We start from the raw sequence: 57,671 nt of genomic DNA, 5'->3' as shown, positions 1-57,671 counted from the left end.
TATTTTATTGTTGCCCATCGATTTGGCTCAGTCAAAGATGGTTTCGAAGGTTTCTTTGGTCTGGACAATGCAGTTACCCAACTAAAATTTGTTTACGGCCTTACAGAAAAATTAACCATCAGCGGTGCCCGCAGCGAACAAGCCTATGATTTTTCTACAAAATACACTTTGATAAATCAAATGAAAGAAGGTTTCCCAATAACTATCGCAGGATTTACAAGTTTGGCAATTAACAACACCCTTAAAGAAAGTTTGTATCCAAATCTCACTTTTGACGATAGATTAACTTATGTTCAACAACTATTACTTTCCAGAAAATTTTCTGAAAAACTATCACTGGAAATGGCACCAACTATATTCCACCAAAACTTTATCGACAATCCGGCACAGGAAAATACACAATATGCTATTGGTTTTGGCGGACGTTACAAATTATCCAAACGCTGGTCACTTAATGTAGATTATGCTGCTCACATGAATAGAGCATCGAATTCATTATACAAAAACCCACTCTCCATAGGTTTTGATTTAGAAACCGGAGGACATGTTTTTCAAATGCATTTTACCAGTTCGCAAGGAATTCATGAAGCCGGATATCTGGGACAAACTACTGGTGATTGGACAAAAGGCAATGTGTTTTTTGGATTTAATCTCCTTCGGGTTTTTTAAAATGGTATCACAGCAATTTAAAACAATTCTAAATTGATAGTTTTTGCAAAAAACACAAAACCAAACCTAAAAAACTCACGTAAATAAGTTTTCAAAACCCATCGATTATGAAAAATTATACCATCATTAAAAAGGGATTAGTTATTATTGGAGCAATGGTTTTGCTATTCATTGCCATTTTACTTTTCCACATTATTACTGCTAAACCAGCAGTTTATGAAACACCTCATTTACAAGTCAGCCGAATTGATTTTAAATCAAATATCGACTCCGCACAGGCAAAACAAATTTGTGCCGATCTACGATCTATAAAAGGTTTAACCTCTGATTCTATTATCGTAAAAAGAAATGTTGTGGTTTATTTTCACAACAATACAATAACCAACTCCGAGAAAGTTTTTAATGAGCTCATGAGCAAAAGACCTTATGAAGCCCAACGCTTTATTGTACCAGCTAACCTGGCCAACAAAGAAGTATGTCCAATAGATCAAAATAGTTTAAGCTACAAAGCATTTAAAACAATAAATCAATTTTTTAATTAACCTTTAAATTCGATTATCATGAGAAATTTTTCAAAAATCACACTAAGTGTATTACTAATTGCATCAGCCGCATTAACATCCTGCAGTAAAGATGACGATCCGGAACCAGTAAAAGCATCTATTTATGCCCGATTAGGAGGAACCACTATGGTTGCTGATCCTGATAATTCAGGACAAATGATTGAACAAGGACGCTTAAGTTTCCGCAAAGTGGTAAACTCAGCCATTGGACTGATTGTTGCCGATATTACTAATAATGCCTCGGGAAATTTAAAAGCACATTTTGCACCACTTTTGGCAGAAACAGGAAGCACACAAACAACCAGTATTGCTAAACTTTCAGACAATTTAACCGATTTCTTTTCATTCAATACCGGAGGTACAAATGCTGTAAATGCCTACTCTGGTTTGAGTATGGCTGCTGCACATAACCCGGCCATAAATGCTCGTATGGGAGCCAAATCTACTGATGCTGATTACACTAAATTTGAAGGCTATGTAGGCGCTGCCGCAAATGCTAACGGTGTAGCCTCAAATACAGAACTTTATGCTGACATTGTAGTTGTACTAGAATCACTAAGAAGCACTATTGTTCAAATGTAAACCTCATTTTCAAGTAATAACGCTACTCCCTTTGGAATAGCGTTATTACTAAATTAACCACTCAAAACACACCTACCAACCCAATTCTTTTTCATCAAAAAATAGAAAAAAACACTTCAAAAAGACTATTTTTTCAATAAGCAATTAGCCCTCATAGCGATATTTTTTCTTAAATAATTTTAGCACCTCGCAACAATATTATTTAGAATAAATCTACATAGTCACCAATAAAACACCTTATTTTACAATATTTTCAAGTCTATTCACTATAAAAATTACGATTTTAGACTAAATTTTCTCTAAGCGATATAAAAAGAACTTACAGCGTTGTTTTTATAAAATAGTTAATAATAATTTTGTTGAACTTTTTAAGGAAAGTATAATCATGGAAAATTATAACATGTCCAGAAACAGCACTTTTTATGCTTTAGGTTTAAGTTACAAAAAAGCAGATGCAACCATTAGAGGAAAATTTAGCCTAGATGCTAAAGCCCAATCTATACTATTAATGCAGGCAGAAGCAGAAGGAATTGAATCTTTGATAGTAACCTCAACTTGCAACAGAACTGAAATTTATGGTTTTGCTAATCATCCTTATGAGTTAATCAAATTACTTTGTGAAAACAGCAACGGTTCGGTTCAGGAATTCCAAGAAGTAGCCTATATCTATAAAAATCAGGAAGCAGTAAATCATATGTTTCGCGTAGGAACCGGATTAGACAGCCAGATTTTAGGTGATTTTGAAATCATCAGCCAAATAAAAAATGCATTCAACCAAAGTAAATCTTATGGTTTAGTAAATACTTACATGGAGCGCTTAGTAAACTCAGTAATCCAGGCAAGTAAAAAAATTAAAACAGATACTGAAATTTCTTCTGGTGCAACTTCAGTTTCGTTTGCATCAGTTCAATATATCATCAAAAATGTAGAAGATATTGCCAATAAAAACATCCTACTTTTTGGAACTGGAAAAATTGGCCGAAACACTTGTGAAAACCTCGTAAAACATACTAAACACGAGCAAATTACCCTAATCAACAGAACGAAAGACAAGGCTGAAAAACTGGCTGAAAAATTAGATTTGGTGGTAAAAAATTATGCTGATCTGCAATTAGAAATACAAAAAGCAGATGTTTTAGTAGTAGCTACAGGAGCACAAAATCCAACTATAGACAAAGCCATCTTAAATCTTAAAAAACCATTGTTGATTTTAGATTTGTCTATCCCTAAGAACGTGAATGAAAATGTAACCGAAGTTGAAGGTGTCACACTTATTCACATGGATCATTTATCGCAAATTACAGATGAAACTTTAGAAAACAGAAAGGAACATATTCCTGCTGCTGAAGCCATTATTGAAGAAATTAAAGATGAATTCAAAATTTGGACAAAAGGACGAAAATTTGCTCCAACTATCAATGCTTTGAAAGCAAAATTGAACGAAATTAAAAATTCAGAATTAGATTTTCAAAGTAAAAAAATTGCTGATTTTAACGAAGAACAAGCTGAAATCATCAGCAACAGAATCATTCAAAAAATCACTACGCATTTTGCTAATCACCTCAAAGACGAAAACACTTTGGTTGATGAAAGCATCGAATGGATTGAAAAAGTCTTTAAAATTGAAGCCGTGGTGAAATAAAAATTACCTTTGTTTTTCATTAAACCATTAAGAAGTTAAGATTCATTTAGTTTTAATTCAAAAAAACACGATGACCAAAAAAGAAATTACTCAATTATCTTTTGAAATTACTGGTTTTGCAATTAAAGTGCATAAAAAGTTAGGTCCAGGTCTTTTAGAAAGTGTTTATGAACAATGCTTAAAATATGAATTGGAGAAAAATGGTTAAGATGTTAAACAACAATTGATAGTTAAAATAGAATATGATGATTTAGAATTGGAATCAAATTTAAAAATTGATTTACTAGTTAATGATTTAATCGTAGTTGAACTAAAATCAGTTGAGAATTTATTACCAATTCACGAAGCACAATTATTAACGTACATGAAAATATTAGAAAAACCGCAAGGATTACTAATTAACTTCAATACAACTAATATAACTAAGACATTGAAACCATTCGTAAACGAATACTTTTCAATGTTAGATGAAAATTAAAAACAAACCTTAATGAAACTTAATTTCTTAATGGTTTTAAAAAAACAACAATGTTTACATTGTTTAATTTTAAAAAATGGCAGAAAAAACAATACGTATAGGTACAAGAGATAGCGAACTCGCTTTATGGCAAGCACATACTGTTCAAAACAAACTAAACGATTTGGGTTATAAAACCGAAATTGTAGCCGTAAAATCCCAAGGCGATATCATTCTTGACAAACCCCTTTACGAATTGGGAATCACCGGAATTTTTACCAAAACATTAGACATTGCCATGATTAATGGCGATGTGGATATTGCGGTTCATTCCATGAAAGATGTCCCTACTGCTCTGCCTACAGGAATTGTTCAAGGAGCTGTTTTAAAAAGAGCCAACACACTTGATATTCTGGTTCACAAAGGAAACCTTGACTTTCTGGAAAGCAATGGAACGATTGCAACCGGAAGTTTACGTCGTCAGGCACAATGGTTAAACAAATACCCAAATCATACTGTAGTAGATTTACGCGGAAACGTAAATACCCGAATGCAAAAACTACAGCACAACAACTGGAACGGAGCTGTTTTTGCGGCAGCAGGACTGGAAAGAATCAACTTAAAACCAAGTGATTATATTGACTTAGACTGGATGATTCCGGCACCGGCTCAGGGAGCAATGTTGGTCGTTGCTATGGCAAATGATAATTACACTTTGGATGCTGTTTCGCAATTAAATGATATCGAAACAGAAGTTTGTACTTATATCGAACGTCAATTTTTGCGAACTTTAGAAGGCGGATGTACCGCTCCTATTGGTGCTTTGGCAAAATACAATGAAGAAGAAGATACCATTCATTTTGATGGTGTTTTATTCTCTTTAGACGGAAAAGAAAAAATAGAAATCAACAAAGTGGTGGATATTTCAGAATGGAAAAAATTAGGATTCTATTCGGCTAAAGAAATTCTGGATAATGGCGGCAACGAATTGATGGCAACCATTAAAGCAACATTGAAAAAATAATGAGCCAAACAAGTATACTTTCGACTAAAACTCTATCTGTAGCACAACGCCAAGCATTTCTTGATGCCGATTTTGACCTTTTGGAACAGGATTTCATCGAAATCAAAAACATCGATTTTGAATTAAAAGACATCAATACAAATTTGATTTTCAGCAGTCAAAATGCTGTTTTAAGTTTATTGGAACAAAAAGACTGGGAAAAACTTAAATCCAAAAGTGTATTTTGTGTTGGTGAAAAAACCAAAGATTTGCTGGAGGCAAATGGCTTTAAAGTAGAAGCCAACATGGATTACGCATCAGAATTAGCGGAAATTATTACGCTAATCTACAACAAAGAAAGCTATACTTTTTTCAGCGGAAATCTTCGCAAAGAAACTCTACCAAAAGCACTGAAAAATGCAGGAATTACTTTTAATGAAATTGAGGTTTACCAAACTAAATTAGCGCCATTTAAAATTTCCAAAGAGGAAAATTTTGATGGAATTTTGTTTTTTAGCCCTTCAGCTGTAGAAAGTTATCTGACTAATAATACAATCACAAAAGAAGTTTGCTTTTGCATAGGCGAAACCACCGCATCAGCATTAGAAAATAAAACCAAAAACATCGTCATTGCCGCTGAACCGACAATTGAAGATGTGATTGAAGCAGTAATAGAAGAATACAAATAATCCCCCCTTACCCCCTAAAGGGGGAATTTTAGAAAAATAAATAAAATGATAAAAAACGACTTATTTTTAAAAGCACTAAAAGGAGAAACAGTTCAACGTCCACCGGTTTGGATGATGCGTCAGGCAGGAAGATATTTACCAGAATTCAGAGCCTTGCGTGACAAATATGATTTTTTCACCCGTTGTGAAACTCCTGAATTAGCTGCCGAGATCACTGTTCAACCTATTCGTCGTATTGCTCCGGATGCTGCGATTTTATTTTCGGATATTCTTGTAGTGCCAAGAGCGATGGGAATTCACGTAGAATTGAAAGACAATTTGGGACCTATTATTCCAAATCCTATCCGCACGATGGAACAGGTAAATCAGGTTTATGTTCCGGACGTGAATGAAACTTTAGGTTATGTTTTTGATGCTGTAAAACTGACTAAGGAAATGCTGAACGACGAAGTGCCATTGATTGGTTTCGCCGGTTCTCCTTGGACTATTTTCTGTTATGCTGTGGAAGGAAAAGGTTCGAAAAGCTTTGATACCGCTAAAGGATTCTGTTTCTCAAACCCGGTTGCAGCGCACACTTTATTGCAAAAAATCACCGATACTACCATTTTATATTTAAAAGAAAAAGTAAAATCAGGCGTTAATGCCGTGCAGATTTTTGATTCTTGGGGAGGAATGTTGTCTCCAACAGATTATAACGAATTCTCATGGAAATACATCAATCAAATCGTGGATGCTTTGGCTGAAGTAACTCCGGTAATTGTTTTCGGAAAAGGATGCTGGTTTGCTTTGAACGAAATGGGAAAAAGTAAAGCTTCTGCATTAGGTGTTGACTGGACTTGTTCGGCTAGAAATGCGCGTTATTTATCTGGTGGAAATGTTACTTTACAAGGAAATTTTGACCCTTCAAGATTGCTTTCGCCAATTCCAACCATCAAGAAAATGGTTCATGAAATGATTGACGAATTCGGTAAAGACAAATATGTGGTGAATTTAGGTCACGGAATTTTACCAAATATCCCTGTAGACCACGCTAAAGCGTTTATTGACGCTGTTAAAGAATACGGAAACTAATTGTTGACAGTTGTTAGTTGATAATTGTTTGAAAAAATCATAGTAACTATCAGCTAACAACTAGCAACTAACAACCAAATAAAATGCTAAACAAAGGCTTAAGAGACCAAGAAAGTATACGAATAGACAATGTGCTAAAAACGTTGCATTCGTTGGTTTTTGTGCCAAAATGGAATGATAATGATTTCAAAGCTATTGATGAGCAGTTAAAAGAATTTGGTTTAAGCATCGAGCGAACAATTGAACTATCGGAAGACGAATTGAATCTGCTTTTACAAAGAGCAAATTTGGACTGGGAACAACAGGAGCTTTTTGCCGATATTTTAGTAGAAATGTCTCAAAAAAATCATTTTCATTTTTTAGAAAAAGCAATTGCTATTTACAACTATATCCAAGCCGAAAGTAAGACTTTTTCGTTTGAAATCAATAATAAAACAGCTTCATCAAAAGCCAATTTATAAAGAAATAACTATGAAATTAAAATATAGTTTATTATTTGTTTCTTGTTTGTTGTTTTTATCATGTAAAACCTACACAGTAACGCCTGAAAGTTTTAAAAGCCAATTTGGCAATATTGATTACGATCTTTCTACATCAAAAAGTATATCTGGTTCAATCTATTACAATGGTTTTCAAATTAAAAAAATCAATGTAATTGATAAAAATGGAGAAACTCAAATACTCCATAATGGTCCATCATTAGAAATGCGTGTCACATTAAATAATGGCAAACGTAGCCATTTTTATTTTGACAGTATGAGATTAAAGAATGATACAATAACTGGCTATAAGGCTCGATTATTACCATGGATGACTGTTAAAATTCCTTTTTCTGAGGTTGTTAAAATAGAAATTCAAGAAAGTGGAAAGAGAATAAAATATATGAATTAATTTAACTTTCACCTATTAAATTAGAACCAATTTATAATGAAAAATAAATTTTACCAATACATACAAAATCTCCAAGATCAAATCTGCGCTGGCTTAGAAAAAATGGATGGTGTTGCCCAATTCCGTCAGGATTTATGGGACAGACCAGAAGGTGGTGGCGGAAGAACCCGCGTAATTGAAAACGGAGCTGTTTTCGAAAAAGGTGGTGTGAATATCTCTGCAGTTCACGGAAAATTGCCTGATACCATGCAAAAAATGTTTGGTGTGGGTGAAGCCGATTTTTTTGCCTGCGGACTGAGTTTGGTGATACACCCCAAAAGTCCAATGGTACCAACGGTTCATGCCAACTGGCGTTATTTTGAGATGTATGATGACAAAAGTGAAATCATCAATCAGTGGTTTGGTGGCGGACAAGATTTGACGCCTTATTATTTGTTTGAAGAAGATGCCAAACATTTTCATCAGACCTGTAAAACGGCTTGTGACAAACATAATCCGGAGTTTTATCCCAACTATAAAAAGAAATGTGACGAGTATTTCTGGAATGCGCATCGTCATGAAGCCAGAGGTTTAGGTGGTTTATTTTTCGATTATTGCAAAGCTAACGATGAAATGTCAATGGAAGATTGGTACAATTTCGTTACCGAAGTTGGAAATAGTTTCCTGGAAGCTTATGTTCCGATTGTAGAACGAAGAAAAGATTTGCCTTATACTGAAGCGCAAAAAAACTGGCAAGAAATTCGTCGTGGTCGTTATGTAGAATTCAATTTGGTTCATGACAAAGGCACCTTGTTTGGCTTAAAAACCAATGGTCGAATTGAATCTATTTTGATGTCATTGCCACCGCATGTACAATGGGTTTATGACCATCATCCGGAATCTGGCAGTGAAGAAGAAAAATTGTTGAAAATATTAGAAAAACCAATTGATTGGATATAAAAAACAATTATACCATTAAGAAATTAAGTTTCATTAAGCTTAATTTTCTTAATCTCTTAATGGTAAAAAACAACAATGTTGATTTATGATTTTCATTTTAAATCATAATTCTGCAATCTAAAATCTAAAATATATGTTCCCATTACAACGAGGCCGTCGTTTAAGAGTAAACGAATCGATTAGAAGTTTAGTTCGTGAAACTACATTAAGTCCAAGTGATTTTATGTTTCCTATGTTTATTGCCGAAGGCGAAAATGTAAAAGTAGAAATCCCTTCGATGCCGGGAATTTTCCGTCGTTCGATTGATTTAACGGTGGAAGAAGTCAAAGAATTATTCGCTTTGGGCATTCGAGCAGTGAATATTTATGTAAAAGTAAGCGAAAATCTAAAAGACAATGCCGGAACGGAAGCCTGGAATCCAAACGGTTTAATGCAACAGGCTATCCGTGCCATTAAAGCGGCCTGTCCTGAAATGATTGTCATGCCCGATGTGGCTTTAGACCCTTATTCCATCTACGGTCATGATGGAATTATTACCAATGGCGATGTCGAAAACGATGCTACTAACGATGCTCTGGTAAAAATGGCTGTTTCTCATGCTGAGGCAGGAGCCGATTTTGTTGCCCCTTCAGACATGATGGACGGAAGAGTTTTAAGATTACGTCAAGGATTAGATGCAGCAGGCTTTCATAATGTAGGAATCATGAGTTATTCGGCTAAATATGCTTCGGCATTTTACGGACCTTTCAGAGACGCTTTGGACTCTGCACCTAAAGAAGCTGATGTAGTTGTACCAAAAGACAAGAAAACCTACCAAATGGACTATGCAAATCGCATTGAAGCCGTAAAAGAAGCGCTTTGGGACGTTGAAGAAGGTGCCGACATGGTCATGGTAAAGCCCGGAATCGCTTATTTAGATATCGTACGCGAAGTAAAAGACGCTGTAAATGTTCCGGTAACCGTTTATCATGTTTCGGGCGAATACGCGATGATTAAAGCAGCTGCCGAAAAAGGCTGGCTAGACAATGACAAAATTATGATGGAACAATTAATGTGTATTAAAAGAGCCGGAGCAAGCCTTATTTCAACCTATTTTGCCAAGGAAGCTGCAATACTTTTAAAGAAATAAACAGTTTTTAATTTAAAACCAAAAAATAATTTATTTTTGGATACACTAAAAACCAAAAAAAACACATGAAAAAACTAGCATTTTTAGCCGTTATTGCTTTTGCCTTTGCTTGTAAAAAAGAAAGTAATGAATCTTTTGGAAAAAAAGAGCAAAACACAACTACTGTTACTAAAGAAGACAAAGAATTAGCACCAGAAGAATTGGGTAAAGTAATCTTTGAGAGCAAAGGAAACTGTATTTCCTGCCATAAAACAGATGAAAAGCTAATTGGTCCCAGCCTTAAGGAAATTGCTAAAATTTACAAAGAAAAGAATGCTAATATGGTTTCTTTCTTAAAAGGAGAAAGCGAAGCAATCGTTGACCCTTCACAATTTGCTGTTATGCAGGCTAATTTAGAATTGACCAAAACATTTACAGATAAAGAATTACAAGGATTAGAAGCTTATATCAATTCTTCTTTGAAATAAACTCCTTAATTAATTTAGGAACTTTTCCTGAGGCTGTCCGAAAAAGACAGCCTCACTTGTTTATAAAGGCAATACCGTGGTATTTTTTACTTCTGAAATAATAAAAAAACTATTGATTAGAGACACCTCTGGCAAAACAGAAAGTTTCTTTTGATGAAAATGATGGTAACTCTCCATATCTTCTAGTACAATTTTAAGCAGGTAATCAAAACTTCCTGAAATAAAATTACATTCAACCACCTCGGGCATATTGAGGATCGCCTGATTAAAAACGACCGAAATATCATAATTCTGCTTGACCAAAGTCACCTGACAATAGACCGTTAAGTTCTTTCCAAGCTTCTTTTTGTTTAAAACAGTCACATACTTATCAATAATACCTTCACGCTCTAATCGCTTTACCCGATCATGAACCGGAGTCAATGACAAGTTGATCTTAGTAGCGATATCTTTAAGCTTATAATGTGCATTTTTTTGCAACAAGCGTAAAATTCGTTTATCCGTTTCGTCTAATATCATAACATTTCATAATATAAGATAGTATAAAAAAGAAAAAATTTCTGTTTCGAAAACGTTTAAGTAAATAAACAAGAAATAATTTGTGTAAAAATAAACAATAAAACGAAATTTTTCTTATTTAAACCTTGTTTTATCAGGAAAAAATACTTGTCTATACATTTGTAACGTAATAACAATCAAACCTCTAAAAAACTATAAACTATGATAATCGGAGTTCCAAAAGAAATTAAAAACAATGAAAACCGTGTAGCGCTTACTCCTGCTGGCGCTGCTGAAATGGTAAAGAACGGACACGTTGTGTATGTACAGGCTACTGCCGGAAACGGAAGTGGTTTTGGTGATGAGGAATATGTTGAGGCTGGTGCAACAATTTTAGGAACAATTGAAGAGGTTTACAACATTGCTGAGATGATTATCAAAGTAAAAGAACCTATCGAATCTGAATACAAATTAATCAAGAAAGACCAATTAGTTTTTACCTATTTCCACTTTGCTTCTTCTGAGCCATTAACGCATGCTATGATTGAACGCAAAGCAGTATGTTTAGCTTACGAAACAGTTGAAAAAGTAGACAGAAGCTTACCATTATTAGTTCCAATGTCGGAAGTGGCTGGACGTATGTCAATCCAAGAAGGAGCTAAATATTTAGAAAAACCATTAAAAGGTAGAGGAATCCTTTTAGGAGGTGTACCAGGGGTAAAACCTGCAAATGTTTTAGTACTAGGTGGAGGTATCGTAGGTACTCAAGCTGCTAAAATGGCTGCTGGTTTAGGAGCAAATGTAACTATAATGGATGTTAGCTTACCACGTTTACGTCAATTAGATGATATCATGCCAGCTAATGTAAATACTGAAATGTCTAACGGATATAACATTAAAAAAGCAATCAAAACTGCTGATTTAATTATCGGAGCGGTATTAATTCCAGGTGCTAAAGCGCCTCACTTAATCACCAGAGACATGTTGAAAGATATGCGTCCTGGAACTGTATTAGTTGACGTTGCTGTAGATCAAGGTGGATGTATTGAAACTTGTACTCCTACTACACACGAAAATCCAACTTTCATCATCGATGATATTGTACACTATTGTGTTGCAAACATGCCGGGTGCTGTACCTTACACTTCTACATTAGCATTAACCAACGCTACTTTACCATATGCTATCCAATTAGCAAACAAAGGATGGGAAAAAGCATGTGCTGAAAACGCAGAATTACAAAAAGGATTGAATATCGTAAACGGTAAAATTCTTTACAAAGGTGTAGCAGAAGCTTGGAATTTACCATACAACGAAACTATCGAAACAGCTGTTTGCTAATAAATACACCCTTAATAATGACAAAAGACCCATTCTACTCTATGAGAGAATGGGTTTTTGTTTATTTAATACCTCCAAAGGCACCAAAACAGGCATTTTTATGCAAAATTTCAGTGCTGGAAAAACCTACTCTTTTCATCAAATCCAATTGATAAGTCATTGATCTGGGTGTATCTTCTTTTTCGATATAATCAAAAACTTTTTTCTGGTATTCCTCTCCTCCATTTTCTGTCAAATATTTGGCATACATTTTCCAAACTAATGTATTCACTTCGGGATGGTCCTGAACTAACAAATCAGAAATCAAAAAACAACCGCCTGGAGTCAAACTATCATATAACTTTTGAAAAACCAATTCCCATTCTTCATCAGTCCTTAAATGATGCAAAACCGCTCCGGCCAAGATGATATCGAAATGATTTTTTGGCAATTCAATTTCGCGAATATCGCCCTGAATCGTTTCTACTTTTCCGTTTGTTGCTGCCGAAACCCGTTCCTGAGCTTTATCCAACATATTCTGACTCAAATCAATCAAAGTACAATCTAAATCGGGCACTTTTGAAAGCATTTTCAAAGTATAATTTCCTGCGCCACATCCTAAATCTAATAAAGTTTTAGCTTCCGGTTTTACGGCTCTTGCAGTGCAAGTAATTAATTCTAAAACAACTTTGGCATCCATTGTACTCACCTGTCCTGTTTCCAAATTAGAAAAACGTTCTACCTCATTGTCAAAACGTTTCTCGATTTCTGTTACTGATAATTTTTTCATAATAGCTATTCTTTTTACAAACCTAAAATTTTTATATATGACACAAAAATGCTTATTTTGTCAATAATTAATACTTAATAAGTATTTATGGAATTACGCCATTTAAAATATTTCCTGAAATTAGCCGAAGAACTAAGCTTTGTTCGTGCTGCCGATAAATTATTTATCTCGCAACCTCCTTTAAGTAGACAAATTAAGGAACTGGAAACGGAACTGGGCGCCACACTTTTTGAACGCAATAACAAACGTGTGATCCTAACCGATGCTGGAAAATATTACCAAAAGGAAATTCAGGAATTAATACAGAATTTGGAACGCATCAATTTGACAACCAAAAAAATAAGCGAAAATCAAAGTGGAGATTTCCGGATTGCCTATGTGAGTTCGACTTTTTCAGGAGATATTTCAAAACTGATTCAATTTTTATCGAATAAATATCCATACGTTAATTTCCGATTGTACGAAGTCCCAACTGTCAAGCAAATCGCTGCATTAGAAGAAGGAAAAATTGATTTTGGAATCATTCGCTCGCCTTTGCATTCGCCGAAAATTGATTCTAAGTTGTGGTTCAAAGACAGTTTTTCGTTGGTATTTAATCGAAATTTGTACGATATCCACTCCGAAGCAGATTTGGTTCACTTAAAAGAAGAAACCTTTGTATTCTTTAACAAAGATTATGCGCCGCATTTTCATGATGCCTTGTTACAAATTTGTGCGCAATATGGATTTAAACCCCAAGTTGTTCATGAATCGAATAATATTTCATCAATTATTCAATTAGTAAAGAATGGTTTAGGCATTTCAATTGTGCCAACAGCCATTAAAAAAAGTCATAATTATCCCGAGTTAGAATTCGTAGAACTCAAAAAAACAGCTCTTTTTACCGATATTTTATTGGCTACGCCAAAAGGAAATCCCTCAAAAATTGCTCAGGAAGCCATCGGATTTTTAACCTCCTAAAATTTGAAAAATGTTTGACGAAAAATCAACTGTTTATATTAAAACACCACTTGGCATTGCCAAAATCCAAGGCGATGAAAATGGCATTTCGGGTATTTCAATTGCTGATGATGGCACCGTTTCCGATTCAGTTCCTGAAGTATTACATCAAGCTGTTTCTCAATTGAATGATTATTTCGAAGGAAAAAGGACTGATTTCGATTTTAAACTGAATCCTTCCGGAACAGAATTTCAACAAAAAGTTTGGAAAGCTTTACTCGAAATTCCATTTGGAAAAACGATGAGTTATTTGGATTTATCCAAAAAATTAGGCGACGTCAAAGCCATTCGTGCTGTGGCCTCCGCCAATGGTAAAAATCCGTTTTGGATTGTGGTTCCTTGCCACAGAGTCATTGGCAGCAATGGCTCACTAACCGGTTACGCAGGTGGATTATGGCGCAAAAAATGGTTATTGGAACACGAAAATCCTTCACGCAAACAGGAATTGTTATTTTAAACAATTACAAATATAATTTTACCATTTAAGGAATTCAGCAAATTAAGCTTATTGAAACTTAACTCCTTAATGGTTTAACAAAAAACATATTTGATATTTTCACGAATAATTTTTTATGTAAATTCGTACTCAACTAACTCCAAATCCATGAAAAAAGTCAAAAAAATTCTGAGCGGTTTAGTTATTGTGATAAGTATTCTAATACTTGCACTCTATATTTTCAAAAAGGATTATTTATTAAGAGCTGTAAGAATTACTTATTTCAATGGACATTCCACTGCTTTTTTAGATGATTATAAATATTTTGATACTGCTACAATCCAAAAAAGCAATCAACCTCAACCCTGGCCTATTGCCAAAGATTACAATCTAGTAAAACCAACGGAAAGACTTGAAAAAACACATCAACAAACGGGAACCGTAGCTTTTTTAATTATCAAAAATGATAGTATCTGGAACGAAAACTATTATGATAATTACAGTAAAAACTCCAAATCCAATTCTTTTTCGATGGCCAAAAGCATCGTGACTTCAGCTTTGGGAAAAGCCATCATGGATGGAAAAATCAAAAATTTGGATCAAAAAGTAGCCGACTTTTTTCCGGAATTTTCTAAAGGAAAATCAGCTGCAATGACTGTGGGTGATTTGGCATCTATGTCATCGGGATTGGAATGGGATGAAGCCTATTACGATCCATTTTCGGTTACCACCCAGGCTTATTTTGACGAGGATTTGTCAAAAATAATTTTAGGTTTAAAAAACAACAGTGCACCCGGAAAAGCCTATAAATACCTGAGTGGCAATACCCAACTTCTGGCAATGTGTATCGAAAAGGCAACCGGAAAACCATTGACCGAATATGTATCGGAATCCTTTTGGAAACCTATGGGCGCCGAAAGTGACGCTTTTTGGCAAACCGACAAAAAAGGATTAGTAAAAGCTTTTTGCTGTATAGCCAGTAATGCCAGAGATTTTGCCCGTTTTGGCAAAATCTATTTAGATAACGGAAAATGGAACGGCAAACAAATTTTAGACAGCAATTTTGTGGCAAAATCAGTTCATCCCCGATTTAAGGAATCTCCTCAATATGGTTACGGCTGGTGGTTATCGGAGTTTCAAAACAAAAAAGTTTTCTACATGCGTGGGCATTTGGGACAGTATGTAATTGTGGTTCCAGAAGACAATTTAATTATTGTTCGATTAGGACATCACGATATAAAAAGCACCAATGGAACGCCACATAACGTCGATTTTTATGTCTATTTAGAAGAAACCTATAAAATCCTTCAAGAACAGTCCTCTCAATCCAAAAACTAAGAATATGATCGAAAAAATAAACCTCAACAACATCTTATTTCTGGACATCGAAACTGTTCCTGAAACGGCTGATTTCAATTCTTTGGATCCTGAAATGCAAAATCTGTACGAGCAAAAAACCCAATACCAGCGCAAGGAAGAAATCTCGGCAGAAGAGTTTTATGAGCGTGCCGGAATTTGGGCCGAATTTGGAAAAATTGTCTGTATTTCAGTGGGCTTTTTTGCCAATAAAAGTGATATCCGAAACTTTAGAGTGACTTCCTTTTTTGGAGAAGAAAAGAATATCCTGAAAGATTTTAGTAATCTGTTAAACAATCATTTCAACGGACCTCAGCATTTACTCTGCGGACATAATGCCAAAGAATTTGATATTCCGTTTATTGCCCGCCGAATGATTATAAATGGCATTGCTATTCCGGACAAACTGAATTTATTTGGCAAAAAACCTTGGGAAATTGCACACTTAGACACCTTAGAATTATGGAAATTTGGCGATTACAAACATTTTACTTCGCTAAAATTAATGTGTAAAGTTCTGGGAATTCCTTCGCCAAAAGGCGATATCGACGGCAGTCAGGTAGGTCATGTTTTCTATGTCGAAAAAGACATTGACCGCATCGTAACCTATTGCGAAAAAGATACCATTGCAGTAGCACAGATTTTCCTTCGATTAAGAAGAGAAGACTTATTGATTGAGGAAGAGATTATTCATGTGTAATCTAAAAAAATAATATTTACCGCAGATTCACAGATTATAAATTTAAAATCTGCGAATTTGCAGTTAAATATTTCTTACTGCTCTTTGCGAAAACCCTTTGTGAACTTTGCGGTTAAATATTTACATTTACAAAAATTAAAAAATTATGGTATTAAGCAGATTTTGGCTGGCAATATTTATTTCGTCTATTGCCTTTGTTGTAGTGAGTTTGTTCACAGCAGAGACTTATACAATTGATAGCGTTTTAAATGGAAAAAAAGACGATCCGATTTTAATTGCTGAAAAATACGCCGAAGAACTGCCTGCTTTTATCAAAGACAGCATTAAAATTGCACCAGAGCAAACGATGATTATCAATCGGGATACGCTTAATGCGGATACTACTTATGTTTATAAAAACAAGACTGTTAAAATATTCAGCGGTGTTCAAAAATCGGATGGACTATTGCCAACTTGTAAAAGCACTTTAGTAGATTTGATTCTGCCTTTGATTGCATATTTGGCCTTTTTCTGCGGATTAATGGAATTGCTAATCATTTCGGGAGCATCCGGAAAACTGGCTGTAGTATTGAGTCCGGTATTTGTAAAAGTGTTTCCGAGTATTCCTAAAAACCATCCGTCGATTTCGTATATGACCTTGAATTTTGCTGCCAATTTCCTCGGATTGGATTCGGCTGCAACGCCTTTCGGACTGAAGGCAATGGAAAGTTTGCAGGAACTCAACCCCGAAAAAGACAAAGCCAGTGACGCCCAAATCATGTTTATGTGTCTACATGCTTCCGGACTAACACTTATCGCTACTTCTATCATTGGCTATCGCGCTGCTGCCAATGCGGCTAATCCTGCCGATGTAATGCTGCCTTGTATTATCACCTCGTTTATTGGTACTATTGCTGCCTTTTTAATTGTAGGAGCCCGACAAAAAATCAATTTCAAAAGTGCTTCTTTGGTTGCTGCTTTAGTCGCGCTGATTGCTGCCATTATTGGTTTATTGATGTATGTTAATCATTTGGATTTAATTGGAAAAAACTATTTCACTACTAACCTTTCGGCATTAATTTTATTGGGAATTATCATCATTACCTTGGTTTTTTCCTTTATGAAAGAAAAGAAATTTACCGAAGCCAAGACTACTGTTTTTGATGCATTTGTTTCGGGAGCCAATAACGGAGTAAAAACCGGAGTTACTATTTTCCCTTATGTTTTGGGGATGTTAGTTGCTATTTCATTGTTTAGAAACAGCGGTTTATTCGAAATTATCAGTAACGGACTTGGATTTATTTTCTCCAATATGGGAGTCAATAAAGAAATTGTAGATGCTTTGCCGGTTGCCTTATTGAGACCTTTTAGTTCAGCGGGATCCAGAGGATTTTTGATTGATTCGATGAATACTTTTGGTGCTGATTCTTTAACCGGACGTTTGAGCAGTATTTTCCAATGTAGTGCCGAGAGTACTTTTTATGTAATTGCGGTTTATTTTGGTTCGGTTAATATCAAAAACACACGTTATGCCTTAGGTACGATGCTTTTGGTTGATGCGATTTGTGTGATTACTGCGATTTTTGTGGCGAGCTGGTTTTTTTAATAAAAATGATAAATATATCTTAAACGATATAGGATATTCAATCTATTTTTCATTCTTTTGAATCGATAAAACAATAAATTTTATATTTTCCCCAAATCGTATAAAATGAAAAAATATTCAAAACACATAGCTTTGCTATTTTTACTTAGTAGTTTAATGAGTTGCCGAATTCATCCGGTAACCACAACGCCTTCCGGAAAAATACCTCCCGGTCAGGCTAAAAAAATGACAGGAAGTAAAAGTGCCAAATACTATGCACCAGGCCATAATAAATAATTCTAATAACTTAAACCAATAATAAAAATGTCAAAATACACTAAATACATTGCTATAGGATTGCTAATTCTATTTTTAGTTACCAGCTTATTAAGCTAGTTTTTAAAACATTAATTGTACAAAAAAGAGATGGTATTGCATAAATATCATCTCTTTTTGTTTGAATTTATAACAAAAAGTTTGATTTTACGAAAGAATCACAGCTGTTAAAAGACTGTGGCTACGCTAAATAATTTTTATATTTGTCAAAAAAAATAAAATACCAATGGACTTTATTTATCAGGATCCTTATCCCATTTTAAAAGACGATACCCAATACCGTAAAATAACTTCTGACTATGTAAAAGTAGAAAAACTAGGAGATCGCGAAATCCTAACTGTTGATCCAAAAGGTTTAGAGTTACTTTCGCAGGAAGCCATGAAAGATGTTTCTTTTATGTTGCGTACTTCACATTTAGAAAAATTAAGAGCTATTCTTGACGATCCGGAAGCAACGGACAATGACCGATTTGTGGCTTATAATTTATTGCAGAATGCCGTAGTAGCTATTGATGGTGAATTACCTTCCTGTCAGGACACCGGAACAGCGATTGTAATGGCAAAAAAAGGTGAAAACGTATATACAGGCGTTGATGATGCCGAATGGCTTTCTAAAGGTATTTTTAATACGTATATCGAAAGAAACCTGCGTTATTCTCAGATTGTACCTATCAGCATGTTTGAAGAGAAAAACTCAGGTTCCAATCTTCCGGCTCAGATTGATATTTATGCTAAAAAAGGCGCTTCTTACGAATTTTTATTTTTAGCAAAAGGAGGAGGTTCTGCTAACAAAACCTATTTGTACCAACAAACAAAATCCTTATTGAACGAAAAATCATTAGATGCTTTCATTCGTGCTAAAATAATGGATTTAGGAACTTCTGCCTGTCCGCCTTACCACTTGGCTTTAGTGATTGGAGGAACTTCTGCCGAAGCAACCTTAGCAGCTGTAAAAAAAGCTTCTGCCGGTTATTATGATAATTTGCCTACTACAGGAAACATGGCAGGTCAGGCTTTCCGCGACTTGGAATGGGAAAAAAGAGTGCAAAAAATTTGCCAGGAAAGTGCCATTGGAGCGCAATTTGGTGGTAAATATTTCACTCATGACGTTCGTGTAATTCGTTTGCCACGTCATGCTGCTTCTTGTCCGGTTGGATTAGGAGTTTCCTGTTCTGCAGATAGAAATATCAAAGGAAAGATTACCAAAGACGGAATCTTCGTAGAGCAATTAGAGGTAAATCCAAAACGTTTATTGCCTGCAACGCCACCACATTTAGAAGAAGCCGTTGAAGTGGATTTGAACCAACCAATGAGCGAGATTCTTAAAAAACTATCCCAATACCCAATCAAAACGCGTTTGAAACTAAACGGAACTTTGATTGTGGCCCGTGATATCGCTCACGCAAAAATCAAAGAATTATTAGACGCCGGAAAACCAATGCCGGACTACTTTAAAAACCACCCGATTTATTACGCTGGTCCTGCTAAAACTCCGGACGGAATGCCATCTGGAAGTTTTGGTCCAACAACCGCCGGACGTATGGACGTTTATGTGGAAGAGTTCCAGAAAAATGGTGGAAGTATGGTGATGCTTGCTAAAGGAAACAGAACTAAGGATGTGATGAATGCCTGTAAAACTTACGGCGGATTCTATTTGGGTTCTATTGGTGGTCCTGCTGCTATTTTGGCCAAAGAAAACATTCTTTCGGTTGAAGTAGTTGACTTTGAAGAATTAGGAATGGAAGCCGTTAGAAAAATCACGATTAAAGATTTCCCAGCTTTCATAATTACCGATGATAAAGGAAATGATTTCTTTGAGAATTTATAATCTAAAATTCTAAGTTTAGACATATTTTAACCGCAAATTCGCAGATTAAATCTGTGAATTTGCGGTTTATTTTTTTCGTTTAAAAGTGTTTTTAGGTTAGTAAACTGCCGCAAATACCTAATCCAATTAATAAATATAAAGCCGCTAAAATAAACAAAACTTTAGCTCCTTTTGGACTCTGTTTTTTTACTGCAAAACCTATTAAAGTTAATATTATTGGTGGTCCAATCATTATTCCCAGAATAAAAATAATCAGACCATTTAGATTTCCAACTTCTAAAGCGATCATAGTTTAAAATTTAATTTCATTACGTAATTCTTCTAATCTTTCTAACTTTTCATCTCTATAAAACAAATTCATTGTTTCAAACGGGATGATTTTATTGTCTTTATTGACAATATGCACACAGGATTTTTTAATCGCTCTGACATCAAAATTATAGGCATCAATAAACTGCATAATGATAATTCTAAATAAATTATCATAACCTAAATTAGGTGCATCAATATTAGGCAAACAACACATAATAGATTTTAGATTTTCTTCAGCTACTTCAACTGAATTTCCAGTGCTAAAAAGTTCTATCATTTTTTCCTTAAGCACATCATCCTGTTCGTAAATGATAGTATTTTTACTGTTATCCAATAAATCATTCGGGTTAACATAACGTGTTAAAGGAAATACTTCATTGCCTAATTTTAATGCATATCCCATTACCAAAGCATCGGGATTACAAGGAACCGGTAATAAATCATCAGGATTAAAAATAGTAGTTTGTTCCAAAATTTTACACCTTACTTCGGTTAACGTCATCCGATCGGTTTCGGGATTAAAATTCTCCAATCGACCAGCAATTTGTGTAGGTTGAAAAGTAACTCCACGGACACATTTTTGCTGTAAAGCAAATTCGATTATTTTACCTATTTCGTTATCATTCAATCCTTTTTGAAGCGTAACAACCAAGGTAGTGGAAAGATTCAATTCGTTCAGATTTGCAATGGCTTGTTTTCGAATTTCATTCAAATCGGCTCCACGTAATTCTCGCAATACACTATTTTCAAATGAATCAAATTGCAGATAAATTTCAAAATCAGGAGCATAGCTTTTTAATTGTCTGGCAAATTCCTTGTCTTTGGCAATTTTAATCCCATTGGTATTTAACATCAAATGCCTGATGGGAAGTGATTTTGCATAATCTAAAATTTCAAAAAATTGCGGATGAATCGTAGGCTCTCCGCCGCTTATTTGTACTACATCCGGTTCTTTTTCATTGCGAACAATGGCATCTAGCATGGCTTTTACTTCTTCCAAAGTACGATGCCTGCCATAAGTGGGCGAAGAACCTGCATAACAGGTAGGACAGCTTAAATTACATCTATCTGTAATTTCAACAACCGTTAAACAGGAATGTTGTTCATGATCCGGACATAAACCACAATCGTAGGGACAGCCATAATCTGTTTTGGTATTAAATTTATAAGGCATTTCAGAAGGTTTATTATAATTTCTGATGTTCTTATAATATGGAATATCATCTGCAATCAACACTTTGGATTTTCCATGTTCCAGGCAATTTTTGAGCATATACACCTTATCGTTTTCAAAAACAATTTTAGCGTCAATTCGTTTTAAGCATTCCGGACAAAGACTTAAAGTATAATCGTAATAGGTGTAATTTCTAACGGGCATTTTTAAAAAGGTTTAAAATGGTTTTGCGATAATAAATTAAGCATAATAAACACAATAACTGAATTGTGCTTAATCCGAAAACAAAGAAAACATTGGGTTTTAAAAATTCAATTCCAAAACGAAATGCAAAATAGAATATCATGAAATACTGAAATAATAATCCATTCTTCAATTCCCTATTCTTTATTTTTAACAAAAATACAGATAAAAAGATTACAAATATTAATTCATATAAAGCTAATGGATGTCGTATTAAACCATCACCTAAATTCATTCCCATAAAAAATGTGGTTTCTTTTCCATAGGTAAATTCATTTATCCCAGATAACATGCAGCCTATTCGGCCAATAAAAATCCCTAATAAAATTGGGAAAACAAATAAATCGCCAGATGATTGCTGTTCGCCAATAATCTTTTTAGAAAGTTCTACACCCAATAAACCTCCAAATAAGCCCCCCATAATGGTTTTATAATTTAAAATATTTACTAGCGTTTCTAAAGAATAAGGAAATGAAGGATTTTCTAAAAAACCCATTATTCTGGAACCTAAAAAAGCACCAATTGCCGCTCCTAAAATAATGGAGAGTCTATTAGTGCTCGAAATCCTATCAGTCGTTTTTTTTCGTAAAAACAGATAATATCTAAATCCAAAAAAGAAAGCCAAATATTCTAAAACTAAATGAATGTTGATTGTATAGCCTAAAATAATGGGCTCAAAAGGAATCCTCATAGTTTAAAAAATCAACATTTCAGGAATTTCGCCTTCAATGATTAAATTGGCTTCAGTAGAAGCGATAATGTGTTCTACGGAAACGCCTGGGGCTCTTTCGAGTAATTTAATTCCTTTTGGTGTAATTTCCATCACAGCGAGTTCGGTTACAATCTTTTTAACGCAGCCTACTCCTGTTAACGGAAGGGAACATTGCTTTAGAATTTTAGATTCTCCGGCTTTATTGACATGCATCATGGCTACGATGATATTTTCGGCCGAAGCCACTAAATCCATTGCACCTCCCATACCTTTGACCATTTTACCGGGAATTTTCCAGTTGGCAATATCACCGTTTTCAGCCACTTCCATAGCACCAAGAATAGTTAAATCAACATGTTTACCGCGAATCATCCCAAAGCTCATTGCCGAATCAAAAAAACTTGCTCCGGCTAGTGTGGTAATGGTTTGCTTGCCCGCATTGATAAGATCAGCGTCTTCTTCGCCCTCAAAAGGAAACGGTCCCATGCCCAAAACGCCATTTTCGCTTTGTATTTCAACGTTTATTCCTTCAGGTATATAATTAGCCACCAGAGTAGGAATTCCTATCCCTAAATTTACGAAATAGCCGTCTTTAAGTTCACGGGCAATTCTTTTGGCGATATCTTCTTTTGTTAAAGGCATAATTTTGATTTTTTAAACATATAAGTCATATAAGTTTTCTATTCAAATAAAACATTTTTTTGAACCATATAAGAAATTGAAGTTCATTTAAGTACTGCGCATCCAAACTGATCACTGCAAACTGAACACTGAACACTATTCGCTTTTTCGAACTGTTCTCTTCTCAATCCTTTTTTCATATTTCTCACCCTGAAAAATACGTTGTACAAAAATTCCCGGAATGTGAATTTGATTAGGGTCTAAAGTCCCGGCTTCAACCAGTTCTTCCACTTCGGCAATGGTTATTTTTCCGGCACCTGCCATTACAGGATTAAAATTTCGGGCTGTACCTTTGAAGATTAGATTTCCGGCGGTATCGCCTTTCCATGCTTTTACAATGGAAAAATCGGCGTTGAAAGCCTGTTCCATCACATACATTTTTCCGTTGAATTCACGGGTTTCTTTACCAATCGCTACTTCGGTTCCATATCCCGCCGGAGTATAAAAAGCCGGAATTCCTACCTGAGCCGCACGACAGCGTTCCGCCAGAGTCCCTTGCGGAATGAGTTCTACTTCCAATTCTCCGGAAAGCATCTGACGTTCAAATTCGGCATTTTCTCCCACATAGGAAGAAGTCATTTTCCGGATTTGTCTTTTTTGCAAAAGCAATCCCAGACCAAAATCGTCCACACCGGCATTGTTTGAAATACAACTGAGATTTTTAGTTCCTTTTTGAACTAATTCGGCAATAGCGTTTTCAGGAATACCACACAATCCGAAACCACCAAACATAATAGTTGCATTATCGCAAATACCTTCTAATGCCTCCTGAACCGAATTTACTTTTTTATTAATCATAAAGAATCGTAGTTTTTGATTCTTAAAAATAAGGCTTTTTTCTAAAATAAAAAACAAAATACGATTCGTTCACTAACAAAAAAAGCCTTCAAATGGAGGCTCTTTATTATCTAAAACTGAAATTCATCTGTCGATTGAATAGAGTCGTTTGCAACGGTATCTCTTACTTTTCTTGGTTGGTAACAATCTACTTTTATAGAAAGATTAGCAGGACGTTCAAAAGGTTCCTTGGAGACTTTCAAGTTAGGATCTTCATAACACAACTTCATAAAATAGCCCCAAACTGGTAATGCTGCAGTAGCTCCCTGTCCGTAAGTAAGGCTTTTAAAACGTGCCGAACGGTCTTCGCAACCTACCCAAACTCCGGTAACTAAGTTAGGAACCATTCCCATGAACCAACCGTCGGATTGATTTTGTGTTGTTCCTGTTTTACCTGCAATTGGATTGGTAAAAGCATATGGATAACCTGTCCAACGGTTATCACCGTTTCCTCCGTAGGTAGATCTTAACCTATTACCAGAACCACCTTCAACAACACCTTCTAATAATTTAACTACTGCAAAGGCAATATCTTTATTCAAGACATCATGTGATTCCGGAATTGGTTCGTAAATCACTACTCCGCTTTTATCTTCAATTCGAGATAAAAACTGCGGTTTATTATAAACTCCCTGATTAGCAAAAGTACTGTAAGCCGCTACCATTTCTTCCACCGTAATATCAACGGCTCCAAGAGCAATAGACGGTTGTGCCGGAATTTGAGTTTTTACCCCTAATTTGTGTGTTAATTTGATCACGGCTTCCGGACCTACTTTATCAATTAATTTAGCCGAAACGGTATTAATCGAATTAGCCAAAGCTTTTTTCAAAGTTACCATTCCAAGGTAGGTATTGTTGGAGTTTTTTGGCGTCCAAGTTTCCGTAACATGATGGCGTCCAACCGGAATTGTAAAAGGACCATCAATAATTGAATCGCAAGGCGACATGTTTAATTGCTCAATTGCAGTGGCATAAACAAATGGTTTAAAAGTAGAACCTACCTGTCTTGCTCCCTGAGCTACGTGATCGTATTGAAAATACTTATAGTTAATACCGCCTACCCAAGCTTTAATATGTCCTGTTTGAGGTTCCATAGCCATTAATCCAGATTGCAGGAAGTGTTTGTAATAACGAATAGAATCTAATGGTGTCATAATGGTGTCTCTTTCCCCTTTCCATGTAAACACCGTCATTGGGACTTTTTTATTAAAAGATTCTATGATTTCCTCATCGGTTTTTTCCATTGATTTCATTATAAACCAACGGTTAGAAGCCTTCATAGCCTGCTTTAAAATACGATTTGTTTCTTTTTCGGTAATATTTACAAAGGGTGCATTTTTATTTTCTTTTTGTTCTATAAAAAATTGCTCCTGTAAATTAGCCATGTGTGCAGCAACAGCTTCTTCGGCATGTAGTTGCATTCTGGAATCAATCGTAGTATAAATTTTTAAACCGTCTTTGTAAATATCATAGTCTGATCCATCGGCTTTCTTATTCGTTTCTGCCCATTTTTTCATGTATTCTCTCAAATATTCTCTGAAATAGGTAGCTGTACCTTCACGGTGACTTTCTAATTTAAATTTCAGCTTGATTGGCAAAGCCTGTAATTTTTCTTTCTGAGCTTCAGTAATCATGTGTGATTTTTCCATTTGCGCAAGCACCACATTTCGGCGGTTTTTTACACCCACGGGATTTCTTACCGGATTATACAAACCTGAATTCTTGAACATTCCCACAAGAATTGCCGATTCGTCAACGGTTAATTCTTTAGGCGTTTTAGAAAAATAGGTTTGCGAAGCCGAGCTTACTCCAACGGCATAATTTCCAAAATCATATACATTGCAATACATGGCAAGAATCTCATTCTTAGTATATTGTCTTTCTAAACGAATAGCAATAATCCATTCTTTAGCCTTTTGAACAATACGAAATGGTAAAAATTTAGAACCTTCACCATGGAATAATTGTTTAGCTAATTGTTGCGTCAAAGTACTTGCTCCACCGTTAGTTCCTAAACTTAAAATGGCTCTCAAAGTACCTCTTCCATCAATACCTGAATGTTCGTAAAAACGTTCATCTTCGGTTGCTACTAAAGCATTAACAAGGTTCTTAGGTAAATCGGAATATTTTAATTGGGAACGGTTTACCTGAAAATATTTTCCAATAACAACACCATCAGAAGAAATAATTTCGGTAGCTAAATTAGAATCCGGATTTTCTAAATCTTCAAAAGAAGGCATGGAACCAAAAAGTCCCCAGGAAGCAAATAGGAAAAAAAGAAAAACTCCTCCTAATCCATAAAAGAAAAACTTCCAGAATTTTTTTGCATAATACTTTACATCGTGTTCTGCATTATTTGTCTTTTTAACTGCCATAACTATTTTTTATTCTTTTTTTTCAATTCTTAAACCAACTTCGGTAATTCCCTCTAATTGAGTAACTCCGGGAACTTTACCTCCTTCTCTAAGGGCTTGTTTGATGTTGAGTTTGTATTTTCCTCTAAATTTTACATTCTCTTTAAAATACAATTTGCTTTCTTTAATATCTGTAAATCCATCACCTAAAAGCGTCCCATCAGGAGCTGCCATTTGATATTCTAAAGTATCTACTTTAGTATAACCATTTGGTTTTTCTAAAGTTACAATCAGGAAAAGATTATTAAACGGATAATTATTATTGTCACGGATATTTATAAAAAGATCGTATTTTTTAGTGGAATCTAATTCCGGTAGATTGAAAGAAACAACACTATCCTTATGCCAGGCACTTCCAACAGATTTGTATTCATCAAAAACCCTTTTCTTATCACAAGAAAAAAAGAGCATACTAACAAAAAGTACTAATACACTATTTCTTAGGTTCATTTTTTTTATTGTTTGATGGTCTTCTAGGTCCTTTAAATTTTTTCTCACCAGCTGGTTTTTGCTCATTTGGAGCGGTTTGAACCGCTTGCACTGGCTGAGCTGGTTTATTTGATGGTTTGTTTTTATTTAATGGCTTTTTTGCAACCGGAGCAGCCACTTCATTTTCAACTGCTTTCTTTGGCTTTTTATTGTGTCTTTTGCTCTTTTTTGGCTGATCAAAACGAGTTAAACTCTCCTGACCCATCGCATTATTAAAGTCCTTTTCAACTTCCTGAGTCACTTCAATAGCATAATCTTCAAGTGAAGCCACTTTCTTTTTCTGCTTATTTTCGGCTATAATTTCCTTAACCTTATCAATTTTTAACACATGCCAATTGGCAAAATTGTTCGTATAAGCAAACCACATTAATCCTTTAAAAATGTCTTGTTTTTGGCAAACAGCATCTCCTTTTTCGGTAATTAATTTCGTTTCAAATTCAGGAAAACCTTTTAAAGCATCCATGTAAGTATCTAACTCATAATTCAAACAACACTTCAATTTACCACACTGACCCGCTAATTTTTGTGGATTTAATGATAATTGTTGGTAACGTGCTGCAGATGTATTTACACTTCTAAAATCAGTCAACCAGGTAGAACAACACAATTCACGTCCGCAGGAACCAATTCCTCCTAAACGAGCTGCTTCCTGACGGAAACCTACCTGTTTCATTTCAATTCTGGTGCTGAATTCCTTAGCAAAATCTTTAATCAACTGTCTAAAATCCACACGGTCATTAGCAGTATAATAAAAAGTCGCCTTTGACCCATCTCCTTGGAATTCAATATCAGAAATTTTCATTTCTAATTTTTGAATAATTGCCAATTCACGGGCACGAACTTTCATTGGTTCTTCCTTACTTCGTGCAGCAGTCCAGATATCAATATCTTTTTGAGACGCTTTTCGGTAAATCTTTGGAATATCGGTAGCATCAGGGTTAATGCCTTTTTTCTTCATTTGAATACGAACCAATTCTCCCGTAAGTGTAACAATACCAATATCATGACCTGGAGAAGCTACTGTAGCTACAATGTCCCCCATGCTTAATGTCAATTTTTCAGTATTGCGGTAAAACTCTTTTCTTCCATTTTTAAAACGGACTTCAACACAATTAAATGGAGCTTCACCATTAGGCAAACTCATATTAGAAAGCCAATCGAAAACCGTTAATTTGTTGCAGCTATCGGTGCCGCAAGTCCCATTATTTTTACAACCCTTAGGAGCGCTTCCATCAGAGGTTGAACAACTTGCACATGCCATAATTTTATATGTGATGTTGTGACTAGCACAACTTAAGTTCTTAAAACGTTGAATCGGTAAAGATAGTATATTTTAACTTTACCTCACAAACCTTAAAAAAGGGTTTCATTCTTAATTTTATATTAAAAAAAACCATTACAACTAACATGTAATGGTTTAAAATTGAATATTTTAATACTTACTTTCTAAGTTTAATTACCTAAATAATTTTAATTTACTGGCTTTAGCAGCCAATTCAAAACTTGCATTTTAATTATTCTTATTGTTTTAAACTTTTAAAATCTTGAATATATAATCCTTTGGCTGTATTTGTAGGATTGAATGCAGCAAGATTGTCATTTCTAAATGAAGTTACACTTTTAGCACTTTGGTTATCAGTACGTAAAGTTTGCCCGGTAATTAGTTCAAGAGCCTTTTTTAAATAAGGGTCTTTTACGTTTCCAAATTCTACCAAATTTGAAAAAGTATCATATGGATTAATTTCATAATTAGGTGTTATTTTTGACGGATTGGCATCTTTGTCTTTGTTGTAATAGGCAAAAGTAATAGGTTGCAATTGCCATTTGTGCTTAGTACTTCTGTTATCGTAAGAGACATAATCGTATGCAGGAGAGTCATATAAGGTTATCGATCCTACAAATTTACCAACTGTATCATCGCCTATCGTAACCACGTCAATGTATTTTTTTAAACATTGAATGGTGAGCTCGCTGGCAGAAGCTGTTTCAAAACTAACTAGGACATATATTTTAGTTAAAGAAAGACTATTTACACTTTCTTCACTCTGAAAAGTGGGTTCGTTATCTACTAAGTTGTAAATTCTAACTTTATCTGAAAGGTATTCAAAACCATCATTACTATTATGTTTGTCATTAAAATCTAAATAGATATAAGGCTTATTAGTATTATTTCCGTTAATCATTTGTGCCAAAGCAATTGCAGTTTCTAATGAGCCACCACCGTTGTATCTTAAATCTAAAACCAATTCGTTAATTCCATCCGATTTCATTTTAGCGAAAGCTGCATTGAGTTCGTCATTATAATCGGATTTGAAACTATTAAACACTAAATAGCCTATGTTCCTACTACCATATACTTTCTTTTCGTAATAAGCAATAGGGTTTTCGTCAATATCAAGTTGTGACACCGTTACAGTAGTCGCTTTGTCAGTGGTAACCAAAGCTGAACTTGTTACTACCGCAGTTGCTGCCAAAGTAAGAACAACCTGTGTATTGCCCAATTGATTATAATTACTTGCCGTAAGTTGATTACCATTTATTTTAGTAATAACATCACCTCTTTTCAATCCGGCTAAAGCTGCAGGTGAACCAGGTACGATATAATTTATTAAGGCTACAAAATTTACATTATTTGCATCCTTAGGGTAAAGACCATAATTAAAACCACCACTTTTTTGGACTTCGGCAATTTTAGAAGCCCTAACCACTTCATTGCTATTTTCAATCCAAGAAAATTTATCAATCGTTCCTCTTTGATAAAGAAGCGAATAAAACAGCGCATCAGGAGTCTTACCATTAATAAAATTAGCATAGTTATTGTTAGAAGTAATTTTGCTATCGGATAAATTAGCAACTTTGGATTGCCAATAATACCAGGAATTCATTGCTTTCCAAACAAAATCATTTATCTCGTCTGGCGTGGTGGTGGTTGTGGTTTCATTTGAATCAGAATCCTTACTGCAAGAAGTAAAAACCAATCCCACTAGCAACGTAAAAAGGACATATTTTAATTTCATTATTATTCAATTGTTTAAATTAGATTTGTAGCTATTAAAAACTCTAAAATTATGAAAATTATTACATCAAAAACCATCTATATTTTACTTTCATTCGGATGTTTCTTTCTGTCATCCTGTTCCAAACAACTTTTAGACATTAAAAACCAAACCTATCAAAGCTATAACAGGAATACTGAAAAAGGATATATCGTTAGTTTTGAATTAAATAACAGCGCAATAATTCCAAAATCGATTGTGATAAACGGAATTGTTCAAAATATATCTATTGAAAACAAAAGGGGTACTAGCTATCAAGTAAATGTTATCGCTCAAACCAATTTAATTCATAACTACCAAGTAAAATTTGAAGAAAAAGAAAACGGAATTTATTTTGAGAAAGACTCAAAACTATATTTTCAACCAGTAGAATTCAAATTGATTAAAGACTAGAATATAAATTCTTTTGAAATAACTCGAAAAGTTTAAATTTATTATAAAAAAGCCTGTTCCCTATAAAAAAAGAAACAGGCTTTTAGAATATTATATGACTTATAAATTAGTCTAAAATCTTATATAATTTATCAGATAAACGAATTCTGAAAGGGACTGCAAAAGTTAATTTATCACCAGCTACAGCCTGAGTTCCTTCGTATCCATTAACAAACATTTTTTCTAAAACCAATTCCTGATTTCCTGTAGTTGGACCTGAAATTAAAATTTTATCTCCTAAGTTTAATTCTTGATTTTCAATGGTAAACAATCCAATACCCGCTTTCACATAATAATGTTCCGCTTTTCCAACTAAGGTCTTTTTTACTTTTATTTTTTGACGAATATCATTTGTTTTCTGGGCAGTTGCCAAAGCAGTATTTGGCAAATCGCCGGAATGTTTGAATTTTAAACTTTCTGATTTTCCTTTTCGGAATACCTTGTTACCTACTTGTACTCCACTTCGCAGTTTTGCTTGCTCTTCCAATGGTAAATGGGTGATTTCCTGACATTCCGTTGAACAGCAATTTTCCATTGTCGCTTTACATTCGTCACATTGGATAAACAACAAATGGCAGCCATCATTAGCACAATTGGTATGATTGTCACAAGGTTTTCCACATTGATGACATTGTGCAATAATATCATCGGTAATTCTTTCACCTAAACGATTATCAAAAACGAAGTTTTTACCAATGAATTTGCTTTCCAAACCTTCTTCTTGGATTTGTTTGGCATAGTTGATAATTCCGCCTTCTAACTGGAAAACATTTTTGAATCCCTGGTGTTTGAAGTAAGCACTGGCTTTTTCGCAACGAATTCCACCTGTACAATACATCACTAGATTTTTATTTTCTTTATAATCCTGTAATTGCTCGTTAATAATAGGCAAACTTTCTCTAAAAGTCTCTACATCAGGAGTAATAGCACCTTTAAAATGCCCTACTTCACTTTCGTAGTGATTTCTAAAATCTACCACAATCGTATTCGGATCTTCCAGAATTTCATTGAATTCCTTGGCTCTTAAATGCACCCCTTTGTTGGTTACATCAAAAGTATCATCGTTAAGTCCGTCAGCTACAATTTTGTGACGCACTTTGATAGTCAATTTTAAAAAGGAATGATCGTCTTGCTCTACGGCCACATTCAAACGGATGCCTTTCATGAAATCATATACTTCCAGCGTCTCTCTGAAAGCTTCAAAATTTTCGGCCGGAACACTCATTTGAGCATTAATACCTTCGTGGGCAACATAAATTCGTCCCAGTGCATCCAGTGCATTCCAGGCTACGAATAAATCATCACGAAATTTTTTAGGATCTTCAATTTTGGCATACGCATAGAAAGACAACGTAAGACGTTGTTGACCTGCTTGATCAATCAATTCAGCTCTTTCTTCTGCGCTTAAGGTGTTGTACAGTTGCATGCTATAAACAGTTTAAGTTTAGAATTTTTTTTTGCAAAAGTATAAAAAATAAAAGAATCAAAAATTTAAACCATTAAGAAATTAAGAAAATTTAGACTTAATGTTCCTTAAATATCTTAATGGTTTATAAATATTCAGTTCAAACTCGCTTTGAACATTCGGAGTTCTTCCCTAATAAATTTCCAGTTGGTTTTCTGGTTTAGACAACTATTAAATTTTCAACTGCAACTTGAGTGGCGATTGGAGTGTAAATATCTGTAGTGTTTTCCGGAGTTTCAATTGAGACAATTAAGGAATATCTCAATTGAGAATCATATTTTTTCTGCTTTTTTAATAATTTCCACCAACCAGATGCTAATGGAAATATCGCTAATTTATTGCAAACTGCAATTTCAGCAGCAGAACCGTTCCAAAAATTACTATGAATAGAACCTTTAAAAACAGTCTCAGCACCCAGAAACCATCTTTTTTCTTGGTTTTTATCATAATCTCCTTCTTCTAATTTTCCTCCCTTTTCTTCTTTAAGATTATCAATATTTATTTTATTAGTTCTTATTTTAAAATTATCAAAATCTTCTGTTGGATTGATCAATAAAAACTTTAAAGCACAAGATTGATAAGCATATTTTGTTGAATATCCCTTGTCCCCTGGATTTGGCTCAATATAGTATGATAGCGTGACTCTTAATGTAACATTAGAATCTCCAAGATTTGCTAAAATATCAGTAGGCCAAGGAAATTCATAGTAGTGTATCTCATTAGTTTTTACAGTACCATCGAATTTATAAGGTTGTATTACCTCTTCTGAAATAAATGTTAAGTAATTTGATTTACACTTTATGGCTTTTTCTAAATTTGGTATTCCATACCCAATAATTCTTAGTAGTCTTTGCTTATCTCCTACTTTTTTTAAATCTATATTAAATTGATTAATAATTTCAGAATTCCATGATGCCGAATGAATCATTAATGCTCTGAGAGTTTCAGGCCAAGCATTTGGATATGCATCTCTCAATTTAGCTAAAAAATTTGATGCAAAAGCTGTTGATACACTAGTTGCATTAAATCTAGCAAATGCGTTAATAGCTGTATTTGAAGATGTTGTTAAGATATCTAAATCTTCGTGATAATCAATACTACCATTTTCTAGTTTTTTTAAATTTCCACCTTCAAAAACAACTTCAGGCTTTATTGGCCATGGATTTTCCCAAGAACTTGATGTTCTGCTGTAGGGTGATAATTCAAATTTTTTAGCAACAGTAGAATTTGCTTCAGGTAAAATTTTATTGGTAAATGCACCAATCGTTATAGCATTCCATGCTTGAGCAGGACTCTCCACAGAAAGATCTTTATTGCTCTCAGGATAATTTTTCCAGTCATCTTCTTCTCTAGCATTTCCAGCACTAATTACAAAAACTTTCTTATCATTTTCATCCTCTCCAAAAATTATTCTATCCAAATATGCTGACCAAGTAGAAGGTTTTCCGAAATCATTTTGATTCCTACCAGTAATAGCCATACCAAATATTCTTTTATAATCTGGATTATTTGTTATTGCAATGTTTATTGCATTCTGAGTAATAAAATGCCAATTATCTAATTCATTTTCTTGTCCACTAGGTGGAAGAATCTTAATCGATTCTAATCTATGTCTAATTTCTAATGATGCATTGTTTTCTAAAATATAACTTAAATTACCATAAAGAGAAATACCTGCCATAGCTGTTCCATGTCCATTATGTCCAGAATCATTTATACCCCAATTTATATCAACAGTTAAACGGTCATTGTCGGATAAAGCATCTTTAATTAATAAATGCCCATTATTTATCCCTGAATCTAATATAGATATGTAATTATTTGAATTATTGAACGTAATATTACTTAAAGCTGATTCAATCCAATTTTCTCTATTAACAATCGTTTGATCTAGCCAAAAACTATTTAATTCTTCTGCTCGACGGATTTCAGCAATCCATCCAAAAGATAATGTTAGTTCAACTAATTGGTCATAATTTAACTTAGCATTTATTATTAATCTTTGAGGAAAAATAGTTAGATTTTTTAAAACAGAAATATTTAAAAATTCACATATTTCATAAAGTTGTGTCAGTTCGTTACCTATTTCTGATTCTTCTAACGCTAACCATAATTCACACCAAACTGCTGCTTCTTTTGGTAAAAACTCATTTGAACTATTCCAAATATATTCAACAGTTGTTCTTTGAATATATTCAATCTTTTCAACTAGTTTTTGATTTAAAGGAAGTCCTTTGACAGTATCTTTACTAAGATATTTTGCAACTTTGGTAATTAATTTATTTTGCTTATTGCTAGGAATGAACACAGTCGCTATTTGTGCACTTTGTTCAGAATTGTTTTTTACATTAAGTAATTTAGCACCATCAGCTCCCAATGAGCTTAGTTCTAATAATTGTTTTTCAGCACCAATAAATGTAATATATTCTCCAGATTTTACAGGCAACCCTTTTTCAGTTCTTTGACGAACTTCTTCATTATGATTATTCCATATATCAGTTAACGATGAAAGCAAAAATTCACCATGAAATTGACGATCTCTTTGTGGTAATTTTGACTCAATCGGTGGTCCTGGAGGTGTAGTGTACTCTTGCGAAAAGTGAACATTTTTTATAAAAAGATGGGGCTTAAAATCGTCGCTCATAAATATTATATCAAATGACTAGTTTTTCTATCTTTCATCATTTGAACTAACAATTTTTGAGTTACTACATTTTTATCCGTCAAAATAATTTCTTTTAATGCATCATTACATGCATTTGTTATTTCTGCATGACTTAATCCATTTGCAGCATCAATGGCAGTTTTAAGAGAAAAATTTCCTAAGAATTTGTGTAGTTTCAATTTTATCAATTCTCCTATTTCTTCTTTATTTGGTAAAGAATATGTAATAATATCATCAAAACGTCTGAATAAAGCTGAATCTAATATTTTAATATTATTAGTAGCTCCAAAAATTATACTTTCTGATGAATCTTGTTCAATGAATTGCAAAAATGAATTCAATACTCTACGCATTTCACCAACTTCATTATCTCTCCCTCTTTCAGCGCCAATAGCATCAAATTCATCAAATAAATAAACCCCTCTATTTGAAACCATCATATCAAAAATTTGCCTCAATTTAGATGCGGTCTCGCCCATATATTTAGTCATTAATTTATCCATCATAACAACATATAATGGTAATTTTAACTCCCCTGATATAGCAGAAGTTGTAGCTGTTTTTCCTGTTCCTGGTAGACCTGACAATAAAACTTTTCTACGATTTTGTAACCCGTGCTTTAAAATCTTATCACGCTGTTTATATTCTCGTATTATTCTATTTAATTTATTTGAAACTTCCTCGGAAAGTATTAGTTCATTTAATCTATTCTCAGGATAATAAACAAGAACTAAATCGCTCAAATCTGGATTTATTTTAATTACTTTAAAACCATCTGTCTTTGACCTATCAACTAAATCTTTAATCTCTTTTGCGATAGACATGTGTCCCTGCCTCGCTTCATGTGCTGCTACCTGAAGAGCGATGGAAGTGAATCTCTCATTATCATTTTTGTAATGAGATTGAAGTAAAGATTTTATTTGTTCTGATGTTGCCATAATGCAAAAGTAATGAAAAAAGCCACTTTAAGATAAGAATAATCATTAATATAAAATTCTTTAGTTCATAAATATTCAGTTCAAACTCGCTTTGAACATTCGCAGTTCTTCCCAAGAATATTTTTCTCCAAATTGTTCTTTCATTGGGGTAAGTGATTCTTCTTTGTAAAATTTAAAAGCTTCCGCCAATTCATCAATAGTATCCTGAGGCAGAACTTCGCTAATGGAAATTCTTTTCCCTTGAATTAATTTAACCAAATGCCCTTCAATAGTCTGCACCGTTAATTTTCGAATATTGGCAATATCCTCAATGGAATTCTTGGCTATCCAAAGTTCAAAAGTTTCTTCAATAGTTGATTTTTTGGGCTCTTTTGTTCCTTTTTTCTTGGAAGAATAACGATCCAAATCTACTTCGTCTTCCAACAAATTCACATGAGTTTCTTTGAATTCTTTTTGAATCGCTTCTTTCTTTCTGGATAGGTATTTTTTCACTTCATCTGAAGTCAGCTTTTCTTTCGAAATTGCCTCATTTGCCATTACCGTTTCAATCAATAATTTGGCTTTCATCAATCGTAAAACGGCTTTGGATTGCAGTTCTTCTAATTCGGATAATTCTTCAAAATAGGCTTTGGCTTTTTTGGCGCGTTTTATTTCTTCGATTTTCCATAAAACTTCAAAAACCAAATCATCCATTGGTTTGAAAAAATAACCAAAAGCTGCCTGAATTCGTTCGGAAACATGAATTAAATCAACAGTTTCATTGGCAAAAATACGGTTCAATTGGATTATGAATTTTTTGGATGGATCCAAAAGCGTTTCAATCTGCTGCAATTGGTTTGCCGCCCATTTCGCATTTTTGGATTTAGCCGAAACTTCGCTTTTATCCGAATAACTATATTTATGATTGCGCCATTCCTGAGCCAAATCGTACCAATCGAAACTATTAATTAAATAATGATGAATGAAATTCTTAGTTTCAAAATGCAAAGATTGTTTCAGGACTTCTTCCGAAGCTTTATTTTGGGCATATTCCATCACGTCCTGATCATTTGAAATACCATTCATACGCAACGGAGAAAGCAAAATTAAGCCCTCTAACGAACGTAAACGCGATAAAGCCACATAAGCTTGTCCGGGCATAAAAACCTGCGATACATCGAGCGCTGCTTTGTCAAAGGTCAATCCCTGGCTTTTATGAATGGTAATCGCCCAAGCTAATTTGATAGGATAATGTACAAAAGTCCCTAAAACCTCTTCTTCTACTTCTTTGGTTAAGGCATTGACTTTGTAACGGATGTTTTGCCATTCGTATTTTTCAACTTCAATAGTTTTATTCTCATCGGGAAAATGCACTAAGATTTCTTGGCTAGAAAGCGATTTGATAGTCCCCATTTTACCATTGAAATAATTCTTTTCAAAGTTCAGATCGTTTTTGACAAACATAATCTGAGCTCCCACTTTCAATTGCAAATTGTGTTCCACTGGAAATATTTTCTCAGGGAAATCACCTGTAATTTCAGGCGTATAAGTTATTAATTCTCCTTTCAAATCTTGCAAAGCCTGAGCATTCATCGCATCGGCTTTGGCATTGTGGGTGGTTAAAGTGATGTAACCTTTATTGGCTTTTAAATCAAAATCAGGTTTAACATATTGATTCAAAACCTGAACATCTTCGGGAGTAATCTGGTTATTCCTCAGATTATTTAAAACCGAAATAAAACTGGTATCCGTCTGACGGAAAATTTTAGATAATTCAATATACAAAGGCGGACTTTGCTGAATAACATGCGAATGGAAAAAGAATTTTCCCTTGTAATAATTGCGCAAAGTACGCCATTCCTCATCCCGAATTACCGGTGGCAATTGCAACAAATCGCCAATAAAAAGCACTTGAACACCACCAAAAGGAGTTGCTTTTTTTCGAACGGTTTGCATCATATAATCCATCGCATCCAGCAAATCGGCACGCAGCATACTCACCTCGTCAATAACCAGCAATTCCATATTTCGAATCACCGATTTTTTCACCCCATTCATTTTAAAATGCCTGCGTAAACTTTCCTTAGTTTCAAATTTTACCGTTTCCGAAAATTGGGATTCGGCTGTATGCGAAGGAATAAATCCGCTAAACGGCAGTTGAAACATCGAATGAATCGTAACACCGCCAGCATTTAGAGCCGCAATTCCTGTTGGTGCGACCACCACCGTATTCTTATGTGTAGTTTCAATTATTTCACGAAGCAAAGTCGTCTTACCTGTACCAGCTTTACCCGTCAAAAAAACCGAACGTTGGGTTTGATTGATAAACTGTAAAGTATATTTTGCGGCTTCGGATAGGGATTTGTTCATCTAAAATGATTTTCTGCAAATTTAAATTCTAAAGTATATTCAAATTACAATTGATCATTAAACATTTCGAAAAAGTAACTTTTTTGAGCTATTAAACTGTCAAAATCACCTTTCTCTACGATACTTCCATCTTTCATGACATAAATCACGTCGGCCTTTTTCAATTGAAATAATCGATGAGAAACTAAAATGATCATTTTTTCTTTTCCCCAAACTCGCAATGAATTGTACAATTCGCTTTCAGAAAAAGCATCCAAAGCACTCGTTGGTTCGTCCATAACTACCAAATCAGCATCACGGTAAAACAATCTGGCTAAGGCTAATTTTTGCCATTCTCCACCGCTCAATTGTTCGCCCATCCAGAAAGTACGACCTAATTTAGTATCAAATCCCTTTTTCATTTTATCAATAAAAACATTCGCACCACTATTTTTTACAGCCTCTTTTAATTTTTCGATACTGATTTTCTCTTTAGAACCTAAACTAATGCTTTCTCCAACACTTAGAAAATATTTTTCAAAATCCTGAAAAAGGAAAACACTATTTTCCCGGAATGTCTCTTTATCAATATTTTTTAAATCCAATCCATCAATAACAATACTTCCATTTTCATAATCATACAATTTCCCTAACAATTTTACCAAAGTAGATTTTCCCGAACCATTAGCACCAACAATGGCTATGATTTGTCCCTTTTCACAGGATAACGAAATGTCTTTTAGAATTTCTCTTTTGGTATTCGGATAAGTAAAATGAAGGTTTTTAACTTCTAATTTTGAAGGTTTTAGTGGAAAAGGAACAGCATTTTCCTTGGAAGTTCTTTCCGGAATATCAAGAAATTGAAAAAGATGATTGATAAACATTCGGTGTTGAAATAATTGTACCAAAGCCGTCAAAAAGCTTTTAGTCCCCGATTGTAATTTCTGGAAACCCTGCAAATAAATCACAAAAAGACCCGGTGTAATAATTTGTTCCCAGGTATTTCGAGCCAAAGAAAGAAAAATAAAACCTACTAAAACAATCTCGACAGCTTCTATAATTACGCTGTAAAAATTTTGCCTGTTTTGAATTGATTTTCGCTGTTTGAACAAATATTCCCTTAAAACGCTGTAACGGGAAATGAATTCTTTTCCAAACCCAAAAAGACGTACTTCTTTAGCATAACTCAATCCCGTTAAAACCTGTTGTAAATAATTGGATTCTCTTTCTATTTTGGCTAGCTTCGTTTCTTCAGTGAAACTTTTTCTCGAAAAAAACCATTTTACGGCAAACAACGGTAAAGAAAGTACCACAATGATTACGGCATATTGCCAATAATAATAAGCCAACATACAAGCAATCATCACAACACTCGAAAATTGCATCAACAAATTACTGAATCCATTTAACAATTGTGCCGCTTTAAAAACTGACTGTTGTTGCGCCAAATGCAACGTATCGTGATAAACTGGATTTTCGTAATAGGAGAAATCAACTGAAATGGCTTTGTCCAACACACGTTTCGACAAATAATCACCTACTTTTTGTTGGTATAAACCATTGACATAAGTTGCCAATTGCGTACAAATGGAAGCAACTAATTGCAAAAGACAAAAACCAATAACCCAAAAAATAATTTCGTTAAAATCATGTCCTTTTGGAGTCGTGATGATATCGATAATTTCTTTAGTAATATAAAGCGATGCAACAGGAACCACCGATTGAAATAATACTAATACAAAATAACTCACCGCATTGCCCGGAGAAGCTTTGTAGATGATTTGTAAAATCTGGATATAATCCTTGAGGATTTTCTTAAATTGGAATTGTTTTTTCACAATGAATTATTGCTTTAACCCTACTATTATATGTAACTTATTCTCTAACAGCCAATTGGTTATTGTTTCTAATGATTCCTCAATACTTTTATCCGTAGTATCAACAATAATATCAGGACTTAATGGTACTTCATAAGGACTGTTGATTCCTGTAAAATCACTGATTTCGCCTTTTTGAGCTTTGGCGTACAAACCTTTAGCATCTCTTTGAATACAGGTTTCAAGTGGTGTAGCTATATAAACTTCGATATAATTTTCAGAACCAACAATGCTTTTAGCTGCAATACGATCTTCTTCAAAAGGTGAAATAAAAGAACTAATCACTACAACACCGGCATCATTAAAAAGACGTGCTACCTCCGCCACACGACGGATATTTTCCTTTCTACCTTCACGACTAAAATCCAAATCACGATTCAAATGCAATCGTGTATTATCGCCATCGGTAATGTAAGAACGGATTTGACGCTTATAAAACCATTGATCCAAAGCTGCCGCCAAAGTGGATTTACCAGAACCTGATAATCCTGAAAACCAAATGGTAAAAGACTTATGCCCATTCAATTCCTCCCTTTCTTTGCGGGTTACGGAATAATTTTGTTGGAATAAATGATTTACTTGGTTCATAAACAGTATTTAGAAAATCAAAAATACTCTTTTCCTTTTCTTTGCAAAATAATTATTCTTATTTGTATCAAAAATTGATATTTTTTATTTTTTTTTTACTTCAAGTTTTTTATTACAAAAATAAAATATACCTTTGTCTGACTTAAACCTAGAAATCTACAAATTATGAATACAGAAAAAAAACAATGGATAGCGCCTCAGGCAACTGAAATTGAAGTAAATAATGGAACTGTTAATGCTCAACCAGAATCTACAGCAACTGATCCAGATAATTATTCTTAAAAAAAAACGTAAATTAAAATCCAATCACTAAAATTAGTTATTGGATTTTTTTATTATAAATAATAGCATAGTCATTTTCATTACATCCTCCGCAAATAAATTTACCATTTACCTTTACCCAAGAGTGTCCCTCTTTTTTATGGTGTTTTCTTTCAATACCAATAATATATTCAAAAGGAATCTGATATTTTAATAATATATATACCGCCTGCCAAGACTGATGACGGCAAACGTTCTTCCAAGGGATACGTTTATTAGCTATTGCTATTGCTAAAGTTATATCTTTAGCCAATTGTATTTTTTCAGTTGTTAACTGTAAGTTTTGCTGTTGGTTTTTACAAATATCTTCCGAAAAGGCTTTTCTAGATTTAAAAAACAACAATATATTTCTATAAATTGAAAGCCAAAACACCAGCAAAATTAATTTCCATTGACGCCGGCTTAAAATAAATATATTTTTAAACTTTCTAAGCAGTCGCTTCATTGATATACTCTTTAGCAATAAGATCAGCTATTACGGTATTCAATTGCATTTCGCAAACATCTTGATTTACTTCGTATTCTTCCATTAATTGAGTAACAATAAGATTGAAATCTAAACCTTCAGCTATGTATTGTATAATAGAAGTATAAGTAGTATTCAAACTAATGTATTTGTTTTCTTCTATAGCATATAAAATACCTTCATCATCCAAAGGTGTAAACAAAACTTTATCAGTATTCAAAACATATTTTCTATTTCCCATTAAATTAATTGTTAAGTTGATTGATTGTTTCTTCCCAGTATCCTAATCGTTTCATCATCGATTCATTTACAGTCATTATTTTTTGTATTTGTTCGTTGGTTAATTCCTTTTTCCAACGTCCCGTTTCTCCCTTAAAAAAGAAAGCCGAAGAAGCTAATTGTTTTTCCTTAAAACCTTTATTTTCTTCCTGATTTTTCAATTTTTTAAAATCTGTGGCCTCAATAGCGTTAATAATCGCATCATCAGAATAATTCAACTGCATTTTATCGACTGCTAATTTAAAAGTTTGAAAAGGATTGGATTTCATATCTTCATAACGAATAATATGAACCGGAATTTCCTTTTGTTGCATCCAGCTCGAGGCGTGCATAGCCCAAGTTCCCAACAATTGGTAATATTGTTGCCCTATTTTCCATTTTTTAACAAAAGCACCTTCTTCAGAATTTAGATATTTATCAATTGTTTCATCAATAGTTAAACCTGTATGATTAGCAAGAGAAAGTACTACATCCAAAGGATTACGAACCAAATAAATAGCGATACGACTTCCTGCATTAGGAATCAAAGGTAAAGCATTCCATCTGTCAAACGTATAAGCATCGTGTATTTTTATAAATGCTTCTTTCTTTAATTCTTGTGCTCTATAACCAAAAGCAATTTTTCTAAACGATTCGAATTCAGTTGGTCTTAAATCATCGGAAGATAAATCTAAAATAGTTTCAATATACCCTTTATCCGAAAAAATGCCATCAGTATCCATTTTATTGATATCAATTTCTCCGTCATTCAATAAAGCCGTCAAAAAACTGCGAAACCAGGTATTTCCTGATTTAGGATAGGATGCCAGCCAAATGATATTATTGTCCATCGGCTTCTATAATTTGATTGATAATAGCATCTGCAAAACTATCAAAACTTGGTTTATCTTTTGGTCTTACAGCAGTCCAAAAAGAGACTTTTTGAGAAATGGAACTTAGTGTTTTAAATTGTAACAATGGCTTATTCATTCCGTTAATCCATTTGTTACGATAAATATTATCTCCTAAAAATTTCATTCCGACAGCCGGTTTTACTCTTTCAATATCAATAATATTTCCTTTCATTTCCAAAAAAATAATTCCTTTTACTTTTTGAGAAGTGCTTACAAAATCTTCATGAAATGCAATACCAAACTTATTAATTTCCGCACGTAATTGCTTAGCTTCTGATACATCAAATGCTTTTTGATTATGAATCGTGTTTTCCCAAGCTCTTAAAACAGGATAGGAAGCAATCGCCACACAAGCATTGTCTTCAACCGTAATTAAAGCGGTATCATCTGTAAAAAGGGTATAACCTCGCTCTTTTAACTTCAAAGCTGTGGTAGATTTTCCAGTTCTGGAAGGCGCTGCAAATAACCATAAACCACCTTTTTTATCCAAAACCCCCGAAACATGAAACGGAATTTGATTCTTTTGAAATAAAATTGCCGCAATACAATTAGAATAAAAGAACAATAAAATACTATCCCAATCTTCACATAATGGTTCTATAACTACTTTCTTACCATCACTTACAAAATAGCGCGCAATATTCGGCATTTGATAAAAAAACTCATTTTCATTAAATTGAGTAAATGGCTTTTTTACATTAGGTTCATTTTTAAAATCAGGTTTAACTGTACCCAAAACTACCTCAAAATCAGCTTTCCCGTCAGTTTCATCTACAATAAAAGATGGTAATGGAATTGTTGAAGTACATGTTAAATTGAAAACCCTGTATTTGTATAGCATTTTATAGCTTTTTTTGCATTATTTGTTAACTTCGCAAATGTAAAAAAATACAGTGAAATGAAAGGATTTTTTGGAATTTTAAACTTAAAAAATAGCAATTTTCTAGAAGTAGCAAATAATTATCTCAATACTAAATTGCTAGATAATGAAAACACTCCATTTCTATCAGATAAAATCTTGTTAGAAGATTTTGCTAAACCAATTTCAAGAATCAATGAATTTACTGATTTATTTTTTGTAGGTTGGTGTCGTTTGGATAACATTGAGGAATTAAGTAATCATCTGTCTTTTTCTGAAAATACTGAGGAAGAAGAAGTAATAGTAAAAGCTTATCACAAATGGGGAAAAGATTGTGTAAAGCATTTAATTGGCGATTTTAGTTTCGCAATCTGGGACGAAAGTAAAAAAGAACTTTTTTTAGCCAAAGATCAAATGGGAATTCGTCCACTTTTTTATATGGAACAAGACGGATTATTATATTTTGGAACAACTATACCAAATATAAAATCAGCCTTAAGCAAAAAACCGGAGTTAAATGAAGAATACATTGCCAAAGAATTATTGAATTATCCCCAAAATGTAGAAGATACATTTTTTGGAGCTATAAAAAGGCTCAAACCGGCTCACTATTTATCAATTAGTTCTGAACAAATATTAAAAGAAACCAGATATTGGGAGCTTGAATCGGTTGATTTAAGTTACTGTAAAACCAATGAGGACTACTACAACCTTCTAAGAAAAACGCTCGAAAAAGCTATAAAATCCCGAATAAGAGCTAAGAAAAATGTTGGTTGTCAACTTTCTGGCGGGATGGATTCCTCAGCGATTGCAGTTATTTTGTCACGGATAATGGACAATAATCAACTCCACACCTATTCATTTGTCCTAAACGAAACAACAAAAAAATATTCTGATAATGGAATTGATGAGCAAAGTACCCAAAATGAAATAATTAATTATGCGCATCTCAATCCTGAGAATCATCATCCAATAACTTCTTTTCATTTTAAAGATGTTTTTGAAGAATTTAATAAAACTAATGCTATAATGGGTGGTGTTACATATTGTAATAGCATATGGCAAGATAGTCTTTATAAATATGCGTCAGAAAATAATCAGGTAGAAGTGATTTTTAGTGGTTTTCCTGGTGATGAAGGGATTTCTCAAAAAGGTCATAATTACTTTTATGATTATATCAATAATTTTAATATTAAAGGTTTATTTCAATTTTTATTTGATTTCCGACGTGCAGCTATTTTAAAAACAATCCAATATTTTAAAGAAAAAAAATCAAAAACGACATCATTAGATTTTTACAAAGTACAAGAAAAAAGAAGTTTATTAAATCCTGATTCTAATTTTAAATATTCATTAAAAGACTATTCTTTTGCATTTAATCCTAGTTTTAAGGGTTGGCAAAAAGAAAACATAAATTTATCACACATTTTTTCAAGAATTGAATCAGAAGGCGCTTATGCTAATCAATATGGTATAGAAACAGTTTATCCATTGGCAGACATTCGATTATTGGAAATTATGTACAGTTTGCCTGCTGAATTATTCAAACCTAAACCCTATTCAAGAGCATTATTCCGGAATTTTACTGTCGGTATTTTACCAGATATAGTACGATTACAAGCTAAAAGAAATGGAGCTAAAACCCTTGCTTTTGCAGATTATTGGATAAAAACAAAATATGAAAAACTCAAAAATTACAAAATAAAAAATCATACAGGATTATTAATTTCAGAAGAAGAATACCTACAAAGAGAAACTGAAAATGAATTCATGAAAATGAAAAGGTTAAATACTTTAAAGGAAATTGATTATCTAATAGATTTGAATTTTCCAGATAATATAAAATAATTAAATTAGTAAAAATATATCCTTTTTAAACTTTCGATAAGAACTAAATAAATGATTCCTATTTCAGAAATACAAAAAAATTACGGAAATTCTATGGCTGTACTTATACAATGCTGTAGAATACACTTTAAAACGGCTGAAATAGGCGATTTAAACAGCTTTATTAAGGAAAACAATATAGAATGGTCAGATGTATTTAAAACATGTCGTAAACATCATATTTCCACACTTATTTATAAAATACTTCTTAAAGCTAATTTAAACAATCCAACTGTTCAACAAAAAATAAGTAATTTATCAAACATATTTACTCTCCAAAGTTTTGAACAAGCAAAAGAAACAGAACGATTAATATACCTATTCAAAGAAAATAACATTACATTAATTCCTTACAAAGGAACCGCATTTTCAAAACAATTTTTCGGTAACATCTCTATGAGACAATCAAGCGATATTGATTTTATTATAGATAGTGATGCCATACCTATGGCAATTAAAATTATGGAAAATGAAGGTTTTATTCCTTATCAAAAAGAATATTACAAATGGATAGGTCACAATAACTTTATCAAAAAACATAAAGATTTTAGTTTTGACAAATATGTTGGAAATGATAGATTATTTCATATTGAACTGCATTTCAATATTATAAATAAAACTACACATTTAGCAACTTTAAAAAATAATTTTGATTTATCAGAAAAAACTGAATTAAAATTATTCCTAAAAGAAATTGATTGTTTGAATCCTGTTTCACATTTTAAAGCAGTTGCTCTTCATCATATGTTAATGGATCATATGGGATATTTAAAAACAGTTATTGATATAACACAAATGCTAATTCAAATAAGTGACTTAGTAGCATCCAATAAAATCAATATAGACGAAAAGGATATTATAAATCAACTAAATAAGAATTATAAATTAGATTTAATTCATGATTTAATGTATACGCTTTTTGGTGTTTCTGTCAAAAATAATAAGCTACAATTAATTAAAAATCCTTTGACAAAAAGGATATTGAATAGTTCTTATCGGAAGGTAAGAGAAAATAAAAATCCTTTATTTGACACACTAAATTTTAACTACAACCAACTTAAAAACACGGTTATTTTTTACAAAAAAAGAAAAGACAAAATAGCATATATCCTAAAGAGTATAATCAGTATTAGCCATCCTCAACCAGAAGATTATATGACAGTACAATTGAATAAAAATATATATTTTTTATATTACTTTATTCGCCCTTTCAGACTATTATTTTTTCCTGGAGATCCAAATAAAAAATGCCTCAATCTAAAATAGACTAAGGCATTTCTTTTATAAATCTTAATAATTACTTCTTCTCTTCATCCTTCTTTTCGGATTTTTCAGAAGCTTTATACTTGTCGTTCAAAGCTTTAATTATTTCTTTAGTGATATCATATTTATCCTCAGCATAAAGAACTGATGCAGCATCACCAGTACCATAGATGTAAGCATAGCCGTTTTTCTTTCCGTAATCTTTGATGAATTTTTTTACTCCCGAAACTAAAGAATCCATTTCTTTACCACTTTCTTGTTGCAATTGTTGCGCTAAAGCTTGTTGCGCATAACCTAATTGTTGTTCTCTTTTTTGCAATTCAGCACCTCTTTTTTGAGCCCATTCTTGGCCATTAGCCTGAGCTTGGCTCTGGAAATTAGCAGCATCTTGCTTAAAACGGTTAATCTCTGCTTCTAATTGTCTTCCTTTTTCTTCAGATTGTGCTTTATATTTTGCTTCTAAATCTTTTGCTTCTATATATTCTTTCATTAATTCCGAAGTATCTACGTAAGCCGTCTTCATCTCTTTAACTTCCGGTGCAGTTTTATCATTACAAGCAACAACTGAAAATGAAATTGCAACAAATAGCAATAATTTTTTACTCATATTTTTAATAGCCTCTTTTTGGTGATTTTGAATTTCTAATTTCATTTTGATTTAATTGTAATTGAATAATGTGTTAATAGCAAAAATATAAAAAAATAGATAGTATCCTAGAAAACACCTTAAAAATGGCAAAACTTTACGTTATTAGATTTCGTTATAAACAAAACAAAAACTATAATTTAAAGCTATAAAAAACGACTTCTATAAATCAAAAATAAGACAAAAACAAAAAACAACCAATAAACGACACCATTAACACTCAAAAATACGCTTAAAAAGCCTTAAAATAGATTTTAGTTGTTTTTTAAGACATAAATTAACGAAGAATACTCTGAATTTTGCTTTGCTTTCCAATTTGACTGTAATCCGACAAAAAAGGCTTTTATAAAATTCATTTTTCCGTTTTTATACTTTTCCGAAAGTAAGCTCACATAAAAAGAATCAAATTTCATGGGAAGTACTTTTTCTAATTTTATATTTTCTTTTTGGAAAAGCATTTGAATTGCTTTTTTAGAAAAATGCCAAAAATGTATAGGCACATCAAAAGCAGCCCAATAGGTTCCGTAATAATTTGCATCAAAAGATTTAAAATTGGGAACAGCAACGATTAAAGTTCCAGTAGATTTTAATAAACGTTTTAATTCTTTAATCTGAAAATCCAAATCAGGAACATGTTCTAAAACATGCCACATCGTAATTACATCAAAACTTTGACTTTCTAATTCGCTCGTACTTTCAACAAATGAAATTCCTTTATTAATTGCTATTCCTTTGGCTCTTTCACTGGGTTCAATTCCAGTAGCTTGCCAACCGTCATTTTTAGCCACATTTAAAAAATCTCCGGTTCCTGCTCCAATATCCAGAATTCTCCCTTTTTGTAATTGTTGCGAATTAATTAGATTCAGTTTATTTTTAAGTGCAATACCTTTTACAAAGTGATAGGCTTTTTCAAACAAGGATCTTTTATTATCGGTGTGTGAGATATAATCTTCACTTTCGTAATACTTCCCTAAATTTTCTAAATTGGGTTGCGGATGTGTAATTAACATATCCAAATCTTCATCATAATACAAATCAAAAGTTTCTTTAGAAACAGAATGGTCTTTAACAGTAAGAAAATGTTTTTTGTTTGAAATATCCATCTTATAGTATTCAGTGGTCAGTTTTTAGTGATCAGTCTTTTTATTCTGAAAACAGAATTTATTAGTATTCACAAGGCTTTTGGGCGTAGTTTCACGTGGAACATATAAAATTAGAGGTTAGAAGTTAGAAATCTAAAGTCAATTATAAAAGACCTCCGACTTATAACTTCTAACCTCTAACTTCAAATTATCTTCCCATATAAATCAATAATACCGAAATATCGCTTGGAGAAACTCCGCTTATTCTTGAAGCCTGAGAAATCGTTACGGGACGAATTTTATTTAATTTTTGTTTCGCTTCAATTGACATCGATTTAATTTTATTATAATCAAAATCTTCCGGGATTTTTACATCTTCTAATCTGGATAGCTTATCTGCATTATTTCTTTCCTTTTCAATATAGCCTGAATACTTAACCTGAATTTCGGCCTGTTCTAAAATTTCCTGATCCAAATTATTTTCATCAACATAATTTTGAACTTTCTCAAACTTCATCATATCCTCTAAATCAATTTGTGGACGCGAGAAAATTTTAAACATTTTATCACCTTGAGATATTGGAGCTGATTCTTTTGCTTCCAAAATTGGATTGGTCTCCCCTATTGTAACAGAAGTTTCTCTGAAGAAAGCAACCATTTTTTCAGACTCATTCAATTTACGTTCCATTCTTCGCAAACGGGCTTCTGAAGCTAGACCAATTTCGTGTGACATTGGAGTCAATCTAAAATCGGCATTATCCTGACGCAATAACGTTCTGTATTCAGCACGGGAAGTAAACATTCTGTATGGTTCTTCAGTTCCCTTTGTGATCAAGTCATCAATTAGAACCCCAATATAAGCTTCGTCTCTTTTTAAAATCAACGGCTCTTTTTCATGCACTTTTAAATGCGCATTAATACCGGCCATCAATCCTTGAGAAGCGGCTTCTTCATAACCTGTAGTTCCGTTAATTTGTCCGGCAAAATATAAATTATCAACCAACTTCGTTTCTAAAGTATGCTTTAATTGTGTTGGCGGAAAATAATCGTATTCGATAGCGTAACCAGGTCTGAAGAATTTGACGTTTTCAAAACCGGCAACAGTACGCAACGCTTTGAACTGAATATCCTCAGGAAGCGAAGTTGAAAATCCGTTTACATAAACTTCACAGGTATGCCATCCTTCCGGTTCAACAAATAATTGATGACGTTCTTTATCAGCAAAACGATTAATTTTATCTTCAATAGAAGGACAATATCTTGGACCTAAACTTTTAATTCGACCGTTGAACATTGGCGAACGATCAAAACCCGACCTCAAGATATCATGAACTTCTAACGAAGTATACGTCATGTGACAAGATCTTTGATGCGTCAACGGAGTAGTCAAATCAGAATATGAAAATTTATCCGGTTTAGCATCTCCTTTTTCTTCATTCATTTTAGAATAATCCAACGAACGACCATCTACACGTGGAGGCGTTCCCGTTTTCATTCTGCCCGCTTCAAAACCCGCTTTAACTAAATCTTCCGTAATTCCTGTTGCGGCACTCTCGCCTGCTCTACCACCTCCAAATTGTTTTTCTCCAATATGAATCAATCCATTCAGGAAAGTTCCATTGGTCAAGACAACCGATTTGGATCGAATTTCAATTCCCAAAGAAGTTCGAATTCCGTTTACTTTTCCATTTTCAATTATCAAACCTTTTACCATTTCCTGATAAAAATCAAGATTTGGAGTTCCTTCTAACATCATTCTCCATTCTTCAGCAAAACGCATACGGTCACTTTGAACACGCGGAGACCACATTGCAGGCCCCTTTGATTTATTCAGCATCTTGAATTGAATTGCTGTTCTATCAGAAACAATTCCTGAATAACCTCCCAGTGCATCAATCTCACGAACAATTTGACCTTTTGCAATTCCACCCATCGCAGGATTACAAGACATCTGGGCAATGTTCTGCAAACTCATAGTAACCAACAAAGTTTTGGAACCCAAATTTGCAGTAGCGGCAGCAGCTTCACAACCTGCATGTCCAGCACCCACAACAATTACATCATACTCTTCTAGAAACATTTTTTCTTTGGTTTTAGTTTTTGCTTTAAAATATTTTCAAAAACAAAATCTATATTTTTTATATTCATGTTCCACGTGGAACACTACATTATTTTATTTTAAAAAAATTTGAAATTTATTTACTGTTCCACGTGGAACATAGCAATTTTTTCATCTTCTTTCGAACGCATTAAGCGTTCATCATCTTCTCCTTTATCTTTGTAGCCGCAGTAATGCAACACACCATGAACCAATACACGCTTTAATTCTTCTTCAAAAGGAATATTAAAATCATTTGCGTTATCCTGAACTCGTTCTACAGAAACAAAAATATCTCCGTTTAATTCGTTACCAACGGTATAATCAAAACTAATAATATCAGTTAAAGTATCATGATTTAGATATTCCATATTGATTTTATGTAAATATTCATCATCGCAAAAGATATAATTAATCTCCCCTTCTTTCTTGTTTTCTGAAATAATTACAGCAGACAACCAATTAGCAACGGCTTCTTCATTATCTAAAGTAAAATCACATTCGTAATTAAAATCTATCATTTTGTTTTAAAATATTCTTGAACCTTGCGGTTAAAATTGGAGCGCAAAGGTAATGATTGTCTGTTTAATATCTCTATGCTCTGTAAATATTCTAACAAAGAATTAGGTAAAGCTCGCGATTGATTAAGAAAATCTTTATTATTAGTTTCAGACTGTCTTTTATTTTCTTCTCCTTGTTGTTGAACGGCATTATTTAATTTTAATAATTCCTGTTTTATATTCATCACTTTTTGAAGCGTTTCATTTTTAAAACCTTTGTTCAATAACTGCTTTTCTAATTGTTTCATTTGCTCTAAAGCACTATGTCCAGTGTTTACTAAACCTTGTTTTTTTAATTCACTGTCTAAAGCTTCACGGAGTTCTTTTTGATGTTTATAAATTTCCATGATAGCTTTGGCATCTCCTTCTCCTCCATCACCATCTTCACCTTTTCCAGAATTTTCTTTTCCTTCATTCCCTTCTCCTGGTTTGATTCCTTTCTTAATTTTATCACCTAAACTTTGTTGTTTAGAAATGATATCCGGCAATTGCATTCCAACGCCCTGTCCCGGTTTAGGTTTTCCCTGACCCATAGAAGACAAAGACATTTGCATACTATTGAGTAATTCACTTAAAAAATCTCCCAACTTGTTTGCAGAAGCAACAGCATATTGCTGATGTGATACCCCTTTAGGAATTTCAGAATCGGATAATTTATCAATAGCTTTATCGATATTGTATTGTACATTTCCAACTTCTTTAGTAATATCTTCCGTGAATTTAGGATTACGTAAAGACATTGCAAACAAACTATCATCAACATGTTTAAATTGAATACGTAAATCCTGTTGCAATTTTATATTTTTATTAAAAGCAGGTGAACTAGAATTTATAGATTTAAAACTCTTCATTACCGATTCCTGAGACAAAGAAAAAGCTAATAAATTATCTAAAATCTGGCGAAGCATTTTAACATCTTCTTCCATCTGTTCCATCTCTGCCCCGTCCATTCCTTGTTCCATTTTCTTGGCCATAGACTTCATTTTCTTAGCAGCAGATTTTTGATTAGGTTTAGCTTTTGAAGTGTTATTTTTTTGCAATTCTTCAGAAGCTTTCTTTAAATCCTCATCAATACTATTTTCAGTTTTGTCATCATTAGGAATGTCTAAAGGTGATTTTAATTGTTCATTATCTTTATCCAATTCATTCAAATCTTCCTGAATTTTATCAAAATCTTTATTTATCTCCTGTTGCTTAGCATTTGTATTTTCTTTTTCATTCTCCGAAAGTTTGTCTTGTTTATCGGATAATTTATCTAATTTATCAGCAATTTGTTCAGCCTTTTTCTGAACATAATACTTCATAGTCAACTCGACTAATTGCTGTAAATTTTTAACTTGGTTTTTACTCTTTTGCTTAAACTGATCTAATTTTTCAAGTAAATCCTCATTCTTCATTTTATCATTTAGAGATTTTAATTCCTCTAAAAGCTTTATATTTTTTTCTAATTCTTCGTTGTTATTTTCAATTCGTTTTTCTAATTCTTTCTTGAATTCATCCTTAAAAAGCGGTTTAGATTCCTCTAAATTATTTTTCATTTTATCCATGAAATTACGCATCATTTCGTCCTGCTTCTTTTGCTGTTGAATAAAATCATTTACTTTCTGTTGGTCATTGAATTCGAAATTTTCTTTTTCTTTTCCAAATTTTTGAATCTTATCCAATTGTGAAAATTGTTTATCCTGACTTTTTAATGATTTTTGCAAACCCTGAATATTATCATTCTGTTGTTTCAAAATTAAATACTGTTTCTCCTGAGCGGTTACAATTCGATTAGAAAAAACTGCCGATTTAGAACTTTTAAAATGATGTAAAATATCATTATCAAAAACTTCAAAATAATAATCATAAGTTACACCTTCCACAACCGAAAGATTAGCCGGAAAAGAAAAAACAAACTGATCAAAGACTCCTTGCTTAACAGCAATTGTTCCACGTTTGGCAGTTGCCGGTTTATTGGATTCATAATAGACTACCTGCAATTTAGACAAACCATAATCATCCCCTATTTTACCTAAAAGATAATTAGCAGCCAACTTTAAACTATCTGGAGCCTGGTTAACTGTAATCGTTGGGTACTGATCTTTGATAACGGTAAGCTGATAATTCAGTTTTTCGAAATTAGAAACAGCATTATTTGAAGTAATTAATTGATAATAAGCATTTTCTGTAACTTTTTTGGATAAAACAAAGCTATTATCTGATTTAGAAAAAGGAAAAACGGAATTTGCATTGGAAAACACCACTTTTTGAGTTGCCTGAGTACTCATTTTCCAGGTTACCAAAGTACCTTCGGGAATAATTGCATTTCCTGTGCCTTTGATAATTTCTGCTTTCCGTTTCAAATGCGAAGGAAAATTCAATTGCATTTCGAAATTTAAAATAGAAGGAACAGCAACAACTTTTAATTCGTAATCTTCCGAAGAAACGGAATTTCCTTTGATATAAAAAGAAATATTCTGATTTGGTTTTTCAATTTTAAACTCAAATTCTCCAGGATTAGTATTTTCCATAAAATAACTTTCATCATTAATGAAAATCATTGCATTTTCAGGAATCACTTTACCAACAGTTTTTACTTTTACAATAAAATCTTTGTTTTGTTCCGTTTGTAAACTCGAATTCAAAAGTACAAACTCAAAAGGAGCCGGAGGTAAAAAAGAAACATTAAAATGCACTACCCTATTTAAACTTTGAGTTAGCATCGAATTATTCCCTGAAAGATAAAACGAAGCAAAAAGCAAAATTGGAATTAAAGCAAGTGGAAGATATTTTTTATTCGAATTAAAATTAATAGCATTTGAAAAAGGAATGGGTTGCAAAGCATTCGCTTTTTGTTCAATAGAAGCCAAAAGTAATTCGGACATATCAGTAGTATTATCAAGATTTGAAAGCTGAATAAAGTTCAGTAATTTATCTTTTACATCCGAAAAATGGTTACCAATTATAGCCGAAGCATCATTATAATCAATTCCTTTTTGAAATTTAAAAAGTTTAAAAATGGGAAACAGAATAAAACGAAAAAACAAAAAAAACTCTACTCCTACAAAAGTCCAAAACAAAATGGTTCTTCCCGTTGGTTTCAACCAAAGAAAGTATTCAATAAAAAGCGTAAAAAGAAAATACAGCAAACCCAGACCAATAAAGAGAACAACGCCTCTTATTAGTTCGTTTAAATAATACTTTCTAATAAAAGCTTCTAATTTTTGAAATATGAAATTGGAACTATTCAAAGTTTTTTACTTTTTAATAACCCATAAAAGTAGTAATTATAACAACAAAAATTTCAATTTGTAAAATTCCAAATTCCAAAATTTAATTTTCGCATTAGAAATTAATAGGTAATGATAGGCTGTTAACGAAAAACTTCTAACTTCTGACTTTTAACTTCTGACTTCTAATTATCTTTGTGGCAAAATTTATAAAAGATGTCAAACCCAATTCGTGTGCGTTTTGCACCAAGTCCAACGGGACCTTTGCATATTGGCGGAGTTCGTACTGCCTTATTTAATTATTTGTTTGCCAAAAAAAATGGTGGAACTTTCTTTTTAAGAATTGAAGATACTGACCAAAATCGTTTTGTTCCGGGTGCAGAACAATACATTATGGAAGCTTTGGAATGGTTAGGAATTGCTCCTGATGAAACTATTGGAAAGAATGAAAAATTTGGTCCTTACCGTCAAAGCGAAAGAAAGCATTTATATAAACAATATGCCGACCAATTGATTAATTCAGGTTGGGCTTATTACGCATTTGATACTCCTGAAGCATTAGACGCTTACAGAAAATCGGAAGAAGAACAAGGAAAAACTTTTATTTACAATCATACTAACAGAGAAAAACTGGATACTTCTTTAGTTATTTCCGCAGCAGAAACAGCTCAAAGAATTGCTAATGGCGAACATTATGTTATTCGTTTTAAAACTCCTGTTAACGAAATTTTACATTTAAAAGATATTATTCGTTGTCATGTAAAGTTTGAAACTAATCTTTTAGACGATAAAGTTTTATTTAAAAGTGACGGTATGCCAACCTATCATTTGGCTAATATTGTTGATGATCATCTAATGCAAACCACGCATGTTATTCGTGGAGAAGAATGGTTGCCATCAATGCCTTTGCACGTTTTATTATACCATGCTTTTGGCTGGGCAGCTCCTGAATTTGCTCATTTACCTTTGATTTTAAAACCGGTTGGAAACGGAAAATTATCAAAACGTGATGGCGATAAATTAGGTTTCCCGGTATTTCCTTTAGAATGGAAAACGGAAGAAGGCATCTCATCAGGATACAGAGAAAAAGGTTTTTTCCCGGAAGCAGTTGTGAACTTCTTAGCTTTATTAGGATGGAATGACGGAACCGATAAAGAATTATTTTCTCTAGAAGAATTGGTTGAATCTTTTGATTTGAACAGAGTTCATAAGGCTGGAGCCAAATTTGATCCTGAAAAAAATAAATGGTTCAACCACCAATATTTAGTTCAGGCAAATGATGAAAAATTAGCAGAAGATTTTGCGGTTATTTTAAGAGAAAAAGGCTTCACTCCTACTCTTGAATTAACAACAAAAATTGTTTCCTTGATTAAAGAACGAGCTAATTTTGTTTCTGAATTCTGGGATTTAAGCGATTTCTTTTTTGTAGCTCCATTAGCTTATGATGAAAAAGCAAAGAAAAACTGGAAAGAGGAAACTCCCGCTTTAATGCAGGAATTAATTTCAGTATTGGAAGAAATAACCGATTTTACTTCTGTTAATATTGAAAGCATTGTAAAAGATTGGCTAACTAAAAACGAAATTGGAATGGGTAAAGTAATGCAACCATTTAGACTAAGTTTAGTTGGTGCTTTGAAAGGTCCTCACCTGTTTGATATTGCAGAAATCATTGGAAAACAAGAAACCATTTCAAGACTTCAAAAAGCAATTGAAACCATATAAAACTAAAAGTCCCGATTAATTGTCGGGACTTTTTTTATAAATAAATAATAACATTTCCGTTTAAAATTCCGGGATTTCCTCTAAACTGATAACCCAAATTTTTAGAATTCAAATTACCCAACATATTTGAAATTCCGTATTGATAGGAAACATTGAATCTAAAATGCTTCACACCTGCTGTAATTCCTACCGTAGGATAAAAATTAAATTTACCAATATCGGTGATATCTTTTGCTCTTAAAGTTGTTCCTGAAATAATATTATCTTGCTTATCACTATCAATTTTATACTTTCCATTTACCTGAACTAAAGGACCAAATTCAAAAGTTAGATGATTTTCAATGATAACATAACTCAATTGCAAAGATATTTGAGCAGAAGGTAATTTGTAATTGACATCTTCTTTACCAAAAACCAATTGGTCAGTAGCTACCGAAAAGTTATTTTCAGAAAACTGAATAGCATACACCATATCCCAATTGTTATAAAAATTACCACGCATAGAAAGACCAGCATTCCAACCATTACCTGCTTTTGTATCAAAGTTAGTAGTGTTTAAAGTAAACTGATTTACTCCTCCAAAAATGCCAATACGGTTAGAATCACGATAATGATATTGAGAATAACTATATTTTGAAACTAAAAATAAACCAAATAATAACAATAACTTTTTCATAAGAATACTTTTAACAAGCACAAACCTAAAGTTTTTTTGTAATTTAACAGCTAATATTTTAACTAAATTATTTGTTATGAGTGTACCATTTCTTTTTCTGCTATTTATTGCGCTATTTATTTTCCTTTCCTCCTTCTTCACCGTGAAACAACAGACAGCTGTTATTATTGAGCGTTTTGGAAAATATCAAAGTATACGACATTCCGGTTTGCAATTAAAAATTCCTTTAATTGATCGAATTGCAGGTCGTGTCAATCTTAAAATCCAACAATTGGATGTCATAATTGAAACCAAAACAAAAGATAACGTATTTGTAAAACTAAAAGTTTCTGTGCAATTCATGGTGGTTAAAGAAACTGTTTATGATGCTTTTTACAAATTAGAATATCCGCATGATCAAATTACTTCTTATGTGTTTGATGTAGTTCGTGCCGAAGTACCTAAGTTAAAGTTAGATGATGTATTTGAACGAAAAGATGATATTGCTATTGCCGTAAAAAGAGAATTAAATGAAGCTATGACTACTTATGGTTACACTATTATCAATACATTAGTTACTGATATTGATCCAGACATTCAGGTAAAAAATGCTATGAACCGTATCAATGCTGCCGACAGAGAAAAAACTGTGGCTGAATATGAAGCGGAAGCATCCAGAATTAGAATTGTTGCTAAAGCCAAAGCTGAAGCTGAAAGTAAAAGATTGCAGGGACAGGGTATTGCTGACCAAAGACGTGAAATTGCTCGTGGATTAGTAGAAAGTGTAGATGTTTTAAATGGTGTAGGTATCAATTCACAAGAAGCCTCTGCCCTAATTGTGGTAACACAACATTATGATACCTTACAGGCAATAGGATCTGATACTAATTCGAATTTGATTTTGTTACCTAATTCTCCACAAGCCGGAAGTGATATGTTAAACAACATGGTAGCTAGTTTTACAGCCAGCAATTTAGTTGGTGAATCAATGAAAAAAGATTTAAAAACAATTACAAAAACCAATAAAAAGAAATCACAGGAACCTGAAAAACCTGATAGCGATTCTGAAGAAACAGTATAACAACAAAAAAGAGGCTTAATCGCCTAGTCATGGTCGGAAGAAATTCTGGCCATTTTTTTATGTTTTAAATACTTTATCAGGATTTCCACCTGCGAATATTATCAAAATCGCTGTAATCATATCTCTAAGTTCCATTGCGATTCTTCTTTTAGCAGTTTTGTAGCCTAAATTATTTGCTTTTTTATAAATTAAAAGTAGCATAGCGGCTATCATTGTCATATACACCATAACCAGGATACCGTTTTTATTGAGAGAAACCAAATGACTGAGGTTTAGTTCTTGTTTTAGGAATCTAAAAAACACTTCTATATCCCATCTTTTACGATAATAATCTGCAATTTCTTTGGCAGTAAGTTCGAATTCATTAGTTAGAAACCAAAATTTTTTGTTTGTTTTTTCATTTTTTATGACCACTAAACGAAATTCTGTTTCTACTTTTTCTTGTCTAAAATGTAGGTTACCTCTTTTGTTTTCAATAGGTTTTCCGGTGTAAAGTTTTACTTTAGA

General features: G+C 33.2%; 53 protein-coding genes and 1 pseudogene (1 of these 54 running past the window's edge). 26 read left to right on the top strand and 28 right to left on the bottom strand.

The window, feature by feature from the left end; translation table 11 throughout:
• The 13 genes and pseudogenes from AAEO59_RS02510 to AAEO59_RS02450 all read left to right on the top strand — a co-directional run.
• Nucleotides 1–669, top strand: the 3' portion of a protein-coding gene (locus tag AAEO59_RS02510; protein ID WP_341699174.1) for a DUF5777 family beta-barrel protein. Its footprint begins 171 nt before the window's first position; 669 of the gene's 840 nt are visible here — the last part of the coding sequence; its start codon lies beyond the left edge, outside the window; it ends in the stop codon at nucleotides 667–669.
• 107 nt (nucleotides 670–776) lie between these two features.
• Nucleotides 777–1,211 (top strand): hypothetical protein, encoded by a 435-nt coding sequence (locus tag AAEO59_RS02505; RefSeq protein WP_341699173.1) that lies wholly within the window; start codon nucleotides 777–779, stop codon nucleotides 1,209–1,211.
• Between the two features lie 18 nt (nucleotides 1,212–1,229).
• Nucleotides 1,230–1,814 carry a globin family protein gene (locus tag AAEO59_RS02500; RefSeq protein ID WP_341699172.1) on the top strand — a complete coding sequence of 195 codons (585 nt, stop codon included), beginning with the start codon at nucleotides 1,230–1,232 and terminating at the stop codon, nucleotides 1,812–1,814.
• A gap of 385 nt (nucleotides 1,815–2,199) precedes the next feature.
• Entirely contained in the window at nucleotides 2,200–3,456 is a 1,257-nt protein-coding gene (gene hemA / locus AAEO59_RS02495) for a glutamyl-tRNA reductase (RefSeq protein WP_341699171.1), read from the top strand.
• Between the two features lie 70 nt (nucleotides 3,457–3,526).
• Nucleotides 3,527–3,934 (top strand): annotated as a pseudogene (locus AAEO59_RS02490) (GxxExxY protein).
• 76 nt (nucleotides 3,935–4,010) lie between these two features.
• Nucleotides 4,011–4,937, top strand: a complete 927-nt coding sequence (gene hemC, locus AAEO59_RS02485; RefSeq protein ID WP_341699170.1) for a hydroxymethylbilane synthase — start codon at nucleotides 4,011–4,013, stop codon at nucleotides 4,935–4,937.
• The gene (locus AAEO59_RS02480; RefSeq protein WP_341699169.1) at nucleotides 4,937–5,605 is read left to right on the top strand and encodes a uroporphyrinogen-III synthase; all 669 of its coding nucleotides are present in this window, start codon (nucleotides 4,937–4,939) and stop codon (nucleotides 5,603–5,605) included. Before hemC ends, AAEO59_RS02480 begins: the two co-directional genes overlap by 1 nt.
• 45 nt (nucleotides 5,606–5,650) lie before the next feature.
• Nucleotides 5,651–6,676, top strand: coding sequence for a uroporphyrinogen decarboxylase (hemE, locus tag AAEO59_RS02475; protein WP_341699168.1), 1,026 nt, complete (start codon nucleotides 5,651–5,653; stop codon nucleotides 6,674–6,676).
• Between the two features lie 83 nt (nucleotides 6,677–6,759).
• Nucleotides 6,760–7,137, top strand: coding sequence for a hypothetical protein (locus AAEO59_RS02470; RefSeq protein ID WP_341699167.1), 378 nt, complete (start codon nucleotides 6,760–6,762; stop codon nucleotides 7,135–7,137).
• Between the two features lie 10 nt (nucleotides 7,138–7,147).
• Nucleotides 7,148–7,567, top strand: coding sequence for a hypothetical protein (locus AAEO59_RS02465; RefSeq protein ID WP_341699166.1), 420 nt, complete (start codon nucleotides 7,148–7,150; stop codon nucleotides 7,565–7,567).
• Between the two features lie 36 nt (nucleotides 7,568–7,603).
• Entirely contained in the window at nucleotides 7,604–8,506 is a 903-nt protein-coding gene (hemF, locus tag AAEO59_RS02460) for an oxygen-dependent coproporphyrinogen oxidase (RefSeq protein ID WP_341699165.1), read from the top strand.
• 133 nt (nucleotides 8,507–8,639) lie between these two features.
• On the top strand, nucleotides 8,640–9,635 hold the full coding sequence (gene hemB, locus AAEO59_RS02455; protein ID WP_341699164.1) for a porphobilinogen synthase: 996 nt from the start codon (nucleotides 8,640–8,642) through the stop codon (nucleotides 9,633–9,635).
• A gap of 65 nt (nucleotides 9,636–9,700) precedes the next feature.
• Nucleotides 9,701–10,102: a c-type cytochrome gene (locus AAEO59_RS02450; protein ID WP_341699163.1), complete on the top strand. Its 402-nt coding sequence runs from the start codon at nucleotides 9,701–9,703 to the stop codon at nucleotides 10,100–10,102.
• Nucleotides 10,103–10,162: 60 nt separating this feature from the next.
• Here AAEO59_RS02450 and AAEO59_RS02445 read toward each other — a convergent pair whose 3' ends face one another.
• Nucleotides 10,163–10,621: an Lrp/AsnC family transcriptional regulator gene (locus AAEO59_RS02445; RefSeq protein ID WP_341699162.1), complete on the bottom strand. Its 459-nt coding sequence runs from the start codon at nucleotides 10,619–10,621 to the stop codon at nucleotides 10,163–10,165.
• 201 nt (nucleotides 10,622–10,822) lie between these two features.
• Between AAEO59_RS02445 and ald the strand changes: the two genes are divergently transcribed.
• A complete protein-coding gene (ald, locus tag AAEO59_RS02440) occupies nucleotides 10,823–11,941 on the top strand; it encodes an alanine dehydrogenase (protein ID WP_341699161.1) in 1,119 nt (372 codons plus the stop codon).
• A gap of 61 nt (nucleotides 11,942–12,002) precedes the next feature.
• Here ald and AAEO59_RS02435 read toward each other — a convergent pair whose 3' ends face one another.
• Entirely contained in the window at nucleotides 12,003–12,710 is a 708-nt protein-coding gene (locus AAEO59_RS02435; protein WP_341699160.1) for a class I SAM-dependent methyltransferase, read from the bottom strand.
• A gap of 87 nt (nucleotides 12,711–12,797) precedes the next feature.
• Here AAEO59_RS02435 and AAEO59_RS02430 point away from each other — a divergent pair, with 87 nt between their 5' ends.
• The 7 genes from AAEO59_RS02430 to AAEO59_RS02400 all read left to right on the top strand — a co-directional run bounded on the left by AAEO59_RS02430 (nucleotide 12,798) and on the right by AAEO59_RS02400 (nucleotide 19,929).
• The gene (locus AAEO59_RS02430) at nucleotides 12,798–13,670 is read left to right on the top strand and encodes a LysR family transcriptional regulator (RefSeq protein WP_341699159.1); all 873 of its coding nucleotides are present in this window, start codon (nucleotides 12,798–12,800) and stop codon (nucleotides 13,668–13,670) included.
• 10 nt (nucleotides 13,671–13,680) lie between these two features.
• On the top strand, nucleotides 13,681–14,166 hold the full coding sequence (locus AAEO59_RS02425; RefSeq protein ID WP_341699158.1) for a methylated-DNA--[protein]-cysteine S-methyltransferase: 486 nt from the start codon (nucleotides 13,681–13,683) through the stop codon (nucleotides 14,164–14,166).
• Nucleotides 14,167–14,313: 147 nt separating this feature from the next.
• Nucleotides 14,314–15,483, top strand: coding sequence for a serine hydrolase domain-containing protein (locus tag AAEO59_RS02420; protein ID WP_341699157.1), 1,170 nt, complete (start codon nucleotides 14,314–14,316; stop codon nucleotides 15,481–15,483).
• A gap of 4 nt (nucleotides 15,484–15,487) precedes the next feature.
• Nucleotides 15,488–16,201 (top strand): 3'-5' exonuclease, encoded by a 714-nt coding sequence (locus AAEO59_RS02415; protein ID WP_341699156.1) that lies wholly within the window; start codon nucleotides 15,488–15,490, stop codon nucleotides 16,199–16,201.
• Between the two features lie 145 nt (nucleotides 16,202–16,346).
• A complete protein-coding gene (locus tag AAEO59_RS02410; RefSeq protein ID WP_341699155.1) occupies nucleotides 16,347–17,786 on the top strand; it encodes a nucleoside recognition domain-containing protein in 1,440 nt (479 codons plus the stop codon).
• A 105-nt stretch (nucleotides 17,787–17,891) separates the two neighbouring features.
• Nucleotides 17,892–18,062 (top strand): hypothetical protein, encoded by a 171-nt coding sequence (locus AAEO59_RS02405; RefSeq protein WP_188219246.1) that lies wholly within the window; start codon nucleotides 17,892–17,894, stop codon nucleotides 18,060–18,062.
• 265 nt (nucleotides 18,063–18,327) lie between these two features.
• Entirely contained in the window at nucleotides 18,328–19,929 is a 1,602-nt protein-coding gene (locus AAEO59_RS02400; RefSeq protein ID WP_341699154.1) for a fumarate hydratase, read from the top strand.
• A 91-nt stretch (nucleotides 19,930–20,020) separates the two neighbouring features.
• On the opposite strand, the gene AAEO59_RS02395 is transcribed toward AAEO59_RS02400, so the two are convergent.
• From AAEO59_RS02395 to AAEO59_RS02355, 9 genes are all read right to left on the bottom strand, one after another.
• Entirely contained in the window at nucleotides 20,021–20,218 is a 198-nt protein-coding gene (locus AAEO59_RS02395) for a hypothetical protein (protein ID WP_341699153.1), read from the bottom strand.
• Nucleotides 20,219–20,221: 3 nt separating this feature from the next.
• Complete coding sequence (locus tag AAEO59_RS02390) at nucleotides 20,222–21,619, bottom strand: radical SAM protein (RefSeq protein ID WP_341699152.1); 1,398 nt, start codon at nucleotides 21,617–21,619, stop codon at nucleotides 20,222–20,224.
• Entirely contained in the window at nucleotides 21,609–22,349 is a 741-nt protein-coding gene (locus AAEO59_RS02385) for a prolipoprotein diacylglyceryl transferase (protein ID WP_341699151.1), read from the bottom strand. The genes AAEO59_RS02390 and AAEO59_RS02385 overlap by 11 nt, the downstream gene beginning before the upstream one ends.
• Before the next feature lie 3 nt (nucleotides 22,350–22,352).
• Nucleotides 22,353–23,012 (bottom strand): CoA transferase subunit B, encoded by a 660-nt coding sequence (locus AAEO59_RS02380; RefSeq protein WP_341699150.1) that lies wholly within the window; start codon nucleotides 23,010–23,012, stop codon nucleotides 22,353–22,355.
• Between the two features lie 135 nt (nucleotides 23,013–23,147).
• Nucleotides 23,148–23,849 carry a CoA transferase subunit A gene (locus AAEO59_RS02375; protein ID WP_341699149.1) on the bottom strand — a complete coding sequence of 234 codons (702 nt, stop codon included), beginning with the start codon at nucleotides 23,847–23,849 and terminating at the stop codon, nucleotides 23,148–23,150.
• A 110-nt stretch (nucleotides 23,850–23,959) separates the two neighbouring features.
• On the bottom strand, nucleotides 23,960–26,263 hold the full coding sequence (locus tag AAEO59_RS02370) for a penicillin-binding protein 1A (protein ID WP_341699148.1): 2,304 nt from the start codon (nucleotides 26,261–26,263) through the stop codon (nucleotides 23,960–23,962).
• A gap of 9 nt (nucleotides 26,264–26,272) precedes the next feature.
• A complete protein-coding gene (locus AAEO59_RS02365; RefSeq protein WP_341699147.1) occupies nucleotides 26,273–26,752 on the bottom strand; it encodes a gliding motility lipoprotein GldH in 480 nt (159 codons plus the stop codon).
• Nucleotides 26,736–28,052: a PSP1 domain-containing protein gene (locus tag AAEO59_RS02360; protein WP_341699146.1), complete on the bottom strand. Its 1,317-nt coding sequence runs from the start codon at nucleotides 28,050–28,052 to the stop codon at nucleotides 26,736–26,738. Before AAEO59_RS02360 ends, AAEO59_RS02365 begins: the two co-directional genes overlap by 17 nt.
• A gap of 259 nt (nucleotides 28,053–28,311) precedes the next feature.
• Complete coding sequence (locus AAEO59_RS02355; protein WP_341699145.1) at nucleotides 28,312–29,808, bottom strand: S41 family peptidase; 1,497 nt, start codon at nucleotides 29,806–29,808, stop codon at nucleotides 28,312–28,314.
• A 51-nt stretch (nucleotides 29,809–29,859) separates the two neighbouring features.
• Between AAEO59_RS02355 and AAEO59_RS02350 the strand changes: the two genes are divergently transcribed.
• On the top strand, nucleotides 29,860–30,240 hold the full coding sequence (locus tag AAEO59_RS02350; RefSeq protein ID WP_341699144.1) for a hypothetical protein: 381 nt from the start codon (nucleotides 29,860–29,862) through the stop codon (nucleotides 30,238–30,240).
• A 106-nt stretch (nucleotides 30,241–30,346) separates the two neighbouring features.
• Here AAEO59_RS02350 and trhO read toward each other — a convergent pair whose 3' ends face one another.
• The 10 genes from trhO to AAEO59_RS02300 all read right to left on the bottom strand — a co-directional run bounded on the left by trhO (nucleotide 30,347) and on the right by AAEO59_RS02300 (nucleotide 42,940).
• The gene (trhO, locus tag AAEO59_RS02345; protein ID WP_341699143.1) at nucleotides 30,347–31,705 is read right to left on the bottom strand and encodes an oxygen-dependent tRNA uridine(34) hydroxylase TrhO; all 1,359 of its coding nucleotides are present in this window, start codon (nucleotides 31,703–31,705) and stop codon (nucleotides 30,347–30,349) included.
• Between the two features lie 199 nt (nucleotides 31,706–31,904).
• The gene (locus AAEO59_RS02340; protein WP_341699142.1) at nucleotides 31,905–34,388 is read right to left on the bottom strand and encodes a S8 family peptidase; all 2,484 of its coding nucleotides are present in this window, start codon (nucleotides 34,386–34,388) and stop codon (nucleotides 31,905–31,907) included.
• A 5-nt stretch (nucleotides 34,389–34,393) separates the two neighbouring features.
• Entirely contained in the window at nucleotides 34,394–35,347 is a 954-nt protein-coding gene (locus AAEO59_RS02335) for an AAA family ATPase (RefSeq protein ID WP_341699141.1), read from the bottom strand.
• A gap of 75 nt (nucleotides 35,348–35,422) precedes the next feature.
• Nucleotides 35,423–37,696, bottom strand: a complete 2,274-nt coding sequence (locus tag AAEO59_RS02330; RefSeq protein WP_341699140.1) for a helix-turn-helix domain-containing protein — start codon at nucleotides 37,694–37,696, stop codon at nucleotides 35,423–35,425.
• A 44-nt stretch (nucleotides 37,697–37,740) separates the two neighbouring features.
• Nucleotides 37,741–39,513: an ABC transporter ATP-binding protein gene (locus AAEO59_RS02325; RefSeq protein WP_341699139.1), complete on the bottom strand. Its 1,773-nt coding sequence runs from the start codon at nucleotides 39,511–39,513 to the stop codon at nucleotides 37,741–37,743.
• A 6-nt stretch (nucleotides 39,514–39,519) separates the two neighbouring features.
• Nucleotides 39,520–40,140, bottom strand: coding sequence for an adenylyl-sulfate kinase (gene cysC / locus AAEO59_RS02320; RefSeq protein WP_341699138.1), 621 nt, complete (start codon nucleotides 40,138–40,140; stop codon nucleotides 39,520–39,522).
• Between the two features lie 319 nt (nucleotides 40,141–40,459).
• Entirely contained in the window at nucleotides 40,460–40,906 is a 447-nt protein-coding gene (locus AAEO59_RS02315) for a lasso peptide biosynthesis B2 protein (RefSeq protein WP_341699137.1), read from the bottom strand.
• Nucleotides 40,890–41,168: a PqqD family protein gene (locus AAEO59_RS02310; RefSeq protein WP_341699136.1), complete on the bottom strand. Its 279-nt coding sequence runs from the start codon at nucleotides 41,166–41,168 to the stop codon at nucleotides 40,890–40,892. Before AAEO59_RS02310 ends, AAEO59_RS02315 begins: the two co-directional genes overlap by 17 nt.
• 4 nt (nucleotides 41,169–41,172) lie before the next feature.
• Nucleotides 41,173–42,036 (bottom strand): sulfotransferase domain-containing protein, encoded by an 864-nt coding sequence (locus tag AAEO59_RS02305; RefSeq protein WP_341699135.1) that lies wholly within the window; start codon nucleotides 42,034–42,036, stop codon nucleotides 41,173–41,175.
• Nucleotides 42,026–42,940 carry a hypothetical protein gene (locus AAEO59_RS02300; RefSeq protein WP_341699134.1) on the bottom strand — a complete coding sequence of 305 codons (915 nt, stop codon included), beginning with the start codon at nucleotides 42,938–42,940 and terminating at the stop codon, nucleotides 42,026–42,028. Before AAEO59_RS02300 ends, AAEO59_RS02305 begins: the two co-directional genes overlap by 11 nt.
• Nucleotides 42,941–42,997: 57 nt before the next feature.
• Between AAEO59_RS02300 and AAEO59_RS02295 the strand changes: the two genes are divergently transcribed.
• Both AAEO59_RS02295 and AAEO59_RS02290 read left to right on the top strand, forming a co-directional pair.
• Nucleotides 42,998–44,806 carry an asparagine synthetase B family protein gene (locus AAEO59_RS02295; RefSeq protein WP_341699133.1) on the top strand — a complete coding sequence of 603 codons (1,809 nt, stop codon included), beginning with the start codon at nucleotides 42,998–43,000 and terminating at the stop codon, nucleotides 44,804–44,806.
• A gap of 51 nt (nucleotides 44,807–44,857) precedes the next feature.
• Nucleotides 44,858–46,111 (top strand): nucleotidyltransferase family protein, encoded by a 1,254-nt coding sequence (locus AAEO59_RS02290; protein ID WP_341699132.1) that lies wholly within the window; start codon nucleotides 44,858–44,860, stop codon nucleotides 46,109–46,111.
• A 31-nt stretch (nucleotides 46,112–46,142) separates the two neighbouring features.
• On the opposite strand, the gene AAEO59_RS02285 is transcribed toward AAEO59_RS02290, so the two are convergent.
• The 5 genes from AAEO59_RS02285 to AAEO59_RS02265 form a co-directional block, all read right to left on the bottom strand.
• Nucleotides 46,143–46,715, bottom strand: coding sequence for an OmpH family outer membrane protein (locus AAEO59_RS02285; protein WP_407934914.1), 573 nt, complete (start codon nucleotides 46,713–46,715; stop codon nucleotides 46,143–46,145).
• A 293-nt stretch (nucleotides 46,716–47,008) separates the two neighbouring features.
• Complete coding sequence (locus AAEO59_RS02280) at nucleotides 47,009–47,857, bottom strand: class I SAM-dependent methyltransferase (RefSeq protein ID WP_341699130.1); 849 nt, start codon at nucleotides 47,855–47,857, stop codon at nucleotides 47,009–47,011.
• Between the two features lie 187 nt (nucleotides 47,858–48,044).
• Entirely contained in the window at nucleotides 48,045–49,916 is a 1,872-nt protein-coding gene (mnmG, locus tag AAEO59_RS02275; protein ID WP_341699129.1) for a tRNA uridine-5-carboxymethylaminomethyl(34) synthesis enzyme MnmG, read from the bottom strand.
• A 119-nt stretch (nucleotides 49,917–50,035) separates the two neighbouring features.
• Entirely contained in the window at nucleotides 50,036–50,455 is a 420-nt protein-coding gene (ybeY, locus tag AAEO59_RS02270) for an rRNA maturation RNase YbeY (protein WP_341699128.1), read from the bottom strand.
• On the bottom strand, nucleotides 50,452–53,727 hold the full coding sequence (locus AAEO59_RS02265) for a hypothetical protein (RefSeq protein WP_341699127.1): 3,276 nt from the start codon (nucleotides 53,725–53,727) through the stop codon (nucleotides 50,452–50,454). The genes ybeY and AAEO59_RS02265 overlap by 4 nt, the downstream gene beginning before the upstream one ends.
• Before the next feature lie 195 nt (nucleotides 53,728–53,922).
• On the opposite strand from AAEO59_RS02265, the gene gltX reads away from it, so the two are divergent.
• Nucleotides 53,923–55,428, top strand: a complete 1,506-nt coding sequence (gltX, locus tag AAEO59_RS02260; protein ID WP_341699126.1) for a glutamate--tRNA ligase — start codon at nucleotides 53,923–53,925, stop codon at nucleotides 55,426–55,428.
• 34 nt (nucleotides 55,429–55,462) lie between these two features.
• On the opposite strand, the gene AAEO59_RS02255 is transcribed toward gltX, so the two are convergent.
• Nucleotides 55,463–56,104, bottom strand: a complete 642-nt coding sequence (locus AAEO59_RS02255; RefSeq protein WP_341699125.1) for a PorT family protein — start codon at nucleotides 56,102–56,104, stop codon at nucleotides 55,463–55,465.
• 76 nt (nucleotides 56,105–56,180) lie between these two features.
• On the opposite strand from AAEO59_RS02255, the gene AAEO59_RS02250 reads away from it, so the two are divergent.
• A complete protein-coding gene (locus tag AAEO59_RS02250; protein ID WP_341699124.1) occupies nucleotides 56,181–57,164 on the top strand; it encodes an SPFH domain-containing protein in 984 nt (327 codons plus the stop codon).
• A 57-nt stretch (nucleotides 57,165–57,221) separates the two neighbouring features.
• Here AAEO59_RS02250 and AAEO59_RS02245 read toward each other — a convergent pair.
• The coding region (locus AAEO59_RS02245) for a transposase (protein WP_341699123.1) at nucleotides 57,222–57,671 on the bottom strand (450 nt) is incomplete at its 5' end.

Source organism: Flavobacterium flavipallidum, from assembly GCF_038289905.1.
Taxonomy (GTDB): domain Bacteria; phylum Bacteroidota; class Bacteroidia; order Flavobacteriales; family Flavobacteriaceae; genus Flavobacterium; species Flavobacterium flavipallidum.
The sequence above is the reverse complement of the archived record's forward strand: the minus strand, read 5'-3'. Positions and strand labels throughout refer to the sequence as shown.

What these genes read in the sequence shown, in the direction of transcription:
- hemF (WP_341699165.1), top strand. Translation starts at nt 7,604, where the DNA reads ATGAAAAATAAATTTTACCAATACATACAAAATCTCCAAGATCAAATC.
- cysC (WP_341699138.1), bottom strand. Translation starts at nt 40,140, where the DNA reads ATGAACCAAGTAAATCATTTATTCCAACAAAATTATTCCGTAACCCGC.
- AAEO59_RS02250 (WP_341699124.1), top strand. Translation starts at nt 56,181, where the DNA reads ATGAGTGTACCATTTCTTTTTCTGCTATTTATTGCGCTATTTATTTTC.
- AAEO59_RS02390 (WP_341699152.1), bottom strand. Translation starts at nt 21,619, where the DNA reads ATGCCCGTTAGAAATTACACCTATTACGATTATACTTTAAGTCTTTGT.
- AAEO59_RS02465 (WP_341699166.1), top strand. Translation starts at nt 7,148, where the DNA reads ATGAAATTAAAATATAGTTTATTATTTGTTTCTTGTTTGTTGTTTTTA.
- AAEO59_RS02355 (WP_341699145.1), bottom strand. Translation starts at nt 29,808, where the DNA reads ATGAAATTAAAATATGTCCTTTTTACGTTGCTAGTGGGATTGGTTTTT.
- AAEO59_RS02400 (WP_341699154.1), top strand. Translation starts at nt 18,328, where the DNA reads ATGGACTTTATTTATCAGGATCCTTATCCCATTTTAAAAGACGATACC.
- trhO (WP_341699143.1), bottom strand. Translation starts at nt 31,705, where the DNA reads ATGCAACTGTACAACACCTTAAGCGCAGAAGAAAGAGCTGAATTGATT.
- AAEO59_RS02415 (WP_341699156.1), top strand. Translation starts at nt 15,488, where the DNA reads ATGATCGAAAAAATAAACCTCAACAACATCTTATTTCTGGACATCGAA.
- AAEO59_RS02360 (WP_341699146.1), bottom strand. Translation starts at nt 28,052, where the DNA reads ATGGCATGTGCAAGTTGTTCAACCTCTGATGGAAGCGCTCCTAAGGGT.
- hemA (WP_341699171.1), top strand. Translation starts at nt 2,200, where the DNA reads ATGGAAAATTATAACATGTCCAGAAACAGCACTTTTTATGCTTTAGGT.
- AAEO59_RS02430 (WP_341699159.1), top strand. Translation starts at nt 12,798, where the DNA reads ATGGAATTACGCCATTTAAAATATTTCCTGAAATTAGCCGAAGAACTA.
- gltX (WP_341699126.1), top strand. Translation starts at nt 53,923, where the DNA reads ATGTCAAACCCAATTCGTGTGCGTTTTGCACCAAGTCCAACGGGACCT.
- AAEO59_RS02255 (WP_341699125.1), bottom strand. Translation starts at nt 56,104, where the DNA reads ATGAAAAAGTTATTGTTATTATTTGGTTTATTTTTAGTTTCAAAATAT.
- AAEO59_RS02385 (WP_341699151.1), bottom strand. Translation starts at nt 22,349, where the DNA reads ATGAGGATTCCTTTTGAGCCCATTATTTTAGGCTATACAATCAACATT.
- AAEO59_RS02450 (WP_341699163.1), top strand. Translation starts at nt 9,701, where the DNA reads ATGAAAAAACTAGCATTTTTAGCCGTTATTGCTTTTGCCTTTGCTTGT.
- AAEO59_RS02315 (WP_341699137.1), bottom strand. Translation starts at nt 40,906, where the DNA reads ATGAAGCGACTGCTTAGAAAGTTTAAAAATATATTTATTTTAAGCCGG.
- hemB (WP_341699164.1), top strand. Translation starts at nt 8,640, where the DNA reads ATGTTCCCATTACAACGAGGCCGTCGTTTAAGAGTAAACGAATCGATT.
- AAEO59_RS02370 (WP_341699148.1), bottom strand. Translation starts at nt 26,263, where the DNA reads ATGGCAGTTAAAAAGACAAATAATGCAGAACACGATGTAAAGTATTAT.
- AAEO59_RS02405 (WP_188219246.1), top strand. Translation starts at nt 17,892, where the DNA reads ATGAAAAAATATTCAAAACACATAGCTTTGCTATTTTTACTTAGTAGT.
- AAEO59_RS02505 (WP_341699173.1), top strand. Translation starts at nt 777, where the DNA reads ATGAAAAATTATACCATCATTAAAAAGGGATTAGTTATTATTGGAGCA.
- AAEO59_RS02470 (WP_341699167.1), top strand. Translation starts at nt 6,760, where the DNA reads ATGCTAAACAAAGGCTTAAGAGACCAAGAAAGTATACGAATAGACAAT.
- AAEO59_RS02305 (WP_341699135.1), bottom strand. Translation starts at nt 42,036, where the DNA reads ATGGACAATAATATCATTTGGCTGGCATCCTATCCTAAATCAGGAAAT.
- AAEO59_RS02335 (WP_341699141.1), bottom strand. Translation starts at nt 35,347, where the DNA reads ATGGCAACATCAGAACAAATAAAATCTTTACTTCAATCTCATTACAAA.
- AAEO59_RS02295 (WP_341699133.1), top strand. Translation starts at nt 42,998, where the DNA reads ATGAAAGGATTTTTTGGAATTTTAAACTTAAAAAATAGCAATTTTCTA.
- AAEO59_RS02290 (WP_341699132.1), top strand. Translation starts at nt 44,858, where the DNA reads ATGATTCCTATTTCAGAAATACAAAAAAATTACGGAAATTCTATGGCT.
- AAEO59_RS02300 (WP_341699134.1), bottom strand. Translation starts at nt 42,940, where the DNA reads ATGCTATACAAATACAGGGTTTTCAATTTAACATGTACTTCAACAATT.
- AAEO59_RS02310 (WP_341699136.1), bottom strand. Translation starts at nt 41,168, where the DNA reads ATGGGAAATAGAAAATATGTTTTGAATACTGATAAAGTTTTGTTTACA.
- AAEO59_RS02280 (WP_341699130.1), bottom strand. Translation starts at nt 47,857, where the DNA reads ATGGATATTTCAAACAAAAAACATTTTCTTACTGTTAAAGACCATTCT.
- ald (WP_341699161.1), top strand. Translation starts at nt 10,823, where the DNA reads ATGATAATCGGAGTTCCAAAAGAAATTAAAAACAATGAAAACCGTGTA.
- AAEO59_RS02420 (WP_341699157.1), top strand. Translation starts at nt 14,314, where the DNA reads ATGAAAAAAGTCAAAAAAATTCTGAGCGGTTTAGTTATTGTGATAAGT.
- hemC (WP_341699170.1), top strand. Translation starts at nt 4,011, where the DNA reads ATGGCAGAAAAAACAATACGTATAGGTACAAGAGATAGCGAACTCGCT.
- AAEO59_RS02410 (WP_341699155.1), top strand. Translation starts at nt 16,347, where the DNA reads ATGGTATTAAGCAGATTTTGGCTGGCAATATTTATTTCGTCTATTGCC.
- AAEO59_RS02500 (WP_341699172.1), top strand. Translation starts at nt 1,230, where the DNA reads ATGAGAAATTTTTCAAAAATCACACTAAGTGTATTACTAATTGCATCA.
- AAEO59_RS02285 (WP_407934914.1), bottom strand. Translation starts at nt 46,715, where the DNA reads ATGAGTAAAAAATTATTGCTATTTGTTGCAATTTCATTTTCAGTTGTT.
- ybeY (WP_341699128.1), bottom strand. Translation starts at nt 50,455, where the DNA reads ATGATAGATTTTAATTACGAATGTGATTTTACTTTAGATAATGAAGAA.
- AAEO59_RS02435 (WP_341699160.1), bottom strand. Translation starts at nt 12,710, where the DNA reads ATGAAAAAATTATCAGTAACAGAAATCGAGAAACGTTTTGACAATGAG.
- AAEO59_RS02395 (WP_341699153.1), bottom strand. Translation starts at nt 20,218, where the DNA reads ATGATCGCTTTAGAAGTTGGAAATCTAAATGGTCTGATTATTTTTATT.
- mnmG (WP_341699129.1), bottom strand. Translation starts at nt 49,916, where the DNA reads ATGTTTCTAGAAGAGTATGATGTAATTGTTGTGGGTGCTGGACATGCA.
- AAEO59_RS02380 (WP_341699150.1), bottom strand. Translation starts at nt 23,012, where the DNA reads ATGCCTTTAACAAAAGAAGATATCGCCAAAAGAATTGCCCGTGAACTT.
- AAEO59_RS02330 (WP_341699140.1), bottom strand. Translation starts at nt 37,696, where the DNA reads ATGAACAAATCCCTATCCGAAGCCGCAAAATATACTTTACAGTTTATC.
- AAEO59_RS02365 (WP_341699147.1), bottom strand. Translation starts at nt 26,752, where the DNA reads ATGAACCTAAGAAATAGTGTATTAGTACTTTTTGTTAGTATGCTCTTT.
- AAEO59_RS02480 (WP_341699169.1), top strand. Translation starts at nt 4,937, where the DNA reads ATGAGCCAAACAAGTATACTTTCGACTAAAACTCTATCTGTAGCACAA.
- AAEO59_RS02375 (WP_341699149.1), bottom strand. Translation starts at nt 23,849, where the DNA reads ATGATTAATAAAAAAGTAAATTCGGTTCAGGAGGCATTAGAAGGTATT.
- AAEO59_RS02445 (WP_341699162.1), bottom strand. Translation starts at nt 10,621, where the DNA reads ATGATATTAGACGAAACGGATAAACGAATTTTACGCTTGTTGCAAAAA.
- AAEO59_RS02340 (WP_341699142.1), bottom strand. Translation starts at nt 34,388, where the DNA reads ATGAGCGACGATTTTAAGCCCCATCTTTTTATAAAAAATGTTCACTTT.
- AAEO59_RS02350 (WP_341699144.1), top strand. Translation starts at nt 29,860, where the DNA reads ATGAAAATTATTACATCAAAAACCATCTATATTTTACTTTCATTCGGA.
- AAEO59_RS02425 (WP_341699158.1), top strand. Translation starts at nt 13,681, where the DNA reads ATGTTTGACGAAAAATCAACTGTTTATATTAAAACACCACTTGGCATT.
- hemE (WP_341699168.1), top strand. Translation starts at nt 5,651, where the DNA reads ATGATAAAAAACGACTTATTTTTAAAAGCACTAAAAGGAGAAACAGTT.